Source organism: Mycolicibacter sinensis (genome assembly GCF_001673565.1).
In the GTDB taxonomy this organism is placed as follows: domain Bacteria; phylum Actinomycetota; class Actinomycetes; order Mycobacteriales; family Mycobacteriaceae; genus Mycobacterium; species Mycobacterium sinense_C.
The window spans coordinates 57,672-105,589 of the sequence record NZ_LZMF01000123.1; the positions used below are offsets into that span (position 1 = coordinate 57,672).

The 47,918-nt window shown below is 68.2% G+C and carries 38 protein-coding genes and 3 tRNA genes (1 of these 41 only partly in view); 10 read left to right on the top strand and 31 right to left on the bottom strand.

The genetic code is table 11. The features are described 5' to 3' along the window. From folC to clpX, 9 genes are all read right to left on the bottom strand, one after another. A protein-coding gene (gene folC, locus A5648_RS17085) for a bifunctional tetrahydrofolate synthase/dihydrofolate synthase (RefSeq protein WP_065025685.1) crosses the window boundary here: on the bottom strand, positions 1–1,396 show its 5' portion. It extends 32 nt beyond the left edge of the window; the window shows 1,396 of its 1,428 coding nt (coding positions 1–1,396); it begins with the start codon at positions 1,394–1,396; its stop codon lies beyond the left edge, outside the window. Further along, on the bottom strand, positions 1,393–4,044 hold the full coding sequence (locus A5648_RS17090; protein ID WP_065025686.1) for a valine--tRNA ligase: 2,652 nt from the start codon (positions 4,042–4,044) through the stop codon (positions 1,393–1,395). The genes folC and A5648_RS17090 overlap by 4 nt, the downstream gene beginning before the upstream one ends. A gap of 79 nt (positions 4,045–4,123) precedes the next feature. Then, positions 4,124–4,714: a DUF937 domain-containing protein gene (locus A5648_RS17095; protein ID WP_065025687.1), complete on the bottom strand. Its 591-nt coding sequence runs from the start codon at positions 4,712–4,714 to the stop codon at positions 4,124–4,126. A gap of 101 nt (positions 4,715–4,815) precedes the next feature. Continuing rightward, on the bottom strand, positions 4,816–6,072 hold the full coding sequence (locus tag A5648_RS17100; RefSeq protein ID WP_065025688.1) for a saccharopine dehydrogenase family protein: 1,257 nt from the start codon (positions 6,070–6,072) through the stop codon (positions 4,816–4,818). 80 nt (positions 6,073–6,152) lie between these two features. Then, positions 6,153–6,476, bottom strand: a complete 324-nt coding sequence (locus A5648_RS17105; protein WP_207511744.1) for a transglycosylase family protein — start codon at positions 6,474–6,476, stop codon at positions 6,153–6,155. Positions 6,477–7,396: 920 nt separating this feature from the next. Next, positions 7,397–7,990 (bottom strand): molybdenum cofactor guanylyltransferase, encoded by a 594-nt coding sequence (gene mobA / locus A5648_RS17110; RefSeq protein ID WP_065025690.1) that lies wholly within the window; start codon positions 7,988–7,990, stop codon positions 7,397–7,399. Positions 7,991–8,005: 15 nt separating this feature from the next. Beyond that, positions 8,006–9,091, bottom strand: a complete 1,086-nt coding sequence (locus A5648_RS17115) for a 2-oxoacid:ferredoxin oxidoreductase subunit beta (RefSeq protein WP_065025691.1) — start codon at positions 9,089–9,091, stop codon at positions 8,006–8,008. Then, entirely contained in the window at positions 9,088–11,028 is a 1,941-nt protein-coding gene (locus A5648_RS17120; protein WP_065025719.1) for a 2-oxoacid:acceptor oxidoreductase subunit alpha, read from the bottom strand. Before A5648_RS17120 ends, A5648_RS17115 begins: the two co-directional genes overlap by 4 nt. Before the next feature lie 288 nt (positions 11,029–11,316). After that, positions 11,317–12,600 (bottom strand): ATP-dependent Clp protease ATP-binding subunit ClpX, encoded by a 1,284-nt coding sequence (gene clpX / locus A5648_RS17125; RefSeq protein WP_065025692.1) that lies wholly within the window; start codon positions 12,598–12,600, stop codon positions 11,317–11,319. Positions 12,601–12,856: 256 nt separating this feature from the next. Between clpX and mmuM the strand changes: the two genes are divergently transcribed. After that, the gene (mmuM, locus tag A5648_RS17130; protein WP_065025720.1) at positions 12,857–13,741 is read left to right on the top strand and encodes a homocysteine S-methyltransferase; all 885 of its coding nucleotides are present in this window, start codon (positions 12,857–12,859) and stop codon (positions 13,739–13,741) included. A 56-nt stretch (positions 13,742–13,797) separates the two neighbouring features. On the opposite strand, the gene clpP2 is transcribed toward mmuM, so the two are convergent. The 4 genes from clpP2 to A5648_RS17150 form a co-directional block, all read right to left on the bottom strand. Then, positions 13,798–14,433 (bottom strand): ATP-dependent CLP protease proteolytic subunit ClpP2, encoded by a 636-nt coding sequence (gene clpP2, locus A5648_RS17135; protein ID WP_064854936.1) that lies wholly within the window; start codon positions 14,431–14,433, stop codon positions 13,798–13,800. After that, positions 14,430–15,008, bottom strand: a complete 579-nt coding sequence (locus A5648_RS17140; RefSeq protein ID WP_046315102.1) for an ATP-dependent Clp protease proteolytic subunit — start codon at positions 15,006–15,008, stop codon at positions 14,430–14,432. Before A5648_RS17140 ends, clpP2 begins: the two co-directional genes overlap by 4 nt. Before the next feature lie 95 nt (positions 15,009–15,103). Beyond that, the gene (gene tig / locus A5648_RS17145) at positions 15,104–16,528 is read right to left on the bottom strand and encodes a trigger factor (RefSeq protein WP_065025693.1); all 1,425 of its coding nucleotides are present in this window, start codon (positions 16,526–16,528) and stop codon (positions 15,104–15,106) included. 55 nt (positions 16,529–16,583) lie between these two features. Next, positions 16,584–16,660 (bottom strand) — tRNA-Pro (locus A5648_RS17150). Positions 16,661–16,783: 123 nt separating this feature from the next. Between A5648_RS17150 and A5648_RS17155 the strand changes: the two genes are divergently transcribed. Then, positions 16,784–16,854, top strand: a tRNA-Gly gene (locus A5648_RS17155). Positions 16,855–16,890: 36 nt separating this feature from the next. Next, on the top strand, positions 16,891–18,114 hold the full coding sequence (locus tag A5648_RS17160; RefSeq protein ID WP_065025694.1) for a serine hydrolase domain-containing protein: 1,224 nt from the start codon (positions 16,891–16,893) through the stop codon (positions 18,112–18,114). A gap of 18 nt (positions 18,115–18,132) precedes the next feature. Here A5648_RS17160 and A5648_RS17165 read toward each other — a convergent pair whose 3' ends face one another. The 4 genes from A5648_RS17165 to A5648_RS17180 form a co-directional block, all read right to left on the bottom strand. Then, positions 18,133–18,936, bottom strand: coding sequence for an Fpg/Nei family DNA glycosylase (locus A5648_RS17165; RefSeq protein WP_065025695.1), 804 nt, complete (start codon positions 18,934–18,936; stop codon positions 18,133–18,135). 18 nt (positions 18,937–18,954) lie between these two features. Further along, entirely contained in the window at positions 18,955–19,434 is a 480-nt protein-coding gene (locus A5648_RS17170; protein WP_065025721.1) for a ribose-5-phosphate isomerase, read from the bottom strand. Between the two features lie 46 nt (positions 19,435–19,480). Then, on the bottom strand, positions 19,481–20,092 hold the full coding sequence (locus tag A5648_RS17175) for a DsbA family protein (RefSeq protein WP_065025696.1): 612 nt from the start codon (positions 20,090–20,092) through the stop codon (positions 19,481–19,483). Positions 20,093–20,154: 62 nt separating this feature from the next. Beyond that, positions 20,155–20,412, bottom strand: coding sequence for a hypothetical protein (locus tag A5648_RS17180; RefSeq protein ID WP_065025697.1), 258 nt, complete (start codon positions 20,410–20,412; stop codon positions 20,155–20,157). 100 nt (positions 20,413–20,512) lie between these two features. Between A5648_RS17180 and pepN the strand changes: the two genes are divergently transcribed. Continuing rightward, positions 20,513–23,071 (top strand): aminopeptidase N, encoded by a 2,559-nt coding sequence (gene pepN, locus A5648_RS17185; protein ID WP_065025698.1) that lies wholly within the window; start codon positions 20,513–20,515, stop codon positions 23,069–23,071. 23 nt (positions 23,072–23,094) lie between these two features. Here the strand turns inward: pepN and A5648_RS17190 are convergent, their stop codons facing one another. The 3 genes from A5648_RS17190 to ctaJ are packed head-to-tail and all read right to left on the bottom strand — an operon-like array spanning position 23,095 to position 24,570. Continuing rightward, positions 23,095–23,859, bottom strand: a complete 765-nt coding sequence (locus tag A5648_RS17190) for a hypothetical protein (protein ID WP_234787457.1) — start codon at positions 23,857–23,859, stop codon at positions 23,095–23,097. Between the two features lie 23 nt (positions 23,860–23,882). Further along, positions 23,883–24,350, bottom strand: a complete 468-nt coding sequence (locus tag A5648_RS17195; RefSeq protein ID WP_065025699.1) for a DUF5130 family protein — start codon at positions 24,348–24,350, stop codon at positions 23,883–23,885. After that, positions 24,337–24,570, bottom strand: a complete 234-nt coding sequence (gene ctaJ / locus A5648_RS17200) for an aa3-type cytochrome oxidase subunit CtaJ (protein ID WP_065025700.1) — start codon at positions 24,568–24,570, stop codon at positions 24,337–24,339. The genes A5648_RS17195 and ctaJ overlap by 14 nt, the downstream gene beginning before the upstream one ends. 92 nt (positions 24,571–24,662) lie before the next feature. Between ctaJ and A5648_RS17205 the strand changes: the two genes are divergently transcribed. Beyond that, positions 24,663–25,586 carry a carbon-nitrogen hydrolase family protein gene (locus A5648_RS17205; RefSeq protein ID WP_065025723.1) on the top strand — a complete coding sequence of 308 codons (924 nt, stop codon included), beginning with the start codon at positions 24,663–24,665 and terminating at the stop codon, positions 25,584–25,586. A 1-nt stretch (position 25,587) separates the two neighbouring features. Here A5648_RS17205 and A5648_RS17210 read toward each other — a convergent pair whose 3' ends face one another. Then, on the bottom strand, positions 25,588–26,229 hold the full coding sequence (locus A5648_RS17210; protein ID WP_065025701.1) for an HNH endonuclease: 642 nt from the start codon (positions 26,227–26,229) through the stop codon (positions 25,588–25,590). A 136-nt stretch (positions 26,230–26,365) separates the two neighbouring features. Here A5648_RS17210 and A5648_RS17215 point away from each other — a divergent pair, with 136 nt between their 5' ends. Together A5648_RS17215 and A5648_RS17220 are read left to right on the top strand one after the other, a co-directional pair. After that, positions 26,366–26,764, top strand: a complete 399-nt coding sequence (locus tag A5648_RS17215; protein WP_065025702.1) for a globin — start codon at positions 26,366–26,368, stop codon at positions 26,762–26,764. After that, on the top strand, positions 26,764–28,380 hold the full coding sequence (locus A5648_RS17220; protein WP_065025703.1) for a glycoside hydrolase family 13 protein: 1,617 nt from the start codon (positions 26,764–26,766) through the stop codon (positions 28,378–28,380). Before A5648_RS17215 ends, A5648_RS17220 begins: the two co-directional genes overlap by 1 nt. 4 nt (positions 28,381–28,384) lie before the next feature. On the opposite strand, the gene A5648_RS17225 is transcribed toward A5648_RS17220, so the two are convergent. Beyond that, the gene (locus tag A5648_RS17225) at positions 28,385–29,242 is read right to left on the bottom strand and encodes an alpha/beta fold hydrolase (protein ID WP_065025704.1); all 858 of its coding nucleotides are present in this window, start codon (positions 29,240–29,242) and stop codon (positions 28,385–28,387) included. 22 nt (positions 29,243–29,264) lie between these two features. Between A5648_RS17225 and A5648_RS17230 the strand changes: the two genes are divergently transcribed. After that, a complete protein-coding gene (locus tag A5648_RS17230; protein ID WP_065025705.1) occupies positions 29,265–29,906 on the top strand; it encodes a TetR/AcrR family transcriptional regulator in 642 nt (213 codons plus the stop codon). Between the two features lie 30 nt (positions 29,907–29,936). On the opposite strand, the gene A5648_RS17235 is transcribed toward A5648_RS17230, so the two are convergent. From A5648_RS17235 to A5648_RS17255, 5 genes are all read right to left on the bottom strand, one after another. Further along, on the bottom strand, positions 29,937–30,335 hold the full coding sequence (locus A5648_RS17235; protein WP_428844351.1) for an acyl-CoA thioesterase: 399 nt from the start codon (positions 30,333–30,335) through the stop codon (positions 29,937–29,939). A 14-nt stretch (positions 30,336–30,349) separates the two neighbouring features. Beyond that, positions 30,350–35,203, bottom strand: coding sequence for an NAD-glutamate dehydrogenase (locus tag A5648_RS17240; RefSeq protein ID WP_065025706.1), 4,854 nt, complete (start codon positions 35,201–35,203; stop codon positions 30,350–30,352). Between the two features lie 54 nt (positions 35,204–35,257). After that, positions 35,258–36,934, bottom strand: coding sequence for an energy-dependent translational throttle protein EttA (ettA, locus tag A5648_RS17245; RefSeq protein WP_065025707.1), 1,677 nt, complete (start codon positions 36,932–36,934; stop codon positions 35,258–35,260). Positions 36,935–37,014: 80 nt separating this feature from the next. Then, positions 37,015–37,473: a single-stranded DNA-binding protein gene (locus tag A5648_RS17250; RefSeq protein ID WP_065025708.1), complete on the bottom strand. Its 459-nt coding sequence runs from the start codon at positions 37,471–37,473 to the stop codon at positions 37,015–37,017. 154 nt (positions 37,474–37,627) lie between these two features. Further along, the gene (locus A5648_RS17255; RefSeq protein WP_082966554.1) at positions 37,628–38,446 is read right to left on the bottom strand and encodes an LppX_LprAFG lipoprotein; all 819 of its coding nucleotides are present in this window, start codon (positions 38,444–38,446) and stop codon (positions 37,628–37,630) included. A 179-nt stretch (positions 38,447–38,625) separates the two neighbouring features. Between A5648_RS17255 and A5648_RS17260 the strand changes: the two genes are divergently transcribed. Beyond that, the gene (locus A5648_RS17260) at positions 38,626–39,975 is read left to right on the top strand and encodes an MFS transporter (protein ID WP_065025725.1); all 1,350 of its coding nucleotides are present in this window, start codon (positions 38,626–38,628) and stop codon (positions 39,973–39,975) included. Between the two features lie 4 nt (positions 39,976–39,979). On the opposite strand, the gene A5648_RS17265 is transcribed toward A5648_RS17260, so the two are convergent. From A5648_RS17265 to A5648_RS17280, 4 genes are read right to left on the bottom strand one after another with little or no spacing between them, the layout of a single operon-like run. Then, positions 39,980–41,989 (bottom strand): cytochrome c oxidase assembly protein, encoded by a 2,010-nt coding sequence (locus A5648_RS17265; RefSeq protein ID WP_065025710.1) that lies wholly within the window; start codon positions 41,987–41,989, stop codon positions 39,980–39,982. A gap of 54 nt (positions 41,990–42,043) precedes the next feature. Next, positions 42,044–44,407: a glycerol-3-phosphate 1-O-acyltransferase gene (locus A5648_RS17270; RefSeq protein WP_065025711.1), complete on the bottom strand. Its 2,364-nt coding sequence runs from the start codon at positions 44,405–44,407 to the stop codon at positions 42,044–42,046. Beyond that, a complete protein-coding gene (locus A5648_RS17275) occupies positions 44,404–45,996 on the bottom strand; it encodes an HAD-IB family hydrolase/lysophospholipid acyltransferase family protein (protein WP_065025712.1) in 1,593 nt (530 codons plus the stop codon). Before A5648_RS17275 ends, A5648_RS17270 begins: the two co-directional genes overlap by 4 nt. Continuing rightward, positions 45,993–47,441, bottom strand: a complete 1,449-nt coding sequence (locus A5648_RS17280; protein ID WP_207511742.1) for a wax ester/triacylglycerol synthase family O-acyltransferase — start codon at positions 47,439–47,441, stop codon at positions 45,993–45,995. The genes A5648_RS17275 and A5648_RS17280 overlap by 4 nt, the downstream gene beginning before the upstream one ends. A gap of 272 nt (positions 47,442–47,713) precedes the next feature. Here A5648_RS17280 and A5648_RS17285 point away from each other — a divergent pair. Then, a tRNA-Arg gene (locus tag A5648_RS17285) sits at positions 47,714–47,787 on the top strand. Positions 47,788–47,918 lie beyond the last annotated feature (131 nt).

Genomic DNA, 47,918 nt, shown 5'->3' on the forward strand with positions numbered 1-47,918 from the left:
CGGCCCCGGCGGTGACCACCGAGCCGGTGATCACGATGCCGGTTCCGGCGAACGGTTGCTGTCCAGAGCCCTCGGAGTCGAACTCGTCGACGAGCGCGGTCGCGGTGTCGATGGCGTCCCCGAGCGTCTCGGTGGTCACCACCCGGTCTTCTCCGAACCACCGCACCGCTGCCGCGGTCAGCGTCTCGACGTCCACGGCCCGCGGAGAGCCGTTGTGGGTCACCACGATTCGGTCGAAGACCGGTTCCAGGGCGGCGAGGATTCCGCTGACGTCCTTGTCGGCGAGCACGCTGACCACCCCGACCAGGAACCGGAAATCGAACTCGTCGGTCAGCGCCTGGGCCAGGGCGGCCGCGCCGGCCGGGTTGTGCGCGGCGTCGACGAAGACGGTCGGCGAACTGCGCATCCGCTCCAGCCGCCCGGGGCTCGTCGCCGCGGCGAAGCCGGCCCGGACCGTGTCTACGTCGAGCTGACGCTCGGCACCGGCACCGAAGAACGCCTCGACTGCCGCCAACGCCACCACCGCATTGTGGGCCTGGTGCTCACCGTGCAGCGGCAGAAAGATATCGGCGTACACCCCGCCCAGGCCCTGCAGCTCCAACAGCTGGCCACCGACCGCCAGCCGGCGGCTGCGCACCGCGAACTCGGAGTTCTCCCGCGCCACCGCGGCATCCGCGCGCACCGACTGGGCCAGCAGCACCTCCATCGCCTCGGGCGCCTGACGGGCGATCACCGCCACGGTGTCGACGAGCTCATCGGAGGAACGGTGGATGATGCCGGCCTTCTCCGCGGCGATCCCGGCGATGTCGTCGCCCAGGTAGTCGACGTGGTCGATGCCGATCGGGGTGATCACCGCAACCGGGGCGTCGACGACATTGGTCGCGTCCCAGCGGCCGCCCATGCCGACCTCCACGACCGCGACGTCGATCGGGGCGTCGGCGAACGCCGCGAACGCCATCGCGGTGAGCACTTCGAATTTGCTCATCGCCGGTCCGTCTTCGGCCTGTGACGAGGCGTCGACCATCTGCACGAACGGCTCGATCTCGGCGTAGGTCTCCACGTATTTGGCCGGGGTGATCGGGACTCCGTCGATGGCGATGCGCTCGACCGCCGATTGCAGATGCGGGCTGGTGGTGCGACCGGTACGACGGCTGAACGCCGTCAGGAGCGCATCGATCATCCGGACCACCGAGGTCTTGCCGTTGGTACCCGCCACGTGAATCGAGGGATAGCCGCGCTGCGGGGAGCCGAGCAGCTCCAGCAAGGCGTTGATCCGGGTCAGGCTCGGCTCGATCTTGGTCTCGCCCCACCGCTGGTCGAGTAGGTGCTCGACCTGCAGCAGGGCCGCGATCTCATCCGGGGTCGGTTCGGTGGTGCCGACCGGGTGATCGCTCATGTCAGTCCTGCGAGACGCACGGTGATCCGGTCCACTTCATCGCGGGCCGACTGCTGACGGGCCCGGATCTTGTCGACCACCGCTTCGGGCGCCTTGGCCAGGAAGGCCTCGTTGTCGAGCTTCGCCGCGGTGGCCACCAGCTCCTTCTCCGCGGCCGCCAGGTCCTTTTCCAGGCGGCGCCGTTCGGCGGCGACATCGACGGTCCCGGAGGTGTCCAGTTCGACCACGACGGTGCTTCCACCGCCCGTGGGGCCCAGTCGCACCTCGACGGTGGCCGACGGCGCGAAGTCCTCCCCCGGCTCGGTCAGCCAGGCCTGCGAGGTCACCGCGGCCACCTGGGTGGCCAGATCGGCGTCGTCGACACCGGTCAACCGGGCCGGTACCTTCTGCCGGTCGCGCAGGCCCTGATCGCTGCGGAACCGGCGCACCTCGGTCACCAGCTTCTGCATGTCGGCGATTCGTTGCGCGGCAACCTGGTCCAGACCGATTCCGGACGACTCCGGCCAGTCGGCGATCACCAGGGACTCTGCTCCGGTGAGTTCCTGCCACAGGGTTTCGGTGACGAACGGGATCACCGGATGCAGCAGTCGCAGCAGCGTATCGAGCACCGCGGCCAGCACCGCGGTGGTGTGCGAGAGCCCCTCGCCCAGCTGCGTTTTGGCCAACTCCACATACCAGTCGCAGAATTCATCCCAGGCGAAGTGGTACAGCGCCTCGCAGGCCCGGCCGAACTCGTAGCCGTCGAAGGCCGAATCCACTTCGGCGCGAACCTCTTCCAGCCGCCCCAGGATCCAGCGGTCGGCATCGGTCAGCTCCTCGAGCGACGGCAGTGGCGCGGGCCGGGCGCCGTTGAGCAGCGCGAACCGGGTGGCGTTGAACAGCTTGGTGACGAAGTTGCGCGACGCCCGGGCATGGTCCTCGCCGATCGACAGGTCACCGCCGGGGCTGGCGCCGCGGGCCAGGGTGAACCGCAGGGCGTCGGCGCCGAAGGTCTCGACCCAGTCCAGCGGGTCGATGCCGTTGCCGCGGGACTTGCTCATCTTGCGGCCGTGCTCATCGCGAATCAGGCCGTGCAGGAACACGTTGTGGAAGGGAACTTTGCCACCGTGCAGGGCGTCGTCATCGCCGACGAAGGTGCCGAACATCATCATCCGGGCCACCCAGAAGAACAGGATGTCGTAGCCGGTCACCAACACGGTGGTGGGATAGAACTTCGCCAACTCCGGCGTGGCCTCGGGCCAGCCCATCGTGGAGAACGGCCACAGTGCCGAGGAGAACCAGGTGTCGAGCACGTCGGGGTCCTGCTCCCAGCCTTCCGGCGGGGTGTCATCCGGTCCGACGCAGACCTTCTCGCCATTCGGCCCGTGCCAGATCGGGATGCGGTGACCCCACCACAGCTGGCGGGAGATGCACCAGTCGTGCATGTCGTCGACCCAGCTGAACCAGCGCGGTTCCAGGCTTTTGGGGTGAATGACGGTGTCGCCGTTACGGACCGCGTCACCGGCCGCCTTGGCCAGCGAGGACACATCGACCCACCACTGCATCGACAACCGCGGCTCGATGACCTCGCCGCTGCGTTCGGAATGTCCGACGCTGTGCAGATACGGCCGTTTCTCGGCGACGATGCGTCCCTGGGCGGCCAGTGCTTCGCGCACCGCGACCCGCGCCTCGAAGCGGTCCATGCCGTCGAACTGCGTTCCGGTGCCGGTGATCCGGCCCTTGGTGTCCAAGATCGTCGGCATCGCAAGCTGGTGGCGCAGGCCGATCTCGAAGTCGTTCGGGTCGTGGGCGGGAGTGACCTTGACGGCGCCGGTGCCGAATTCGGGGTCGACGTGGGCGTCGGCGACCACGGCGATCTGCCGCTCCAGGAACGGGTGCGCCAGGCTGGTCCCGACCAGGTCTCGGTACCGGTCGTCGTCGGGGTGCACCGCGATCGCGGTGTCGCCGAGCATGGTCTCGAGCCGGGTGGTGGCGACCACCAGGTGCGGCTGTGCGTCGTCTAATGAGCCGTATCGGAACGACACCAGCTCGCCTTCGATGTCCTCGTATTTGACCTCGAGGTCGCTGATCGCGGTCTCCAGCACCGGCGACCAGTTGACCAGCCGCTCGGCCTGGTAGATCAGCCCGGCGTCGTAGAGCCGCTTGAAGATGGTGCGAACGGCGCGTGACAGGTGCTCGTCCATGGTGAACCGCTCACGGCTCCAGTCCACGCCGTCGCCGATCCGGCGCATCTGGGTGCCGATGGTGCCGCCGGAGTCGCGTTTCCACTCCCACACCTTCTCGATGAAGGCCGCGCGGCCGAGGTCCTCTTTGGTCTTGCCCTCGGCCGCCAGACGCCGCTCCACGACGCTCTGGGTCGCGATACCGGCGTGGTCCATGCCCGGCAGCCACAGCACCTCATAACCCTGCATCCGCTTGCGGCGGGTCAGCGCGTCCATCAGGGTGTGGTCGAGTGCATGGCCCATGTGCAGGCTGCCGGTGACATTCGGCGGGGGCAGCACGATCGAGTAGCCGGGCTTGGTGCTGGCCGGATCCGCGGTGAAGTAGCCGGCATCCACCCAGCGCTGGTAGATCGCGTCCTCGACCGCACCCGGCTCCCAGGATTTGGGCAGGTGATCGGTGTTGGCGGCATCGGGGGTCACGGTCACCGCTCAATTCTAGGAACGACGGCCCAGCACAGGCCAAAGCCCCCGGACCGGCATCGTTCCGGGGGCTGGTGAAGACTGGCTACTTCTTGCCGCCGAGCAGTCCGCCGAGGATGTCGCCGATGGCGCCGCCGGTCTTGCCGCCGAGCATGTTGCCCAGGATGCTGCCCATCGACTGGTTCTTGGCGCCGCCGCCCCCGGCCATGCCACCCAGGATGCTGCCCAGGACGTCACCGAGGCCGCCGCCGGAAGCCTGCTGCTGGGCCGGCTCCTCCTTCTGGCCGCTCAGTTGCTTGCCGATGTAGGCGAGCACGATCGGCGCGATGATCGGAAGCAGCTTTTGCAACAGGTCGTTGTTACCCGCGCCGGCGCCCGACAGCGCCGAGGCGACCTGGCTGGTGTCGTTGCCGCCGAAGATGCTCGAGATCACCTGCTGGCCGTCGGCCTGGTTGCTGCCGAGCGCGTTGCCCAAAAAGCCCTGGGCCGCGAAGCTGTTGGCCGTGCTGGCGATGTTGTCGGCCTGGCCCGGGTCTTGGGCGTTGTGGTTCAGTCCGCTGACCAGCACCGGCACCAGGGTGCGGATGGCGCTGTCCACCTCACCCGAGTCGGCACCGAGCTGGTTGGCAATGTCCTGGATGGGAATCTGCGCGAAGAGATCGTCAAGGCCGGCCATGGGAGTATTCGTCCACCTTCGTTGCTGGGTGCTGACGTAAGAGCGGTCGAGCAAAAACACTAGCGGAAACAGCAGCTCGGCACCGGTCGATTCAACACCGGTCAGCGCAGCCGCGACACTTCTAACGTCACGCCCGCCGCGGGCAGCCGGGCCAGCAGGGCGTCGCCCATCGCGGCCGCCGGGGTGAGCACCCCATAGTGATCGGACAGGGCGTCGCGATCGAGGGCCAGCGCCAGCGCGCTCTCGGCCAGCAGCACCGAGGTGGCCTGGTAGCCGGGGTCGCCCTGCTGCGCCATGACCGCCAGGTAGCGAGCTCCGCTGGTCGTTTTCGTGTAGGTCTCGAGGCGGTAGTAGCCATTTTCGCGAGTGCTTTGGCTTGGCCCGGTGCCCGGCTTGGGCAACACCCGCTCGACCAATGCGGGCGGCAGCAGCCGGAAGAGGTGGCCACCGAGTCCAAAGGTCGCTTTGCCCAGCGCGGTCGCGATTGCCGAGAGCACAGGTGCCGCGGCCGACGAACCGACACTCATGTGTTCGGCGTAGCGGAACCGGCGCCCATAGGCCCAGTCCAGCAACCCGTTGCTACGCCGCACGATGCGGGTGTTGTAGGGCGCCATGGCGAAGCCGGCGGTCCAGATTCCCTCCAACTCCGGCGCGATGTCACGGCCCCGGCGCCAGGCCAGGTCGGGTTCGCGGCCCAGCCGGGGTTCCGCCGGCCGGTCGACGCTGAGCGTATGGGGATCGAACAGCTGACGCCGGGCCTCCGGGTCGCCGGCGACGGTGCTCAGGACCTCGACCATCGAGGCGAGGGTGCCGCCGGACACACCGCCGGAGAAGCCCCGCACGATCAGGTCGGTGTCGAGTAGATCTCCGGTGCCCTCGGCGCGGGCCGTCCGGTAGAGCGCATAGACGCTTAGATCCGAGGGAATGGAGTCGAAGCCGCAGGCGTGCACGATGCGCGCTCGGTTGTCTGCGGCCTGCTTGTGGTAGAGGTCGATGCTCTCCCGCACGAACGTCGCCTCGCCGGTGAGGTCGACGTAGTCGGTGCCCGCGGCAGCGCAGGCGGCGACCATGGGCATGCCGTAACGGGTGTAGGGGCCGACGGTGGTGATCACCACTCGGGTGCGGGCCGCCATCGCCTCCAGCGTCGCGGGGTCGTCGGCGTCGGCGACCACGATCGGCCAGTCCTGCGCGGCGGCACCGAGCTCATCGCGCACCGCCTGCAGTCGCTCCGCCGAGCGTCCGGCCAGCCCGATACGCGCGGCGCCGCCGGCGCGCGACAGGTACTGGGCGGTCAGCTTGCCGGCGAAGCCGGTGGCCCCGTAGACGATGACATCGAGCTCACGTGGCGTTTCGGACATGGTCCCGACGCTACCGGGCGCATTGCGCCGCCGACGACGACGGCGCCGGGCTCATCGCCCGGCGCCGTGTCATATGGAGGTCAGCCGCGACGGCCGCAGACCGGCCACGCGCCGATCCCCTGGCTGCGCAGCACGTTCTCGGCCACCCGGATCTGCTCGTCCCGGCTGGCGTTGTGCGGCATACCGCTGCCGCCGTTGGCACGCCAGGTGCCCGCATTGAACTGCAGGCCGCCGTAGTAGCCGTTACCGGTGTTGATCGACCAGTTACCGCCGGACTCGCAGGCCGCGATGGCATCCCAGTTGACGCCGTCCGCCTTGGCGGTGGCCTCGGACAGGGCGACCGCGCCGGTGATCAGCGCGCCGGCGATCGCGGCCAGGGTGAGGGGCTTCCGGACGTTCTTCAACATCGTTCCTTTCGCTGTGCGCGCGCCGACGAGCGCCCACGGAGTGGGCTGGCGAGCCTGGTGGTCCAGGCGGAGTGGTCTTCGAGACGTGCCGTCTTGGTCAGGCACGACAGCGGGGGCAGGGTCTGCCCGCCGGGGATGACACCCGGCACCGCGGAAGCATTCATGGGGCCGCCCGCGGCCCCGCTCACACGCGGTTCCGTGGATTCAATTTGTTTGCCCTGCATTCGGGCGAAGGGAAATTTACGAAACGCTCATACGGCCCGTCCAATCGCATGTCGCGAGCATTTCGGGCAGATAACGAAACCATCACAGCGACGGTTCGAATGGTTACAGCAGGTCAGCAATAACTTTGCGCTTCCCGACGGGCCGGCGGCCCACCCGATTTTCGTGAGTCAAATCACGGCTATTTTGTGGGCTGGGCCACGAAAAACGGATGCGGTTTCCCGCGCATTTGCCCGCCGGCGCGAGCGACAGCACCATCTCACGGGCCCCAACGGCATCGTCTGCCCCACCCGGTGCAGGTCAGAACGTCATCGACCGGTATGCCCGCCGGTTCGGTCCCGCCCCGCCCGCCGCTCGCCGGGTCGCGGCTTCACCAATTCGCCGAACATCGAGATTATTTCTTCTCGGTGCGAACTATCGGGCCGTTGCGGACCGGCATTTCAGCCGATCGGTGCCGGCAGCGTCCAATCCGTCGCAGGCGACCGAAACCCGCTCTCGGACAGGCGCTTTCGCCGTCCGAGCGCAAGCGCGCTCGCCGCGGCGCCACGGCCGTCCCCACAACGATAATCGCCGTATGTCGGCGCGATAACAAAAGGATTTATGTACACCAATCGCGGCACCGCGAAACCCGTTATCAGAATCGCCCAGCGATATTTGCTGTCAACAGCTCAAGGCACGGAGCTTCGCGGGTGCGCTCACGACAGTCCGGCCACATCGTCCGGAGAGTTGAGGTTGGTCAGCGAGGCCGCATCGGTCACCACGATGCGCCGGACCTCGACCAGATCGACCAGCGCCCCCACGCGCCGCTCCCCTGCGGCGACCAGCGCGTCGACGGTCTCGGCCAGCCTCGTGCGGTAGATCCCGGCCAGGTAGTGGTCGCGCCCCGCCCGCGGCAGCACGATGTCGGCCACGTCAGGGGCGTCCTGAGGCCGGGTGGAATCCGCCAACCGGTCGATCAACTCGGGCGTCAGAAACGGCATGTCGACCGCGCAGACGAAGGCGCGATCGGCGCCCGCGCGCGCCGCGGCCCGCAGGCCCAGTCCGACGGCCGGCAGCGGCCCCAGGCCGGGCACCTCGTCGCGCAGCACCTGGGCGGCAAGAACCGGTAACGCCTGGTCCTGGGCGGCCACCACGAAGACCGGATCGCAGCGCCGGGAGACCACCGATACCAGGTGCTCCACCAGGGTGCGGCCGTCGAACATCCCGGCCACGGTCAGGGTGGCCTTGTCGCGGCCCATCCGGCGCGATGCGCCGCCCGCCAGTACAACCCCGGCCAACCGGCCGGTCATGGCGTCAGGCTCGCCTTAGTCCACGGTCCAGGTGTCGCGGCCACGCAGCAGCGCCTGGAGTGCGGCGGAGTCGTGGGCGCTTGCCTGCCGCGCCTCGGCGACCTGCGCGCGAGCCAGGTCGTCGTAGGTGGGCTTGGTGACCTTGCGGAAGATGCCCATCGGGAAGTGCGACAGGTCCTGCTCGGACAGCCGCGACAGCGCGAACGCGTAGGACGAGTTGGCCAGGGTGGCGTCGTGCACGACGATCTGGTCGGCCGACACGTTGGCGGTCTTGGCGACCTCCAGCCCGTAGCCGTTCTTGATCACGCAGTACTCGCCCTCGGCGCCGAAGATGATCCGCTCGCCCTGGCGAACGTTGATGAGGCGGTTCTCCGCACCCTCCTTGCGCAACAGGTCGAAGGAGCCGTCGTTGAACACCGGGCAGTCCTGCAGGATCTCCACTAACGCCGACCCGCGGTGCTCCATCGCCCCGCGCAGCACCTCGGTGAGGCCCTTGCGGTCGGAGTCCAGGGCGCGCCCGACGAACGTCGCCTCGGCGCCGATCGCCAGCGAGACCGGGTTGAACGGGTTGTCCAACGACCCGAACGGCGTCGACTTGGTGATCTTGCCGGTTTCCGACGTCGGCGAGTACTGGCCCTTGGTCAGGCCGTAGATCCGGTTGTTGAACAACAGGATGGTGATGTTGACGTTACGGCGCAAGGTGTGGATCAGGTGGTTGCCGCCGATCGACAGCGCGTCGCCGTCACCGGTGATCAGGAACACCTTCAGGTCTTCGCGGGCGGTCGCCAACCCCGTGGCGAACGTCGGACCGCGGCCGTGGATCGAGTGCACCCCGTAGGTGTTCATGTAGTACGGGAACCGGCTCGAGCAGCCGATCCCGCTGACGAACACCACGTTCTCCCGGCGCAGCCCCAGCTCGGGCAGGAAGTTGCGCATCGAGTTGAGGATGGCGTAGTCGCCACACCCCGGGCACCAGCGCACTTCCTGGTCGGAGGTGAAGTCCTTGGACTTCTGCGGCTCGTCGGTGGTGGGCACCCCGCTGAGGGCGGTCAGCCCCAGCTCGGCGCCGATCAGGGATTCGGTCGTCGGTTCTGCGGTCATGACTTCGCTCCTGCTGTACCCGCAATGGTGACCGCCGTGGCCTTGGCCAGCGACGCCTTCTCGTTCTCCCGCGCGGCCAGCGTCCCGGCCAGCGCGTCGTCGATGATCCCCTCCACCTCGTCGGCGAGGAACGCCTTTCCGGCCACCTTGGTCACCGACTGGATGTCGACCAGGTAGCGGCCGCGCAGCAGCAGCGCCAGCTGGCCCAGGTTCATCTCCGGCAGCACCACCTTCGGGTAGCGCCGCAGCACCTCGCCCAGGTTGGCCGGCAGCGGGTTGAGGTAGCGCAGGTGCGCCTGCGCGACCTTGACGCCGCCGCGCCGGACCCGCCGGCACGCCTCGGCGATCGGGCCGTAGGAACTGCCCCAGCCCAGCAGCAGCAGCTCGGCGTCACCGGTCGGGTCGTCGACGACCAGGTCGGGGATCTTGATGCCGTCGATCTTGGCTTGACGCAACCGCACCATCAGGTCGTGGTTGGCCGGCTCGTAGGAGATCTCCCCGGAGCCGTTGGCCTTCTCCAGCCCACCGATCCGGTGCTCGAGGCCGGGAGTGCCGGGAATGGCGAACTGCCGGGCCAGGGTGTCGGGGTCACGGGCGTAGGGCTGGAAGGGTTCGCCGGCCTTGGCCAGGTTGCGCTCGATGGGCTCCATCGAGGCGACGTCGGGGATGCGCCACGGCTCGGACCCGTTGGCGATCGCCCCGTCGGACAGCAGCACCACCGGCGTGCGGTAGGCCAGCGCGATCCGGACGGCCTCGATGGCAGCGTCGAAGCAGTCCGACGGCGTGCACGGCGCCACCACCGCGACCGGCGATTCACCGTTGCGGCCGTACAACGCCTGCAGCAGGTCCGCCTGCTCGGTCTTGGTCGGCAGGCCGGTCGACGGGCCGCCGCGCTGAACATTGATCAACAGCAGCGGCAGCTCGGTCATCACGGCCAAGCCCAGCGCTTCGGCCTTGAGCGCCAAGCCCGGGCCGGAGGTGCTGGTGACGCCCAGCGCGCCACCGTAGGAGGCGCCGATCGCCGCACCGATCCCGGCGATCTCGTCCTCGGCCTGGAAGGTCAGCACGTTGAAGTTCTTGTACTTGGACAGCTCGTGCAGGATGTCCGAGGCCGGGGTGATCGGGTAGGTCCCGAGCACCACCTGGGTGTCGGCCAACTGGCCGGCGGTGATGACGCCGTAGGCCAGTGCGGTGTTGCCCGAGATCTGGCGGTACTCGCCCGCCGGCAGCTTGGCCGGTGAGATCTCGTAGGTGGTGCCGAACGCCTCGGTGGTCTCGCCGTAGTTCCAGCCCGCCTTGAGCGCCAGCACGTTGGCCTCGGCGACGTCGGGCTTCTTGGCGAACTTCTCCCGGATGAAGCGTTCGCTGCTCTCCAGCTCCCGGCCGTACATCCAGGACAGCAGGCCCAGGGCGAACATGTTCTTAGCGCGCGCGCCGTCCTTCTTGGTCGCGCCGATCACCTCGACCGCGCCCAGCGTCAGCGAGGTCATCGCGACCGGGACCACGACGTAGTCGGAGAGTTCCTCGGTGTCCAGCGGGTTGTTCTCGTAACCGATCTTGGCCAGGTTGCGCTTGGTGAACTCGTCGGAGTTGACGATCACCATCCCGCCGCGGGGCAGGTCGCCGATGTTGGCCTTCAGGGCCGCGGGGTTCATCGCCACCAGTACGTCGGGGCGGTCGCCGGCGGTGAGGATGTCGAAGTCGGCGATCTGGATCTGGAACGACGACACCCCCGGCAGGGTGCCCTGAGGTGCGCGGATCTCGGCCGGGTAGTTGGGCTGGGTGGCCAGGTCATTGCCGAACAGCGCCGCCTCGGAGGTGAAGCGATCGCCGGTGAGCTGCATACCGTCACCGGAGTCCCCGGCAAAACGGATGACGACTTTCTCGAGTTTTTGGCGCCCGGGCGCCGACCCGGCTCCGTTACCGCTCGGACCCACGGCCCCGCCTTCCATCACTGTCTCCCCGGGCCCGCACAGCGCGACTGGCGCACCCACATTTTTTTCTGTCACTGGCGGTACCGATTATTGCACCGTTCTTAGAGACGATTCGACGCCACACCGTGTCGAAACCCTACCGACTTAGCGTTAAACGCCGACGTCATGGCCGGGTTCACGGTCATCTCGGGACCGAAATGTGGTTTTGGTCACGTTTGGCGGCGGCTCAACTTTAAGAAAGTTTTGCTACCCGCGGGTAACCCTCGGCGGCGCGGGCGGCGCCGCCGGCGATCAGGCGCTCTTGTCGCGACGCTCGGAGCGCGACGCCTTGCGCGGCACGATGGTCGGCAACACGTTGTCCTGCACCGTTTCCTTGGTCACCACGACCTTGGCGACGTCATTGCGGCTGGGGATGTCATACATCACCGGCAGCAACACTTCTTCCATGATCGCCCGCAGGCCACGCGCCCCGGTGCCGCGGTGGATGGCCTGATCGGCGATCGCCTCCAGCGCGTCCTGGCTGAACTCCAGCTCCACCCCGTCCATCTCGAACAGCCGGGTGTACTGCTTCACCAGAGCGTTCTTCGGCTCCGAGAGGATCTTGACCAACGACTCCATGTCCAGGTTGGTCACCGAGGCCACCACCGGCAGCCGGCCGATGAACTCCGGAATCAATCCGAACTTGATCAGGTCTTCGGGCATCACCTCGGAGAAGTGGTCGACGGTGTCGACCTCTGCCTTGGAGCGAACCTCGGCACCAAAACCCAAGCCGCGCTTGCCAACCCGGTCGGAGACGATCTTCTCCAGGCCGGCGAATGCCCCGGCGACGATGAACAACACGTTGGTGGTGTCGATCTGGATGAACTCCTGGTGCGGGTGCTTGCGCCCACCCTGCGGCGGAACCGACGCCTGGGTGCCCTCCAGGATCTTCAGCAGCGCCTGTTGTACGCCCTCGCCGGAGACGTCGCGGGTGATCGACGGGTTCTCGCTCTTCCGGGCGATCTTGTCGACCTCGTCGATGTAGACGATCCCGGTCTCGGCGCGCTTGACGTCATAGTCGGCGGCCTGAATCAGCTTGAGCAGAATGTTCTCCACGTCCTCACCCACGTAGCCCGCTTCGGTGAGCGCGGTGGCGTCGGCGATCGCGAACGGCACGTTGAGCATCTTGGCCAGGGTCTGGGCCAGGTAGGTCTTGCCGCAGCCGGTGGGACCCAGCATCAAGATGTTGGACTTGGTCAGCTCTACCGGCTCACCCGAGCGCGAATCGCGGCTCTTCTCGCCGGCCTGAATGCGCTTGTAGTGGTTGTAGACGGCCACCGCCAGTGTGCGTTTGGCCGTGTCCTGACCGATGACGTAGCCCTCCAGGAAGTCCCGGATCTCAGCGGGCTTGGGCAGCTCGTCGAGCTTGACGTCGTCGGCGTCGGCCAGCTCCTCTTCGATGATCTCGTTGCACAGGTCGATGCATTCATCGCAGATGTAGACGCCCGGACCCGCGATGAGCTTCTTGACCTGCTTCTGACTCTTTCCGCAGAACGAACATTTCAGCAAGTCACCGCCGTCTCCGATGCGCGCCATAGTGCGTTACGACCTACTTCCTGTTCGCCGTCCGTCGTCGGGGTATCGGTGTCTGCCCCGACGCTACCCGCTCATTCCGGTGCGAGGCGACCGATAAGGCCGAATCGCGTCGTTGGTATTTCGTTTGTGGGCCTGTACGTCTGCTCCAAGAAGATATCGCCCGTACCGCGATCCCGGCGTCTGACGCGCTGGCGCGTGTCGTCGGCGTTATCCAGCCGTGAGACGGCCGGCGCCCAGGAGCCCTACAGTGGCGAACGTGGGGTTCGCCGTGCCCGACGATACCGTGCTCGTCGCCGATGGGGGGCTGGCTACCGAGCTGGAAGCCCGCGGTGCCGACCTGGCGGATCCGCTGTGGTCGGCCCGACTGCTACTCGACGGCCCCGAAGAGGTTGCGGCCGTACACGCCGCGTTTTTCGCCGCGGGCGCGCAGATCGCGACCACCGCCAGCTATCAGGCGAGCTTCGACGGTCTCGCCGCCCGCGGGGTCGACCAGCCTGACGCGGTGGCGCTGCTGCGCCGCAGTGTGGAACTCGCCCGCGCGGCCGGCGGCGGCGCGCGTGGGCGCTGGGTGGCGGCCTCGATCGGGCCGTACGGCGCCGCCCGTGCTGATGGCTCGGAATACGTTGGCCGGTATGGGCTTTCGGTTGCCGAGCTGGCGGCGTGGCACCGCCCCCGGCTGGAGGTCCTGGCCGGCGCCGGGGCTGACGTGCTCGCGCTGGAAACCGTGCCCGACATCGACGAGGCCGAGGCCCTGGTGGGCCTGGTGCGCGAAGCGCAGGTACCGGCCTGGCTCAGCTACACCATCGACGGCACGGCGACTCGTGCGGGACAGCCGCTGACCGACGCCTTCGCGGTCGCGGCCGGGGTGCCACAGATCGTCGCGGTCGGGGTGAACTGCTGTGCACCCGAGGATGTGCTGCCGGCCATCGAGATCGCCCGCCGGGTCACCGGCAAGCCGGCGATCGCCTACCCCAACAGCGGGGAACGCTGGGGCGCCGGGGGCTGGGTGGGGCCGGCGCGCTTCTCCCCCGAGTTGGTACCGCGGTGGGTGGCCGCCGGTGCCCGCATCGTCGGTGGCTGTTGCCGAGTGCGCCCGGCCGACATCGCGGCGATTACAGCCTTGTTGCGCGAGAAGACGTGAAAGCCCCCTGTAGCGGTGCTACGAGGGGGCTTTCACGTCTGCTCGCGAGAAAATGCTCAGGCGGTCTGCGCCGAGAGCTTGCGGTACTCCAGCACGGTGTCGATGATCCCGTACTCCTTGGCCTCGTCGGCGGTGAGGATCTTGTCCCGGTCGGTGTCCTTGCGGACCTGCTCGGGATCCTTGCCGGTGTGGCGGGCCAGGGTGGACTCCATCAGGGTGCGCATCCGCTCGATCTCGGCGGCCTGGATCTCCAGGTCGGAGAACTGACCCTGGATCACCCCGGACAGCGACGGCTGGTGGATGAGCACCCGGGCGTTCGGCAGCGCCATCCGCTTGCCCGGCGTGCCCGCGGCCAGCAGCACCGCGGCAGCCGAGGCGGCCTGACCCAGACACACGGTCTGGATGTCGGCCCGCACGTACTGCATGGTGTCGTAGATCGCCATCAGCGACGTGAAGGAGCCGCCCGGAGAGTTGATGTACATGGTGATGTCGCGGTCCGGGTCCAGGGACTCCAACACCAGCAGCTGGGCCATGATGTCGTTGGCGGACGCGTCGTCGACCTGCACGCCGAGGAAGATGATCCGCTCCTCGAACAGCTTGTTGTACGGGTTGGACTCCTTGACGCCCCAGCTGGAGTGCTCGACGAACGACGGCAGGATGTAGCGCGCCTGCGGCTGGATTTCAGGGTTCATGATGCGGCTCCGTTGGTGTGGGCGCGGGTGATGATGTGGTCGACGAAGCCGTATTCCAGCGCTTCCTGAGCGGTGAACCAGCGGTCGCGGTCGGAGTCGGCCTCGATGCGCTCGATCGGCTGCCCGGTGAACTCGGCGTTGAGCCGGAACATCTCCTTCTTGATGACCGCGAACTGCTCGGCCTGGATCGCGATGTCGGCGGCACTGCCGGTCACCCCGCCCAGCGGCTGGTGCATCAGGATCCGGGCGTGCGGCAGCGCGTAACGCTTGCCCTTGGTGCCCGCCGCGAGCAGGAACTCGCCCATCGAGGCGGCCATGCCCATCGCGTAGGTGGCGACGTCACACGGCGCCAGCACCATGGTGTCGTAGATCGCCATCCCGGCGCTGATCGAACCACCCGGGGAGTTGATGTACAGCGAGATGTCCTTGGTGGGGTCCTCGGCGGCCAACAGCAGGATCTGGGCGCACAGCCGGTTGGCGATGTCGTCGTCCACCTGCGACCCCAGGAAGATGATGCGTTCTCGCAGTAGGCGCTCGTATACGGAGTCGACGAGATTCAGACCGGGCTGGCTCACAGTGGGATACCTGCTTTCTCGAGATTCATATGCACCGACCCTAACGAACCGGCGGCGCTGGGGGCGGTCCGAACCGGCTTCGTTCGCTTACAGCGTCACTCGTCGGATGCCGCCTCGGCTTCGGCCACCTCGTCTGCGGCCCCGTCCGTCTCCTCAGTCCCGACCGCCACGTCGTCCCCGGCGTCGGCGTCAGGGGCCTTGCCGGTACCGAAGAACTCGGCGGTGTCGATCTCGTTGCCGTCGGTGTCGGTGACCGAGGCGGCGCGCACCGCCGCTGCCAGCGCCATGCCCCGGCGCACGTCGGCGAAGACCGCGGGCAGCTGGTTGTTCTGCTGCAGGAACTGCATCAGCTGCTGGGGGGCGATACCGTACTGACGCGCCATCAGCACCAGGTGCTGGGTCAGGTCGTTCTGGCCCACCTGGATCTCCAGCTTGTCCCCGAGCGCGTCGAGCAACAGCTGCGTCTTGACCGACTTCTCGGCCTCGGTGCGGGTCTCGGCGTCGAACTCGGCCCGCGAGGACCCCTTGTCGGCCAGCGCCTCGGCGAACTTGTTCTCGTCGTGGTCGAGACCGTGCAGGGCGTTGTGCAGTGCATTGTCGACGTGCGCCTGCACCACTGCCTCGGGCAGCGGCATCTCCACCTGCTCGACCAGCGTCTCCAGCGTCGCCTCCCGCACCTTCTCGGCCTGCTGGATGCGCTTGGTCCGGGCGACCTGCTCGCTGAGGCTCTCCCGCAGCTCGACGATGGTGTCGAATTCGCTGGCCAATTGCGCGAACTCGTCGTCGGCCTCGGGCAACTCGCGTTCCTTGACCGACTGGACCGTCACGGTCACCTCGGCGTCCTTGCCGGCCTGCGGGCCGGCGGCCAGGGTGGTGGTGAAGGCCTTGCTCTCACCGGCCGAGAGCCCCACGATGGCGTCGTCGAGTCCCTCGATGAGCTGACCCGATCCGACCTGGTGCGACAGCCCTTCGGTGCTGGCCCCCTCAACGGCTTCCCCGTCGATGGTGGCGTCCAGGTCGATCGAGACGAAGTCGCCCTCGGCGGCCGGCCGGTCGACGCCGGTCAGCGTGCCGAACCGGGCACGCAGCGACTCCAGCTCGGCGTCGACCTCGTCGTCGCCGACCTCGATCGGGTCCACGCTGATCTTGAGCTGCTCGAGGTCGGGCAGCGCGATCTCCGGGCGCACGTCGACCTCGGCGGTGAAGGTGATCTGGTCACCGTCGTCGAGCTTGGTGACCTCGATGTCGGGCTGACCGAGGGGCTTGAGGTCCGAACTGGTCACCGCCTCGCTGTAGCGACTGGGCAGCGCCTCGTTGACCACCTGCTGCAGCACCGCGGCGCGGCCGAAGCGGGCCTCGATGAGCTTGGCCGGCGCCTTGCCCGGCCGGAAGCCCGGCATCCGCACCTGCTGGGCCAGCTGCTTGTAGGTCCGGTCGAAGTCCGGCTGCAGCTCGGTGAACGGCACCTCCACGTTGATGCGAACCCGGGTAGGGGTCAGCTGCTCGACGGTGCTCTTCACGGGCGTACTCCTCGATATCGTTGACGGTCAGTCGTGCCGGTGCGGCGCGCGCTGCTGGTCGGGGTGACAGGATTTGAACCTGCGGCCTTCCGCTCCCAAAGCGGATGCGCTACCAAGCTGCGCTACACCCCGCACTGACCAGGCGATCCTACGGCCCGGCGCCCACGGCAACACAGCCGCCCGCACCGCACGGCCGCACCGGGGTGCCAATTGGATTTGGAGTCGACCACGCCGGTACAGTCTGCCCTGGATATTGCGGGCGTAGCTCAATGGTAGAGCCCTAGTCTTCCAAACTAGCTACGCGGGTTCGATTCCCGTCGCCCGCTCGATACGGGGATTTTCCCTGGCAGGAAGGCACGCCTATGGGCGGCACACGGCACGTCCAGATTCACGGGTCGTGCTCGCCGCGCTTCGAACGGGTGCGGTATGAGTTCGAGCGTAATTTCACCCTGCGCGAGGAGCTCGGGGCCGCGGTCGCGGCGTACGTGGATGGCGAGCTCGTCGTCAATCTGTGGGCCGGGTCGACCGACGTCGAGGGCTTACACCCCTGGCAAAAAGACACGCTGAGCACCGTGCTGTCGGGCACCAAGGGACTGACCAGTACCTGCGTGCACCGACTCGCCGAATCCGGCGAACTGGATCTGCGCGTTCCGGTGGCGCACTACTGGCCGGCATTCGGCCAGGCCGGTAAGCAGGACATCTCGCTGGCCATGGTGCTGGCCCATCGCTCCGGGGCGATCGGGCCGCGCGAACCGATGCACTGGCGCGACGTCACCGACTGGGACCTGGTCTGTGAACGGCTGGCCGCCGCCGAGCCGTGGTGGCGGCCGGGCACCGCCCAGGGCTACCACATGACTACCTACGGCTTCATCATCGGCGAGGTCGTCAAACGAGTGACCGGTATGACGGTGGGCCAGTATCTGCACAGTGAGGTCGCCGGTCCGCTCGGCGCCGAGGTGCACATCGGTGTGCCGGCCGACCAGCAGCCCTACCGTTGCGCCGACCCGGTGGGCAAGCCGACGATCCGGGAGATGCTGGCCTCGGCCGGTGCACCGAAACGTCCGACCTCGCTGGACCAGCATTCCAAGGCGGGGCTGGCGGTGGCGATGGGGTTCGCTCCCGACGACGAGATCGCCACCAACGACCTGACGCTGTGGCGGCAGCTGGAGTTTCCCGGCACCAACGCCCAGGTCTCGGCGCTGGGCATGGCCACGTTCTACAACGCGCTGGTGCAGGAGAAGCTGCTCAGCCGTCCCGCCATGGACCGGCTTCGGGTGTTGCAGGGCGGCACCGAAACCGACCTGGTGCTCGGGCCGCGGGTCGCCGAGCACGGCTGGGGCCTGGGCTACATGCTCAACGCCCAGGGGGTCAACGGACCCAACCGCCGGATCTTCGGTCACGGCGGCCTGGGCGGCTCGTTCGCATTCGTCGATCTGGAGCACCGGATCGGCTACGGCTACGTGATGAACCGGTTCGACCACACCCAGGCCAACGCCGACCCACGCAGCGTGGTGCTGTCCAACGAGATCTACCGGGCGCTCGGCGTGCCGATCCGGCCCCGGCGCGAAAACGTCTACGACGACTGACGGTTTGGCGCCGGCCCGCTAGCCCGCCTGGCAGGACGGGCACCAGAACACGTTGCGGCCCTCCAGTTCCGCGGTGCGCACCGTAGTCGCGCACAGCCGGCACGGATCGCCGGCGCGGCGGTAGACGTAGGTGCGCGGCTTGCCGGTGGCATAGGCCGGTGCGCCATGATCGTGTTCCGGCCGGACCACGACGATGTTGCCGCGGCGCAGCCCGACCTTCATCAACGCCACCAGATCCGCCCAGATCGCGGCGAATTCCGCTTCGCCGATCTCGGTGCCGGGCCGGTACGGGTCGATCTGATGCCGGAACAGCACTTCGCTGCGGTAGACGTTGCCGACGCCGGCCAACACCGATTGATCCATCAGAAGCGCAGCTACCGCCTTGCGGGACTTGGTAATTCGCTTGAAGGCCAGCGCCGGGTCGGCGTCGCTGCGCAGCGGGTCGGGCCCGAGTCGCGCGATCACGTCGGCGACCTGCGCCTCGTCGATCACCTCACAGGCGGCCGGGCCGCGCAGGTCGGTGCCGTACTCGGCACCGATCATGCGCATCCGGACCTGGCCGACCGGTGCCGGCACGCCGTCGGCGAGGTGGAATTCGGTGAAGTGGCCGTAGATGCCCAAGTGGACGCGCACGATCGGGCCGCCGGCGTAATGGTGAAACAGGTGCTTGCCCCACGCCTCGGCGCGGGTCAGCCGCCGGCCGCTGACGGCTGCGGCGCCGGATTCGAACCGGCCCTGCGGACTCGACACCGCGACCGGGGCGCCGGCAAAGCGGCGCTGATGCAACCGGGCCAGCCGGTGCAGGATGTGCCCCTCGGGCATGCCGGACGGTCGCTTGGGTCAGACCGGGGCGCCGGGAACCGGCGGCGCCTCGTGCGTGCGCTCGTAGGCCGCCAGGATGTCGATGCGGCGCTGGTGGCGTTCGGCTTGCGACCACGGCGTGCTCAGGAACGCGTCGACGATCGCGAGCGCTTCAGCGGTGGAGTGCATCCGGCCGCCGATGCCGATCAGCTGGGCGTTGTTGTGCTCCCGCGCCAACTGCGCGGTTTCGGTGCTCCACGCCAGCGCACACCGCGCCCCGGGCACCTTGTTGGCGGCGATCTGTTCCCCGTTGCCGGATCCGCCGATCACGATGCCCAGGCTGTCCGGGTCCGCCACCGTGCGCGACGCCGCGGCGATGCAGAACGCCGGGTAGTCGTCCTCGGCGTCGTAGCTGTAGGCCCCGCAGTCGACCGGTTCGTGCCCGGCCTGCTTCAGGTGCTCGAGGATCTGCTCTTTGAGTTCGTAACCGGCGTGGTCGCAGCCGAGGTAGACGCGCATGGCGGCCATTGTCTCAGACCCGGTCGACTCCCAGCTCACGCCGGTATCAGTCGAATTCGGGCCCCTCAGCGCGGGAGCGCTTGAGCTCCCAGAAATGCGGGTAGGACGCGAACGTCACCGACGCGTCCCACAGCTCACCGGCCTGCTCGCCACGCGGGATGCGGGAGAGCACCGGCCCGAAGAACGCCACCCCGTTGACGTGGATGGTCGGGGTCCCGACGTCCTTGCCGACGGCGTCCATCCCGGCGTGGTGGCTCTTGCGTAGCGCCTCGTCGTAGCTGTCGGTGGTGGCGGCATCGGCCAGTTCGGCCGGCAGGCCCACCTCAGCCAGCGCACCGGTGATGACGTCGGGGAAGTCCTTGTTGTTCTGGTTGTGGATTCGGGTTCCCATCGCGGTGTACAGCGGGCGCAGGACCTCGTTGCCACGCTGCTGCTCGGCGGCGATCGCGACCCGCACCGGGCCCATCGCCTTCGTCAAGCCCTCGCGGTACTCCTCGGAGAGGTCGTCGCGGCCCTCGTTGAGGACGGCCAGACTCATCACGTGGAAGGTCACATCGATATCGCGAACCTTCTCGACCTCCAGGATCCACCGCGAGGTGATCCAGGCCCACGGGCACAGCGGGTCGAACCAGAACTCGGCTTGAGACCGTTCAGACATCGACCTTCCTCTCGAGCCGGTGCTCGTCGTCGGACACCACCATGGCCACCGTGTTCGGCGTTCTACTCTCCGCTGCCGGAGTTCTCAGCCGAGCGGTCATCGTATTTGGGGTTGCCTTCGTCATCGAGCCAATCGCTGACCGCGGTTCCGCTGACCGTCCCGCCGGTTCCCGGCATGACGACGGTCGGCCGATCATCATCCTGGGCGTCCAGCTGCTTAGTGGCTTCCTCGATTTGCTCCTGGGTGGGCTCGGGCTTTTCGGTTCTGGCGGCCTTCCCCTCGCCTGATTCCTGGCGCGGCTCTTCATCCTGTGCGCTCACCGCAGACCGTCCTTCGCCGAGATTCCCCTACGTTCGGAACTCTACCGCGAACGGCAGCTATGGGGCGTCGAGTGGCGCCCAGCGGCTACTGTTGGCGGGCGTGGCACTTCCCAACCTCACCCGCGACCAGGCCGCCGAACGCGCCGCCGCGGTCACTGTCGGCAACTACCGGATCACGCTCGATTTGACCGACGGCAACGGCCGGCCGGGCGAGCGCACCTTCCGCTCCACCACCACCGTCGCCTTCGACGCCCTGCCCGGCGCCGAGACGGTCATCGACCTCGCCGCCGCGACCGTCCGCAGCGCCACCCTCAATGGCCGCGCGCTCGACGTCTCGGCCTACGACGAGTCGACCGGCATCACCCTGCCCGGCCTGGACACCCACAACGTCGTCGAGATCGACGCCGACTGCTACTACTCGAACACCGGCGAGGGTCTGCACCGCTTCGTCGACCCGGTCGACGACGAGGTGTACCTGTACTCCCAATTCGAGACCGCCGACGCCAAGCGGATGTTCGCCTGTTTCGATCAGCCGGACCTCAAGGCCACCTTCGACATCACCGTCACCGCACCGGAGCACTGGCAGGTGGTCTCCAACGGCGCCACGGCCGCAATCGAGGCGGGTGTGCACACGTTCGCGACCACCCCGAAGATGAGCACCTACCTGGTGGCGCTGATCGCCGGACCGTACGCCAAATGGGACGACGTCTACCGCGACGAGCACGGCGAGATCCCGCTGGGCCTGTTCTGCCGGGCCTCGCTGGCACCGCACATGGACGCCGAGCGCCTGTTCACCGAGACCAAGCAGGGATTCGGCTTCTACCACCGCAACTTCGGCACGCCGTATGCGTTCGGCAAGTACGACCAGTTGTTCGTCCCGGAGTTCAACGCCGGGGCGATGGAGAACGCCGGGGCCGTAACCTTCCTGGAGGACTACGTCTTTCGCAGCAAGGTGACCCGGGCGTCCTACGAGCGACGCGCCGAGACCGTCCTGCACGAGATGGCGCACATGTGGTTCGGCGACCTGGTCACCATGCGCTGGTGGGATGACCTGTGGCTCAACGAGTCCTTCGCGACCTTCGCCTCCGTGCTATGTCAGAGCGAGGCGACCGAATACACCAGCGCCTGGACCACATTCGCCAACGCGGAGAAGTCGTGGGCCTACCGCCAGGACCAGCTGCCGTCGACGCATCCGATCGCCGCCGACATCCCCGATCTGGCCGCCGTCGAAGTCAATTTCGACGGGATCACCTACGCCAAGGGCGCATCCGTGCTCAAGCAACTGGTGGCCTACGTCGGGCTGGAACACTTCCTGGCCGGATTGCGCGACTACTTCGCCGCACACGCCTTCGGCAACGCGACCTTCGACGACCTGTTGGCCGCACTGGAGAAGGCATCCGGGCGCGACCTGTCCGACTGGGGCCGGCAGTGGCTCAAGACCACCGGCCTGAACACCCTGCGCGCCAACTTCGATCTCGACGACGCCGGGAAGTTCAGCCGGTTCGCCGTCACCCAGGACGGCGCCGCCCCGGGCGAAGGCGAGACCCGGGTGCACCGGCTGGCCATCGGTATCTACGACGACGACGGCACCGGACGCCTGGTGCGCACCCACCGCGAAGAACTCGACATCGAGGGTCCGGCGACGGCCGTGCCTGGGCTGGAAGGGGTTTCGCGCGGCAAGCTGATCCTGGTCAACGACGACGACCTGACCTACTGCGCGCTGCGGCTGGATGAGGAGTCGCTGGCGACCGCCCTGGAACGCATCGCCGATATCGCCGAGCCGTTGCCGCGCACGCTGGTGTGGTCGGCGGCCTGGGAGATGACCCGCGAGGCCGAGCTGCGCGCCCGGGATTTCCTGGCACTGGTGCAAGGCGGTATTCACGCCGAAACCGAGGTCGGGGTCGCTTCGCGGCTGCTGCTGCAGGCGCAGACCGCGCTGGGGTTCTACGCCGACCCCGGCTGGGCCGCGCAGCACGGTTGGCCGGCGTTCGCCGACCGGCTGCTGGAATTGGCCCGCGCGGCCGACGGCGGCTCCGATCACCAGCTGGCCTACGTCAACGCGCTGTGCACGTCGGTGCTGTCCGAGCGGCACACCGCGGTACTGGCCGCGCTGCTCGACGCCGACCCGGCAGATCAGGGGTTGGCCGGCCTGGCGGTCGACACCGATCTGCGCTGGCGGATCATGGTGGCCCTGGCCCGCAGCGGCGTGCTCGACGCCGAGGCGATCGACGCCGAGATTCGACGCGACCCCACCGCGGCCGGCCAGCGCCAGGGCGCCCAGGCCGCGGCGGCGCGACCGCAAGCAGCAGTCAAACAGGCGGCGTGGCAGCAGGTGATCGAGGACGACACGCTGGCCAATATCACCGGCCGGGCAATCATCGCCGGGATTGTCCAGCCTGGGCAGGGCGAACTGTTGGCGCCGTTCACCGAGAAGTACTTCGCCGCGATCTCCGGTGTCTGGGAACGGCGCTCCAGCGAGGTGGCGCAGACGGTGGTGATCGGCCTGTACCCGGGATGGGACGTCAGCCAGGCCGGGTTGGACGCCGCCGACACGTTCCTGGCCGATCCCACGGTGCCCTCGGCGCTGCGGCGATTGGTCCTGGAGGGCCGGGCCGGGGTGGAGCGGTCGCTGCGGGCACGCACGTTTGATCGCGCCTGAACAGAAGCCCTTGAACGACGGGCTTACCGGTATCCTCCGTCGGACAATCCGGCCTCCCGCTCAAAACTGTTGGTGCCGCGCAGGATCAGCGCCTTCGCCTCCTCGGCCAGATAGCGCGCGGGCATCTGTATCGGCCCCAGGGCGGCCCACTGCTGCGCGTGGATCTCCTCGTGATGCAGCACCCTGTCCAGATCGGGCCCACCGCTCGAGATCAGTCCGGATTCGACGATGTCACGCAACTGGTGAGCCGGGGCGGAGATCCGAGTGACGTTGACCATGAACAGGTCACCCCACATGGTGCCGGCGCGCCGGCTGAGCTGGGCGTGAAACCGGTTGCCTCCCAAGCCCATCAGTACGCCATTGGGAGTGGTGACCAAGCAACCGCCGGTGTTGCCGATACCCCGGACAGCCTCGTAGCTCCAGCGATTCGCGTGCTGGCGCGCGACGATCCGCCCCGCCTCGACGGCGCCGTACGGTGTCTCGGGAAAGTCGTTGCCGCTGCCGGCCCGGCCGTAGCCGGTGCCGGCGTTGAGGATGTAGGTCAGCAGTGTCGCGTGGCGGGCTTGCTTGGCGCCGGCACCCCGGGGAATCACGAAGAAGCTCTTACCGTCCGGGTCGGTGATGTGCTCCATCGCGTCGAGAGCCCGAAAGCTATCGCGGGTGATCCGCCGCTGACGGACGATGTCGGCCACGTCCTGCGGGGCGACGCCGCGCCGGTCGAGGTTGGCCAGCCAGCTGCGATGGGCCGGGGACGCGGTGATCGCGACAGCGCGACCTGAGCCGGGCACGCTTGCGACCGATGCGACGGCGACTAGGCCGGGGGGATGCCGGCGCTGAGCACCTGCACCGCGCTGACCAGGCCGCCGATCAGGTCGCCGTCGGTGAACGCCGCAGCGGCGGCGGCCACACCCTGGGGAGCCGCTGCCGGGGCGATGCGCGCACCCACGCCGGCGCCGTAGACCACCTCGATGGCCCGCTGGTCCGGCGATACCGCGACCAGCACCGCGTCATTAGGGGTGGGCACCTTTGCCAGGATCTCGCCGGCCCGCGCGGCGGAGTCTGAGCCCAGGTCGCCGATGTAGACGGCGAACCGGGCGCGCGACGCCCGGGACGCGTACGTCAAAGCGTCATCGAGGGCCACCAGCCCCTTGACCGGGAACGGATAGTGCAGCGACGCCTCGCCGGGCTCGGTGACCCCGGAGATCCGACCGCTGTAGGTGATCGCCGATCCGTACGGCAGGTCCGCCGGATCGATCGTCGCGACCTCACCAGTTGCCACTGGCTCCACCCCCCACGCTGAACTCGGACTTGCCGTGACCGTGCCCGCCACCGACGACCTCATCGGTCGCCGCCCACAGGATCGGTGGATGCGTCCAACGGTCGGACATCTTGTAGACGGCCGCACGCGGCCCCTTTTGCATCCAGATCCGCGATGACAGCACCAAGACCAGCACTACCGGAATGCCGACGAAGTAGCCGAGGAATGACAACACGCTCACGCCGTAGACCGTATCCCACCGCGGATTGATCGGTGCGGGAACCCGGGCCGACGCGACTACGCCGGCGATCCCGGCCGACTATGTTCGGCGGCATGGTTTTGGCAGCGGCAGTCCAGTTGGACGCGGTTCTCGGCGATGTTCCCACCAACCTCGCGGCCTGTGAACGGCTGGCCGACGAGGCGGGGCGAGCCGGCGCAGCGATCATCGCGCTTCCGGAGTTCTTCAGCACCGGGATCGGTTTCGAGCCCTCCCTGGCTACCGCTGCACTGCCCCCCGATGGTGCGGCCACCGAGTTGCTCACCGCCCTGGCCCACCGGCACCGAGCGCTGGTCGGCGGATCCTTCCTGTGCCGCGACGCCGACGGCCACGTCCGTAACGCCTACCTACTCGCCGATCCCGACGGCGTGGTGGGCCGCCACGACAAGGACCTGCCGACGATGTGGGAGAACTCCTTCTATACCGGCGGCGACGACGACGGCGTGCTCGACGCGGCCGATCACCCGGTGGGGGCGGCGGTGTGCTGGGAGCTGATGCGCACCCAGACCGTGCGCCGGCTGCGGGGCCGGGTGGACCTGGTGATGACGGGCTCGGGTTGGTGGTCGATTCCGCGGTGGCGCCCGCACGCACTGTTCGACCGCCTGGAACGCAATAACGCCGGCACCGCCCGGCACGCGGCGGCCTCGTTCGCCGGGTACGTCGGTGCGCCGGTGGTGCACGCCGCCCATGCCGGTGCGCTGTCCTGCGCAATGCCCTGGGTGCCGATGACCTATCGCGGCCACTTCGAAGGTGCGACGCTGATCGCCGCCGCGGACGGCACCGTCGTCGCCGAACGGCGCGCCGAGGAAGGCGAAGGGGTGGTACTCGGCGACATCACGCTGCAGCGCCAACCGCCCCGGCTCGAACCGCCGGCCGGCTTCTGGCTGCATGCCCGCGGGATGCTGCCCAGCGCGGTGTGGCACTACCAACGCTGGCACGGACGGCGCTGGTATGAGCACCACGTAGTGCAAGCCACCTAGCTCAGGCGGCGCCTTCACCGAGGTAGCGCATCCACACCGGATCGAGGTCGTTGATCACCGCCAGCAGCCGCCAATGCTGACCCTTCGGCGACGTCGGCACCAGCCGCAGCGTCCACCCGAGCTCGGTGAGCAACCGGTCCGCCTTGCGATGATTGCAGGCCGAACAGGCGGCCACACAGTTCTCCCAGGAGTGGTCGCCGCCGCGACTGCGCGGCACCACGTGATCGACGGTGTCGGCCTTGCCGCCGCAGTAGGCGCAGCTGTGCCGGTCACGGTGCATCAGCGCGGCGCGGGTCAACGGGATGCGGGCGCGGTAGGGCACCCGGACATACGACCGCAGCCGGATCACCGACGGCACCGTCACCGAGCGGGTCGCCGAATGGATGACCGGGCCGGTCGGGTCGTCGTGCACCACGTCGGCCTTCCCGCAGATCAGCATGACGATGGCGCGCCGCAGTGGAAGCGCCGTCAACGGCTCGAAGGTGGAGTTCAGCAGCAACACCCGCCGGCGGGTCCAGATCGACGCGGCATCAGTCGCGGGCACCGGGCCGGTAGTGGCGACCGAGTGCAGGCAGGGGGCAGCGGCAAGCCCGGACAGGCTCGCCGTGGGGGCACCGGGTCGGCGGTGGCCCCGGCGTTTCATATCCGGCTTCGGGGACGGTTTTTGTGCTGCACCATAAATCCTCCGCCGAACAGTTCACCATGATTCGGCGCTGGTCGCACGCCGATTTGCTGTGTGTTCATTGGCAGGAACGCCCGATGCCCCACAATGGTGGGCGATGCAGCCGATCCAAGAGCCCTCGTTTTATGACGCCGTCGGCGGTGCGGAAACCTTCCACGCCATCGTCGCGCGGTTTTATCAACTGGTCGCCCAGGACGCGATCCTGCGCCCGATGTACCCGGCCGACGACATGGACGGCGCCGAGGAACGCCTCCGGATGTTCCTCGAGCAGTACTGGGGCGGGCCTCGCACCTACACCGACCGTCGCGGCCACCCGCGGCTGCGGATGCGGCACATCCCCTACCGCATCGGCCCGCTGCAGCGCGACGCCTGGCTGCGCTGCATGGTCACCGCGGTCGACGAGATCGACTCCGAGACCCTCGGAGACGAACATCGCGCCGAACTGTTGCACTACCTGCACTCAGTGGCCGACTTCCTGGTCAACGCACCGATCTGATGGGCGCCGAGAACCCGTGGTGGGCCAGCAGTGTGTTCTACCAGGCCTACCCGCGCTCCTTCGCCGACAGCAACGGTGACGGGGTCGGCGACCTGGACGGGGTGATCGCCCACCTGGACTACCTGCAGGGTCTGGGGATCGACGCGATCTGGCTGAACCCGGTGACGGTGTCGCCGATGGCCGATCACGGCTACGACGTAGCCGATCCGCGCGACATCGATCCGCTCTTCGGCGACCTGGCGGCGCTGGACCGGCTGGTGACCGCCGCCCACGAACGTGGCATCAAGCTGACCATGGACCTGGTGCCCAACCACACCAGTTCGGCGCACCCGTGGTTCGTCGAGGCCCTGGCGTCCGCGCCCGGCGGTTCAGCGAGCCTCGACGAAGGAGAGGCGAAGCTGGGACCGGCGCATAAGCCGGGCAGTCGCGCACGGGCGCGCTACTTCTTCCGGGACGGCCGGGGGCCGAACGGGGAGCTGGCGCCCAACAACTGGCTGTCGGTGTTCGGCGGGCCGGCGTGGACCCGGGTCACCGGCCCCGATGGCCCGGGCCAGTGGTACCTGCACCTGTTCGACACCACCCAACCGGATCTGAACTGGGACAACCCAGAGGTGATGGGCGATTTCGAGCAGACCCTGCGGTTCTGGCTGGACCGCGGCGTGGACGGCTTCCGGATCGACGTCTCCCACGGCATGGCCAAGCCGCCCGGACTGCCCGACATGCCCGTCACCGACGTGGAACTGCTGGCGCATCAAGACGACGACCCACGGTTCAACCAGCCCGGGGTCCATCCGATCCACCGTGCGATTCGCGCCGTCTTCGACGACTACCCGGGCGCGGTGTCCGTCGGCGAGGTCTGGGTGCACGACAACGACCTGTTCGCCGAATACCTGCGTCCGGACGAACTGCACCTGGCCTTCAACTTCCGGCTGCTCCAAGCCGACTTCGATGCGGCCGAGATCCGCGACGCGATCGAGAACTCCCTGGCCGCGGTCGCATCGGTGGACGGCACCGCTACCTGGGCGCTGGAGAACCATGACGTGCAGCGGTCGGTCACCCGCTACGGCGGCGGGGCGGCCGGGCTGGCGCGGGCCCGGGCGATGGCCTTGGTGCTGCTCGCGCTGCCCGGGGCGGTGTTCGTCTACAACGGCCAGGAGCTGGGACTGCCGGAAGTCGAGTTGCCCGATGCGGCGCTGCAGGACCCGGTGTGGGAGCGCTCCGGGCACACCAAACGCGGCCGGGACGGCTGCCGGGTGCCGATGCCGTGGTCGGGCGACGCGCCGGCGTTCGGGTTCTCCGAGCGGACCGACACCTGGTTGCCGATGCCGGCGCAGTGGGCGCCGCTGACCGTCGAACGTCAAGCCGGTGACGCCGGCTCAACCCTGGCGCTCTACCGGCGAGCGATCGAATTGCGCAGCGCGCATGTCGGTTTCGATGCCCGCGTCGAATGGCTGCCCGCGCCGGACGGGGTGGTGATGTTCCGGTGCGGCGGGCTGGTGTGCGCGCTCAACGCCGGCGACGAACCAGTGGCACGGCCGGAGGGTCAGCTGATCTTGGCCAGCGCACCGGCGGCCGACGGTGTACTGCCGCCCGACACCGCGGCGTGGCTGGTCTGACGGCTTAGCGGCGACTGCGGCCCTCGTGCCCGCTTGTGGCGCCGGCGAATTCGGCCACCAGATCGGCCAGCTGGTCCGGTTGATCGATCATCGAGAAGGTGCGGGTGTTTTCGATGAGTTCCAGTCGGGCGTTCGGCAACGCATCGGCGAGGCGCTTGCCGTCGTCAATGGGGAAAAACCGGTCATCGGCCGACCACGCGATGAGCGCCGGCTTGGCGAACCCACCAAGCCGCGCTGCCGCGTCCAGGGTGGTCTGCTGGTGCAGCGACTTGGTGAGGTGGCGAAGATCCTCGGCGATTGCCGCATCGCGCAGACCCGGTTTCACCCACTCGGCCACCAGATGGTCGATGTCGCCGTGGGACAGCGCCCCGAAGCCGCGCCGGCGGAAGGTGCGCAGCCGCATGGGTTGTAGCGCGGCGCGGAAGGTGATGGGTGTCTTGGCGGCCAGCATGAACGGTTTGAGGATCGGTGGCGGGAAATGTTCGAAGGCGTCGCAGCTGGTGAGAACCAGCGCACCGAGTCGGTCTGGGTAGTGCACCGCTACCAGCTGAGTGATCACGCCTCCGGTGTCGTTGCCGACCAACACCACGTCGTCGAGCGCGAGTGCGGCCATGAAGGCGTTGACCATCGCCGCGATGCCCGGCAGTGACCGGTCTGCTGCGGGCCGCAACGCGGTCGGATGCGCGCCCAGCGGCCAGGTCGGGGCGATGCAACGCAGATTTCGCGCGGCCAGCCGTGCGCTCAGCGGCCCCCACAGGGACGAGCCCATGGCGTAGCCGTGGACGAACAACACCGGACGGCCGTCCGGCGGCCCTGCGGTGTCGTAGTGGACGGTTCCGGCGTCAATGTCAACGGTGGGCATTGGATGCTCCTAACATAGTTACGTGCAACCTGCCGATAACTTACCGACAGCCTGTACGGAAATCAAGCGTCGGACGCAGGCGGAGCGTTCGGCCGCCACCCGTGCGGCGCTGACCAGCGCTGCGCGCACGCTGTGGGGCGCGCGCGGCTTCGCCGCGGTGGGCACCCCCGAGATCGCCGAGGCCGCCGGAGTGACCCGCGGCGCGATGTATCACCAGTTCCCGGACAAGGCAGCGCTGTTCCGCGCGGTGGTGGAGGCCGTGGAAGCCGACGTGATGGCGCGGCTCGCCGAAGCCGTCGCCACCTCCGGGGCAAGCACTCCCGCCGCCGCGTTGCGGTCCGCGGCGGAAAGCTGGCTGGTGGTGGCCAACGACCCGGAGGTGCGCCAGCTCATCTTGCTCGAAGCGCCAAACGTCCTCGGCTGGGACGGTTTTCGCGATGTGGCCCAGCGCTACAGCCTGGGCATGACCGAGCAGTTGCTCAGCGAAGCGATGAAGGCCGGCCAACTCCCCCGGCAGCCGGTCCGCGCGCTGGCGCACGTTCTGATCGGCGCACTCGACGAGGCCGCGATGCTCGTCGCGACAGCCGAGGACCCCGACCAGACGCGCGACGAGGTGACCACGGTGGTGCGTCGGTTGCTGGACGCCATGTTGACCGAGGGCTGATCCCCCGGTAATCCCACCGGACTGTGACGATTACCGCACCCACTGCTCCAGGTAAGCCCGATGCTCCGGTGACAACCGCACCAGCTTCTGCTCGTCGATGCTGAACGCGGCCAACTGGGTCTCGGCGATCACCGCCGGTTTCGCATCGGGTTCGGCGCTCACTGAACGCACCTCGTAGCCGATGGTGAAGTCGACCGTGCGCAGCCGCGAGATCCACATCGTCACCTGCAGCGGCGAATCCATCAGCCGCAGTTGCCCTTTGTAGGCGACCCGGACCTCGGCGATCAGCAGGCCGACACTGGTGATGTCGACCGCGAACGCCGGTGACAGGAACGGCACCCGCGCTTCTTCGAGGATGGTGACCATGGTCGCGTGGTTGACGTGCTGATACATGTCGATGTCCGACCAACGCACTGGAATCGACGCGATGAAGCCCGGTTTACTCACGAGGTCGAGCCCCGGCCGCTGGCGCGGGTCATGCTGCGGATCTGTCGGGCCGCCACCGAGAGGGTGGCCAGGTCCCGCTGGTCGGACTCGTAGATCTGGGTCAGCGTGCGCCGCGCCCGGTCCACCCGTGAGCCGTTGGTCGATTCCCATTCGGTGATTTTCTGCATCCCGTCCTCATCCGGTTCGCCGACCGCCAGCACATCCAGGCACAGCGATCGCACCGAATTGTAGATGTCGTCGCGGATCGCCAACCGCGCCAAGGCATGCCAGCGGTCATCGCGGGGCAGTCGGGCCACCGCGGTCAGCAGCCCGTCGGTGCCGAGCCGATCCATCAACGCGAAGTAGGTGTCGGCGACTTCGGCGGGGTCGCGGTCGGTGATGTCGGCGACGTCGATGATGTCGAGCAGGCTGTAGCGGTACAGGCCCGTGGCGATGTCGGCGGCGAGGTCCTCCGGTACGCCCTGGGAGCGAAACTCCCCTATGTGCTTGGCCACGATGGCGGCGTCGTCGCCGCGCAGCCATTGCGACATCTGCGGCGTCAACTGGCTCATCTTTTCGGCGAACCGGTTGATCTCGGCGCCGACCGCCAGCGGCTGCGGACGATAGTTGAGCAGCCAGCGCCCGGCGCGGTCGATGAGCCGACGCAGATCCAGCGTCATCCGGTCGGTCACCGCTACCGGCAGCCCGTCGCGCTCACCGGCCGCCCGGATCCGGCGCCACAGCTCGCCCACCCCGAAGATCGCGTCGGTGGCGACGTAGGCCCGAACCGCGTCGATGAGGTCGACGCCCGCGTCCTCGGTGATCCGGAAGGCGTAGGTGATGCCGGCGGTATCGACCACGTCGTTGATCAGCATCGTGGTCACGATCTCGCGGCGCAGTTGATGCGAACGGATCTGGTGGGCGAAGCGCTGCTGCAGCTGCGAGGGAAAGTACTGCGGCAACCGGGCGGCGAAGACGTCCTGATCCGGCAGGTCAGTGGCCAGCACCGCCGCCTTGAGTGTCAGTTTGACGTGAGCCATCAGCGTCGCCAGCTCCGGTGAGGCCAGACCCAGCCCAGCCTCGGCGCGCCGGGCGATCTCCTTCTCCGAGGGCAGAGCTTCCAGCTCGCGGTTCAGGCCGCGGTCGGCGACCAGGTGCCGGATCTGGTCGGCGTGCACCGGCAACAGACTGGCGGCATTGGCGCGGCTGGTGCCCATCAAATCGTTCTGCGCGGTGTTGTCGGCCAGCACCAGCGCACTGACCTCGTCGGTCATCGAGGCCAGCAGCTGCGGCCGGTCGGCGACGTCGAGCTTGCCGACGGTGACCAGGGAGTCGATCAAAATCTTGATGTTGACCTCGTGGTCGGAGCAGTCGACGCCGGCCGAGTTGTCCAGCGCATCGGTGTTGATCCGGCCGCCGGACAGGTCGTACTCCACGCGGCCCAACTGGGTGACCCCGAGGTTGCCGCCTTCCCCGATCACCTTGGCGCGCACCTGGTTTCCGTTGACCCGCACCTGGTCGTTGGCGCGGTCGCCGACGTCGCTGTCGGATTCGTACTCGGCTTTGACGTAGGTGCCGATACCGCCGTTGAACAGCAAGTCCACCGGCGCCCGCAGAATCGCCCGGATCAGCGCAGGCGGTGTCAGCTCGCCGGTGTCCTCGTCGAGACCCAGCACCGCGCGCACCTGGGGGCTGATCGATATCGACTTCAGCTCCCGCGGATAGACACCGCCGCCCGGACTGATCAGCGACGTGTCGTAGTCGTCCCAGCTGGATCGCGGCAGGTCGAACATCCGCTGACGTTCGGCGAAGGACCGGGCCGGATCCGGGTCGGGGTCCAAGAAGATGTGCCGGTGGTCGAATGCGGCCACCAGGCGGATGTGTTCGCTGCGCAGCATTCCGTTGCCGAACACGTCGCCGCTCATGTCGCCGACGCCGACGACGGTGAAATCCTCGGTCTGCGTGTCGACGCCCATTTCCCGGAAGTGCCGCCGGACCGATTCCCAGGCACCCTTGGCGGTGATGCCCATCTCCTTGTGGTCGTAGCCGACCGATCCCCCGGAGGCGAACGCGTCGCCGAGCCAGTAGCCGTAGGACTGCGCGACCTCGTTGGCGATGTCGGAGAAGCTGGCGGTGCCCTTGTCGGCGGCCACCACCAGATAGGCGTCGTCGCCGTCGCGCCGCACCACCTGTGGTGGGGCGCTGACCGCGCGGGTGGCGTGGTCGACGTTGTCGGTGACGTCGAGCATGCCGGAGATCAGCAGCTTGTAGCAGGCGATCCCCTCGTCGCGGGTCGCTTCGCGGTCGGTGGCCGGGTCGCCGGTGGGCGCCGGCGGGCGTTTGACCACGAACCCGCCCTTGGCGCCGACCGGGACGATGACGGCGTTTTTGACCTCCTGGGCCTTGACCAGCCCGAGGATCTCGGTGCGGTAGTCCTCGCGGCGGTCCGACCAGCGCAGGCCGCCGCGGGACACGAAACCGAACCGCAGGTGCACCCCTTCGACGCGCGGCGAGTAGACGAAGATTTCGAATTTGGGGCGCGGCAGCGGCAACTCGTCGACCAGCCGGGCGTCCAGCTTGAGCGCCAAAACGTTCTGCGCACGAGCCGAATCCGCACGGGTGACAAAGTAGTTGGTGCGCAGCGTGGCCTGAATCAGCGAGGCGAACGCGCGCAGCACCCGGTCGGTGTCCAGGCTCACCACCGCATCGATGCCGGCCGCGACGTCCGCGGCCGCCGCTTGGGCCTCGCGGCTGCGGGATGCCTGGGACGGGTCGAACAGTGCCTCGAACAAGGCCACCAGGGCCCGCGCGGTGTCCGGATGCTCGTTGAGCACCGACGCGATGTGGTTCTCGCTGTAGGGAAAACGCGCCTGGCGCAGATATTTGGCGTAGCCGCGCAGCACCACCACCTGCTGCCAGGTCAGCCCGGCCCGCAGCACCAGCTCGTTGAACCGGTCGATCTCGACCCGGCCCTCCCAGATCGCGGTGACCCCGTCGGCGAATCGTCGCTGGGCCGCATCCCGTTCGGCGCCGGTTGCCGGGATCTCGATGCTGGCGTGCGGCGACACCTTGAACTTGTAGATCCAGACGGTCAGACCGTCGGCGCGGGCCACGGTGAACGGGCGCTCCTCGAGCACCACCACGCCCATGGACTGCAGCATCGGCAGCAGTTGACTCAGCGAGGCGCCGTGGCCGCCGAGGAACCAGGTCAGCGGGACCGCGTCGTCTTTGCCGTAGTCGGAGACCACCAAACGGACCGAGCCGTCGGCCAGTTCCTCGACGATCGCGATGTCGTCGACGGCCTCGGCCGGGGTGACGGCCTGCTTGTAGGTTTCGGCGAAGGCCGCCGCGTAGTGCTGCGCCTGGGTCGCTGCCGGGGTTCCGGCCGCAGCGCCGATCATCCGGTCCGCCCAGGTGCGGCTGGCCTCGGTCAACAGCGCCTGGATCCGCACCCGGTTGGCCTCGGAGGTGTCCACGGTGCGCGCCTTGGGATCTTCGGGCAGCCGGACCATGAAATGGATCAGCGCCCAGGGAGCTTCGCTGACCCGGGCGCTGTACTCCACACCGACACCACCGAATTCGGCGGCCAGGATGTCCTCCATCTGCAGCCGGACCGGCGTGGTGTAACGATCGCGCGGCAGGTAGACCAGGCAGGATACGAAGCGCCCGGTGCGGTCGCCGCGCAGGAACAGCAGCGCGCCGCGCCGCGAGCCCAGATCGGCGACGGCCATCGCCATGTTCAGCAGTTGCTCGGAGCTGATCGCGAAAAGCTCTGAGCGCGGGACGGTTTGGATGATGTCGAGCAGCAGCTGGCCCGGGTGGCCAGGCTCGCTCTCGGACAGGGCCAGCGCCTGACGCACGGTCCGGGAGATGACCGGGATCTCGAAGACGTCGGCGTTCATCGCCCCGGCGGTGAACAGGCCGACGAAGCGGTGCGCGACGATGTCGTCGCCGGTGTTCTCCCGGATCACCACGACGTAGGTGTGTGAACCGAACCGCATGTAGCTGGGCACGGTGGCCTGCGCCAGGGTCAGCAGATTGTCGCCGGTGAGCATGGGCCGCAAGGACTTACGCAGCCGCAGCACACCCATCCGGTCCGCGTCTTCGACCAGCACCTGCCCGTCGCGCACCACCCCGCGCTGGTAGCCCAGCAGTACGAAGTGCCCGTCGGCCAGCCAGCGCAGCAGCGCGGCCACATCGTCGCGGTCCGGCGCGGTGTAGTGACCGTGCGGGTCGGTTTCGACGTCGACGGCCAGCGCGTCGAGCGCATCGTGCATGGATTGGGAGTCGGCGGCGACCTGACGAACGTCGGCCATCACGTGCGGCAGCAGGTGTTCGGCCTCGGCCAACGCCTCGCGGCTGACCGACGGCGAGAGCTGGACGTGGATCCAGGTCTCCGAGCCGGCGGCGCCGTCCGGGGATCTCGGCTCCACACTGCGCAGTTCGCCGTCGGCATCCCGGTGCACGGTGAACACCGGCGTCATGATGCCGAGGTAGGCCACCCCCAGGCGGTGCAGCAGCACGGCGACGGAATCCACCAGCATGCCGGCATGCCCGGTGACCGCTTGCAGGGCCGGGCCGAATCCGGCCGGGTCGTCCGCGGTGTAGACGCCGACCCGGGTCTCGCCGGCCGGCCGATGTTGGGCCAGCCGGGCGTGGGCTGCCAGCAGCGCCGGGGCCACAGTCGCCGTGGCGCCGGCTCGGTCGGCGGACTCAGCGTCGGCGGCATCGTCGCCGCCCAGCGCATCGCTGTGCGGTCCGCGATGGGTGGCGAGATAGGCGGCTGCGACCCACTCGGGGATGTCGTGCGGCCGGGTGGGATCGGGAAACGTCGTCCATGCGGCTGATCGCCGCTCGGTGGATTCCGTCATCCCCACCCCTCCTGACCAAGTGTCAGTTCCGGCAGCGCCGCTACCGGACTTACCTTAATCGCGGGTGAGTCTGCGGTGGGTCACTCGATGCGGGCGCGCCGCCTCGGCCCCCAACCGTTCCACCTTGTTCTCCTCGTAGGCGCCGAAGTTGCCCTCGAACCAGAACCACTTGGCCTCTTCGTCGGCGTTGCCCTCCCAGGCCAGGATGTGGGTGCAGGTGCGGTCGAGGAACCAGCGGTCGTGGGAGATCACCACTGCACAGCCGGGGAAATTCACCAGCGCGTTCTCCAGCGACCCCAGGGTTTCGACGTCCAGGTCGTTGGTCGGCTCATCGAGCAGGATCAGGTTCCCGCCCTCTTTGAGGGTCAGCGCCAAATTCAGCCGGTTGCGTTCACCGCCGGAGAGCACACCGGCCGGCTTCTGCTGGTCAGGCCCCTTGAAGCCGAACGCCGACACGTAGGCCCGCGACGGGATCTCGTTCTGCCCGACCTGGATGTGGTCGAGCCCATCGGAGACCACCTCCCAAACCGTCTTCTTCGGGTCGATGCCCGCCCGAGACTGGTCGACGTAGCTCAGCTTGACCGTCTCGCCGACCTTGACCGTGCCGCTATCGGGTGCCTCCAGTCCGACGATGGTCTTGAACAGCGTGGTCTTGCCGACACCGTTGGGGCCGATCACGCCGACGATGCCGTTGCGGGGCAGGGTGAACGACAGATCCTTGATCAGAAGCCGCCCGCCGAACCCCTTGTCGAGGTGTTCGACCTCCACCACCTGGCTGCCCAGCCGCGGCCCCGTCGGGATCTGGATCTCTTCGAAGTCGAGCTTGCGGGTCTTCTCGGCCTCGACCACCATCTCCTCGTAGCGCTGCAGCCGGGCCTTGTTCTTGGCCTGGCGAGCCTTGGCGCCCGAGCGCACCCAGGCCAGTTCCTCTTGCAGCCGCTTCTGCAGCTTGGCGTCCTTGCGGCCCTGAACAGCGATCCGCTCGGCCTTCTTCTCCAGATACGTCGAGTAGTTGCCTTCGTAGGGGTAGGCCCGGCCGCGGTCGAGCTCCAAAATCCATTCCGCCACATTGTCGAGGAAGTAGCGGTCGTGGGTGACCGCCAGGATCGCCCCCGGATAGGCGGCCAGATGCGCTTCGAGCCACTGCACGCTCTCGGCGTCGAGGTGGTTGGTGGGCTCGTCGAGCAGCAGCAGGTCGGGCTTGGACAGCAGCAGCTTGCACAGCGCGACGCGGCGCCGCTCACCACCGGAGAGGTTGGTGACCGGCTCGTCGGGCGGCGGGCAGCGCAGCGCGTCCATGGCCTGCTCGAGCTGGGAGTCGATGTCCCACGCGTTGGCGTGGTCGAGTTCCTCCTGCAGCCGGCCCATCTCCTCCATCAGCTCGTCGGAGTAGTCGGTGGCCATCAGTTCGGCGACCTCGTTGAACCGGTCCAGCTTGACCTTGATGTCGCCTAGACCCTCCTCGACGTTGCCGCGGACGGTCTTCTCCTCGTTCAGCGGAGGCTCCTGCTGCAGGATGCCGACGCTGGCCCCGGGTGCCAGGAACGCGTCACCGTTGTTGGCGGTGTCCAGCCCCGCCATGATCCGCAAGACGCTCGACTTGCCGGCCCCGTTGGGGCCGACCACACCGATCTTGGCCCCCGGCAGGAAACTCAACGTGACGTCGTCGAGGATGACCTTGTCGCCGTGCGCCTTGCGGACCTTCCTCATCGTGTAGATGAACTCAGCCATACCGCGGTGTCGCCTCCTGGTCTCGCGAATTTGCTCGCCGACCATCCTAGGCGGTGGATTCACCCGCCTGTCGGCTGCGCTCAGGCCGTCAGCGCCATCCCCTCCTCGGCGTCGTCGTCGGCGCAGTCCGAACCGTCGGCCTCGTCGGCGTGCGGCGCGGCCGGCGGATTGTCCGGTCCGGCGGCGATGATCCTTTCCACCCGGGCTGCGCAGCGCGCCAGGTTGGGCCCGACCGCGGTCGCGCGCAGCTCCACCGACGATCGGCGATTGCCGTCCTTGTCCTCGTATTCACTGGTGTACACGTCCCCGACCACGATCACCGGCAACCCCTTGCTCAGCGACGCACCGACGCCGGTGACCAACCGGTCCCAGCAGGTGACCGTCAGGTACAGCGAGTTGCCGGGCTCCCAGTTCCCGTCGGCGCCGCGCTTGCGCGAATTGCTGGCCACCCGGAACTTGATCAGTTCGTGCTCCCCCACCCGGCGCCGGATCGGGTCGCTCGCGACGTTGCCGATGATGGTCAACGGAGTTTCATACATTGCACGTTTCCTTCCTGGTTGCGGCGGAGCTGACAGGCCCGCCGGTGCTGCACCCATTGAGCCCGGCGGACCCGACAACCAGGCCCGCGCAACCGTCGCGCGCAACGGCAACTGTGGAAGAAACGCGAACTGGGGACAACCTCGCGGCGAGCGGTTACACCCGCGGCTTGCCGACGCGCACCGGCGCATTCCAGTTCGAGAAGGTCATCTGCACGGCGTTGTCGGCTCCGGAGGCGAGCTCGAGCCGAACCAAGTGGTGATCGCCGGTTTCCTGGATCCAGACGGTGCACGGCGTCCGCTTGGCGGCGTGCAGTTGCGGCACGATCTTCTTCGCCGCCGCGGACGAAACCTCGCCGGTGACCCGCACGGTGTGCACGCCGTCGACCGTTTCCCGCCCACCGACCTCGGGATCGACGAAGTTGGTCAGCAGATCGGCGAGTCCGGTGTCCGGACTGAGGATTTTGGCCGCGTCGTAGAAGTTCTCCGCCGGTCCGTAGTCCACCCACTGGCGAGGCGACTGCGAGACGTAGAGATCACCGCCGAAGACCACGAACTCGACGTAGGCCGGGGCACCCCGGTAGGCGATCTTGGCGTAGCCCTTGGCCGCGGCGTCCGGCACCTTGGTCACGTCGCCGTCGAGGGCGGTGATCGCCATGTTGTCGATGTTTCCGGTCACCGACAGGCTCAGGCGCACGCTGGCGAGGCCGGCGGTGGTGACACTGGCCTCCTTGAGAATCGCCGCGGCGTCGGGCAGCGGCTCGCTGGCCTTCTTCGACGACGTGGGCGCGGCGGACGCCGAGGGCGCTGCCGGCGAGGATGTCCCCGGTGCCGCGGAGGGCGGCACGGTCGTCGAAGAGGTCGTCGCAGCAACCGATGACGACGACGGAGCCGACGGGGACGGGCTGGATGAGCAACCGGCAACCAGGGCAGCGGCGGCGCTCACAACGGTCAGGACGGCTGGGAGCCTGCGCATGCCCGTCATCGTAGAGGGCACCCCCGGGCCCGGGCAGGCCATCTCGTGTCAACGAGAACGACGGAACCTGTTGGTATACGTTGCTTGCGGTGGATACCAACGGCCAGTCCGGCAGCGGTGCACACACGAACCGCAGCACATGGGCACGCGACGACATCCGGGTCTCGGACCCGAAGGCCATGCAGCGGTCGATTGCCGGAACCGCTGTCGGCAACTTCATGGAGTGGTACGACTTCGGCATCTACGGCTTCCTCGCCACCACCGTCGCGCAGGTCTTCTACCCCACTGACAGCTCCAGCGCGGTGGGCCTGATCGCCACCTTCGGCACCCTGGCGGCGGCCTTCGCGGTGCGGCCGTTCGGCGGGATCGTCTTCGGCGCACTCGGTGACCGCATCGGCCGCAAACGGGTGCTGATCATGACCGTCACGCTGATGGCGATCGGCACCACGGTGACCGGGCTGCTGCCCTCCTATGAGGAGATCGGGGTCTGGGCTCCGATCCTGCTGATCGTCACGAAAATCATGCAGGGCTTCTCCACCGGCGGCGAGTACGTCGGCGCGATGACCTACGTCAGCGAACACGCCCCGGACCGCAGCCGGGGTGCGCTGACCGGCTACCTGCCACTGGGCACGCTGGGCGGCTACATCACCGGTGCCGCCGTGGTGACGCTGATGAAATCCCAACTGCCGGTCTCCGACATGCTGCACTGGGGCTGGCGGGTGCCCTTCCTGCTGGGCGTCCCGCTGGCCCTCATCACGCTCTACATGCGGTTGCGCATCGACGAATCACCGGCCTTCGAAGAGCTCGGGCAACTCAGCGAGGACGACACGGCCGCGGCCCGCAGCACCGGGTGGCAGCAGTTCCAGCAGACCGTGGTCGGCCAGCGCCGAGGCCTGCTGATCTGCATGGGCCTGGTACTGGCCGAGAACGTCACCAATTACATGCTCACCGGGTACATGCCGACGTACTTCAAACAGGTCGGTGGCATCAGCGGCAGTCGCGGGCTGACCATGATTGTGGTGGCGCTGCTGCTGATGCTGGTGGCGGTGATGCCGCTGGCCAAGCTGTCCGACCGGATCGGTCGCAAACCGATCCTGTGGACGGGCAGCGTAATGCTGATCGTCGGCTCTGTTCCGGCATTCCTGTTGATCCGGCACGGCGGAAACTATCCGCTGCGGCTCCTCGGCGTGCTGCTCATCGGCATGACGCTGGTCTGCTTCTACAGCACCACGCCGTCGACGCTGCCGGCCCTGTTCCCCACCCGGGTGCGGCTGTTCGCGGTGGCGATCGGATTCAACATCTCGGTCTCGACGTTCGGTGGCACCACTCCGCTGATCGCCGAGACGCTGGTGTCGGGAACCGGCAACGTGATGGTGCCGGCCTTCATCTTGGTGGGTGCGGGCATCGTCGGCGCAATCACGCTGTGGTTCACCCCGGAGGTCGCCGGCAAGCGGCTTCCGGGCTCGGGGCCGTCGGTGGCCACCGAACAGGAAGCCGACGCGATCGCCGAGGCCGGGCTACCCGATTGACGGCTCAGTGCTGCCCGAGCGCGTCACGGCGGGCCGCCTCGGCCAGCATCGCGTTGTAGGCGGCCAGCTCGGCGTCCTCGTCCCGGTCGGCGGAGCGGTCGAGCCGCTTGGCGGTGCGGCGGTCACTGCGATGCCACTGCACCAACAGCGCGATCATCACCAGCACCAGGGGCAGTTCGCCTCCCGCCCAGGTGATGCCGCCGCCCAGATGCTGATCTCCGGCCAGGTCGGTGTGCCAAGGCAGCCGCAGGCCGGCATAGAACCACTCGCCCAGCACCTTGTGCATGCCCATCAGGAACACCCCGAAGAAGCCGTGCAGCGGCAGCGAGGCGAACACCACTGCCAGCTTGGCCAGCGGGGAGATCGGCCGCGGGGTGGGATCCACGCCGATCACCACCCAATAGAAGAGGTATCCGCTGAGCAAAAAGTGCACGTTCATCGCGACGTGTCCCGCGTGGCTGCCGACGATCGAGTCGAAGAGGGTGGAGAAGTACAGCCCGTAGAAGCCGGCGACGAAGATCACCGCCGCGACGATCGGGTTGGTGAGAACCCGCGAGACCCGGCTGTGCAGCGCCGCCAGCAGCCATTCCCGCGGGCCGGGCGGCTCGCCGCGACCGGCGGCCGGCAGCGCCCGCAGGGCCAGCGTGGTCGGCCCGCCGAGCACCAGCAGGATCGGCACCAGCATCGACAGCATCATGTGCACGACCATGTGCATGCTGAACATCGCCGGCATGTAGCGCCCGGTTCCCGACGAGGTGGCGATCAGCAGGGTGGCACAGCCCAGCAGCCAGGCGGTGGTGCGGCCGGCCGGCCAGGCATCGCCGCGGCGGCGCAGTCGCAGCACCCCGGCCAGATAGACGGCCGCCAGCACCAACGCGGCGGTGCCGAAGATCACGTCGAACCGCCAGTCGAACAGGATTCGCGCCACGGTGGGCGGGCCGGTGAGGTCGTAGCCGATCTTGACCATCGGGATCGACGGGTTGAGCACCGGCGGCGGGGGCGGCGGGGTGCGGCCCAGGCCGACCGCGATACCGAACGTGACCGCGAAGACGGCGGCTTCGATCAAGGCCAGCCGGATCAGCGGTCCCCGCGCATCCGGTTCGGTCTGCAGCGCCGCTATTCCGCGGCGCCGCTGGCCCCAGCCGAGAACTCCGAGGGCGCACAGCGCGACGAACTTGGCCAGCACCAAGCGGCCGTACTCGGTGGTCAGCACATCGGAGGGGGCCAGCCGCACCAGCGCGTTGAGCACCCCGGACACGCCCATGGCCACAAAGCACCACAAAGCCACGGTGGAGAACCGCCGCGCCGCCAGATCGGCGTGCTCCCCGCCGCGCAGCGCGTGGACCAGCAGGGCGAGCAGACCGCCGGCCCACAGCCCCGCGGCGACCAGATGGATCAGCAGGCTGTTGGTGGCCAGGTCATGGGATCCGCCGGCCGCCGAATGCCCGGTCAAGCCCAACGGGACCAGCGTCAGCAACGAGCCGGCCAGCAGCGCCGGCGTCCAGGACCAGCGCAGCACCGGCAGGCTCGCCAGGGTCAGCGCCGCGGCCAGCAGCGCGGTCCAGCGCCACGCGGATGCGGTGTTGACCAGGCCGGCCAGCGACCACGTCCGCACCGGGTCGAGGAGCTCGGACATCGGGTGGCCGGAGACATCGGAGATGGTCAGCGGAACCAGCAGCGCCGCACACACCGCCCAGGTTCCCAACGCTTTGGTGCCCAGCCGCAGCGCGCGGTAGCCGGCGGCGTCGAGCACGCCGCTGGATTGCGGGGGCACCAGAAAGGCGGCGAGCAGAAACGAACCCACCGCCAGCACCGCGGCGATCTCGCCGGCGGCCCGCACGAACGGCAGCCCCAGCGTGGTCACCGGGCCGGGATCGGGCAGGCCGGTCGCGGTCAGCGCGTCGGCCAACGCCAGCGCGGCGATCCCGGCGGCGGTGCAGCCGGCCAGGATCGCCACCCCGGCCAGCACCGGCAGGTACCGGGCCGAGCGGGCGCGGGTCGGAATCGCCGTCATGGCCCCCAGCGTATGGCGTACGCGCGAATCACTACGTAGCGAGGCGCTGCCGGGCTACCGTTCGCCGCGCGCCCGCCGGAGTCGCCGTGCCTCGGCATCTCGGGCGAAGAACTCCCGGCGGGCGATTCGGGCGATGTGGTCGGAGTCCTTCAGGATGCGTCGCAATTCGCCACGGAACGCCCTACGGCGGTCCGCCAGATCCGGGGCGTCCTGCAGCAGTTGCTGGTCGGCGACCACTTGCCGTGCGGTGGCGAACAGCAGGGTGGACACCGACTCGCTGCTGCGGATCCGCCCCTGGGCCACGTATTGGCGGCCCACACCCAGCGCCAGCTGGGTCAGCTCCTTCTCACCGATGTCGGCCGGCGCATCGCAGAGGACGTCGGCGACGATCTCGTACGCCTCGAAGAACACCCGCAACATGACGTCGGACATCACCGGCTTCTTCTCCGACAAGATCCCGTCGATCTCGGCGCCGCCGGCGGCGACGCGGGCCTCCCAATCGGTGAACCAGGACATCTCCTCAGCGATGTTCTCGCGGAACGCCGCCGAGTCGGCGAAGTAGAAGTCAAACTTGAGCAGGTCGCGCAGCCGCATCGCCTGGTCCCAGAACGCGTCGAGCCGGTCGCCTTCACCGCGGCCGGCATGGGCCAGGGCCAGCTCGACGATCGAGGTCTCCAGGAAGGCGTGGATCACCGAGTTGCGGTAGAACGAGGCGGCGTGTTCGTCCTCGGGGGCGATCCGCCACACCGACTCGCGCCCGCCGTCGACCCGAGTGACCGGATGCGCGTTGGACAGCGCGTCCACTGCCGCTCGCACCCCATCCCGGGTGCGCAGCCGCAGCGCGCTGGTGGAGATCGGGGTCTGCTTGCGTTCCAGGTAGTCCAGACCCTCCTGCAGCGAATGGTGGATCTGCTCCAAGGTCAACGCCAGCCCGTGCGTGGTCAGCAGCAGCGCGGACACCAACCCGGTCGCGCTGATCGGGGTGACGCGCTGAATGCGCCAGGCCACTTCGATGGCCATCTTCTGCATCGCCAGTCGCTTGGCGTCCGGGTCGCTGGCCGCGGGCCCGTCGCGCGAACCGAGGTACTGGCGCATCGACACCGCCTCGGGGAAACGCACGTAGATCTTGCCGTAGTTGCGTTCGCCCTGTGCCTTGATGAATCGGTACAGCCAGCCGACTCCCTCCGGCGTCTTCTCTCCGCCGCGGGCATAGGCGGCGTATTCGGCCGTCTCGTGCAGCTGGTCGAAGCTGATCGAAACACCTTGCAGCAAAACATCATCAGTGCGATCGTCCAGGTAAGCGTCCGCGACGTAGGTCATCAGCCCCAGTTTGGGAGGCAGCATCTTGCCGGTGCGCGAGCGGGTGCCCTCGATGGACCAGCTCAGGTTGAACCGCTTCTCCATCACGTAGCCGACGTACTCCTTGAGCACGTACTTGTACAGCGGGTTGTTGCCGATGCTGCGCCGGATGAAGATGACCCCGGAGCGGCGCAGCAACGGCCCCATCAAGCCGAACGACAGATTGATTCCGGCGAACACGTGCACCGGCGGCAGGCGGTTCTCCTGCATGGCCACCGGCATGACCGCACCGTCGATGTAGGACCGGTGCGAGAACAACAGCACCGCGGGATGGTTTTCCAGCGCGGTACGCAGCGCGGCGACCTGGTACTCGTCGTAGTCGATGTCGGGGTCGAACCCGCGGCTGAGCATCCGGGTCAATACGCCGACCAGGTCGACCGAAACCCGACTCCAGCCGGTGGACAGTTCGTCGAGCATCTTGCCGGCCTCGTCGAGCGTGGCACCCGGAATGTTCTTCAGCCCATCACGAAACCGGGTGGACGCCAAGATCTCCGGCTTCACCAGCCGCGGCGACTTGTACTGCGGGCCCAGGATCCGGTACTCGGCGCGCTCCAGTGCCAGCACCGCCCGGCGGGTGACGAAATGCGCGAAGTCCCGCGGATTCTCACCGACGGTGTTCGCACTCCACTGCTCGCGCAATTCGGCGACGCTGGCCGGCTCACCGGCCACCACGCGGGCCAGCGACGATTCGCTGCTGACGATGCGCCGCTGCTGACGTTCATTGGGCCGGTAGGGGTTTCGGCCGGGGAGCAGCGCGATGACCCGGGACAGCGCGGAGGCCTCGGCACGTGGCATCCAGAACACCCGAACCGGCAGGACCGAGCGCTGTTCGTCGCGTTCGAGTTGCCCCACCAGCCGGGCCATGACCGCGGGCGGCCGGTCCGGGGAGATCTGCAGCAGTTCGGTACGAACATCCGGTTGCGCGTCGCGAAAACGGTCTAGCCACCCGCGGACCAGATCACCCTCCACCGGCGTCGAGACGAACGCCAGCACCAGCGTGTCGCCGGTGTCGTTGGACCCAGAGGAGTCAGCGGAGTCGGTGGCCGGTGATGTCGTCACTGCCTGCCTTTCGGGCCGGCGCTCTTCTTGGCTGGGGCCTTTTTGGCCGGGGTCTTTTTGGCTGGGGTCTTCTTGGCCGCTTTCTTGGCGGGCTTCGTCTTGACCGGCTTGAGCTCCGGCAACTGGTCGAGCGGCCAGTCAGCCAACGTGTCCAGGTAGAGCTGACGAACCTGCGCGATCCGATCGGCCAGATTGTCGACCGTCCAATCGTCGACCGGGATCGCCGGGAACACCGCGACATCCACGGTGCCGGGGTTGGCGCTCATCGAGTCTCGGGCGGCGACCACTTCGGCGTTGCGGATCACGATCGGCACGATCGGGATCCCGGCGGCCATCGCGATTCGAAACGGCCCCTTCTTGAACGGCCCCACCCCGGTGGTATCGACGCGGGTCCCCTCCGGGGCGATCACCACCGACAGTCCCCGCTTGGCGCGCTCTTCGACCTGGTGCAGGGACTCCACCGCTGCGGCCGCATCGTCCCGGTCGATGAACACCATCTCGGTGAGCTTGCCCAGCGGCCCGGCGATCGGGTCGCGTTCCAGCTCCCGCTTGCCGACGCTGATCCAGTTGTCGCGCACCAGTGATGCGGTGATCACCGGGTCGACCTGGTTGCGGTGGTTGAAGATGAACACCGCGGGCCGGGTTGCGGTGAGGTTCTCTTTGCCGATCACGTTGAGCCGCACGCCATTCAGGGTCAGCAGCAGGTGCGGAAAGTACGCGGTAAAGAAATTGACGCCGCGGCGCCGGCTGCCGCTGAGCAGTCCCAGCCCGATCGCCCCCGCGCCGACGGGCACCATCGATCCCAGACCGGCCAGGTTGCGCAGCTGGCCCACCACACCGCTGCCGCGGCTGCTGAACCGCAGGATGGGCCAGCCCCGCTTGCGGGCGACCGAGGCCATCTTGCCCTCGGGATTGGTCGGGCGCGGGTTGCCGACCAGATGCATCAGCGCGACGTCCTCGTCGCCGTCGGCGTAGAAGTAGCTGTCCTGCAGGTCGATGTCGTGCTCGGCGGCGAACTTCTGCACGGCGGCGGCCTTACCGGACCCCCACAGGATCGGTTCGGTCACCGCTCCGGTGAGCACGCCGTCCTCGTCGGTGACGAACGCGTTGGTGAGGGTGTTGGTGATGCCCAGGAAGCGGGCGACCGGCTCGACCTGAATGGTCAGCGCCGACGAGCTGAGCACCACGGTGTGCCCGCGGGCCTGGTGCGCCCGCACCAGCTCGCGCATCTCCGGGTAGATCCGCTTGGCGATCTTCTGGACGAACAGCCGCTCACCGATCTCGTCGAGATCAGTGATCGAGCGGCCCCGCAACGCCGACGACGCCTTGGTGATGAGCTGCTCGAATTCGATGCGCCCGAGTTGATGGTTGAGCCCGGCCTGGATCATCCCGAACAGCTCCAGCAGCCCCATGTCGCGGCTGCGGACTCGCTCCCGGGTCAGGATGACGGCGGTGAAACCGGCGACCAGGGTGCCGTCCAGGTCGAAGAAGGCGCCGATCTTGGGCCCGGGTGGGCTGGCGGCGATCTCGGCCACCGAACCGGGCAGCCGCATGTCCCGCGGTGGTGGCGCCTTGGTGTCGTCGGTCATGACTGGCCACCCGGATCGAACGAGGCCGGCACGCAGTGCGGCGCCGGGTCACCGGCGAGCGCCAGCACTTCGTCGAAACCCTCGACCAGGCAGCGGGTGAACAGCTTCTCGTCGCGGACCGCGGCCCGGTCGTAGCGGACCGTGATGGAGCATTCACCGCCGCGCGAGATCAGCACCACCATCATCGCCACCCCGGGCAGCGGCCCGATCCCGTAGTGCCGCAACACTTTGGCTCCGGCGATGTAGGTGTCGCCGGGATAGAACGCCACGTTGCTGGCTTGCACGTCCGCCGCGACCACCGACTCGGTCATCTTCTCCAGCACCGGGGACGGGAACACACTCAACAGTGGCGCGATGGAGCCGATCACGTCCATCGCGGGTTCTTCACGCCGCTGGGTCATCTGCGAGCGGATCCGCATCATCCGCTCCACCGGGTCGGCGACGCCGACCGGAGCGGCCAGGTTCACCCCGGTGAACCGGTTACCGCCGGCCGGATCGGCCTCGGCACGCAGATTCACCGGGATCGCCATCGGCAAGGTGGCGATCGGCACTCCCAGCGCCCGGTGATAGCGCCCCAACGCCCCCGACAGCGCGGCCAGGTAGGCGTCGTTGATCGATCCGCCGCCGGCCTTGGCGGCCCGGTGCAGATCCGAGAGCCGGATGTCGAGCGCCTGGGTGCGACTGGTCAGGCTGCGCCGACGCAGCAGCGGCGAGGGTTCGGCCGCCTGGCTCATCACCCGCGCACCCGAGCGGGCGTAGCCGATCACCCCGGCCACCGCCGACAGCGGGTCACGCACCGTGCGGGTCGCCATCGACAGCATCCCGACCAGCGCGTCGCGGGTGCCGCCGAGCACCGCGGCCGGCAGGTGGTTGATGCCGTCGCGCATCAGGTCGCCCGACGACAGATCCTGCGGCACCGGTTGCGGCGGCATCGCCCGAGCGGGCGGGTCGCGTTCCAGGTCGTAGATCTGACCGAACATCGCGGCGCTGCCCACGCCGTCGGTGACCGCGTGGCTCAGATGCAGCAGGGTGGCGGCCCGTCCGCCGGCCAGCCCCTCCACCAGTGTCGCCGCCCACAGCGGGCGCTGAATGTCCAGCGGTGATTGCAGGCTCACCTCGGCCAGGTCGAACACCTGGCGCAGCCCCCCGGGCTCGGGAACCCGAAGCCGCCGGACGTGGAAGTCCAGATTGAAATCGGGGTCCACCACCCAGCGCGGCGCGGCCGTGGGCAGCGTCGGCACCACCACCTTCTGGCGCAGCCGAAGCACCCGCCGGGAGACGTTCTCGAACAGGCCGCGGAAGCGATCCCAGTCCGGGGTGGTGTCGAGCAGTTCCAGGCCCATGATCCCCGAACGGGTGCGCGGATTCGCCTCGCCGCGGTGCAACAGATAGTCGACGGCGCCGAGTTCGGTCGGCAGACCCGCGGCGTCGACCAGGTCACCCACGTGCAGCTCCCGCGGGCTCGCGGCCCGGGTCTTCCCGGTGCACCAACGCTGCGACCACCACGTTCCCCTCCTGGCTCCCAGTCTTCACGAGCACCATTCAACGCTAATTGTTTGGCTATCGCGACGGGTGTCGATTCCGCAGATCGGGGCCATGGGCGGCAAAACGAAATACTCTGCTGGCCGGGTGAATTGGAAACCGCCGATCCACCCGGTCCGCGATATCGTTCGGTCGCCGCCGATCCGGCGTCGCCAGCCGATAAACTGGGCGCACTGCCTCCGTAGCTCAGGTGGATAGAGCACATGACTTCTAATCTTGTGGTCGCAGGTTCGAGTCCTGCCGGGGGCGCAGGCAGCCGTGTATTACGTCGGGTGATGCTTGACGTTTCGGCTTCGGGTGATGGCTGACAGTGTTTCGGCTGATGGTTGACAGTTACTTCGGTTGATCCTTGACACTCCCTGGATGAGGGAGTTGAGCGT

Coding starts and splice junctions, on each gene's coding strand:
- A5648_RS17095 (WP_065025687.1), bottom strand. CDS start 4,714: ATGGCCGGCCTTGACGATCTCTTCGCGCAGATTCCCATCCAGGACATT.
- A5648_RS17100 (WP_065025688.1), bottom strand. CDS start 6,072: ATGTCCGAAACGCCACGTGAGCTCGATGTCATCGTCTACGGGGCCACC.
- mobA (WP_065025690.1), bottom strand. CDS start 7,990: ATGACCGGCCGGTTGGCCGGGGTTGTACTGGCGGGCGGCGCATCGCGC.
- A5648_RS17115 (WP_065025691.1), bottom strand. CDS start 9,091: ATGACCGCAGAACCGACGACCGAATCCCTGATCGGCGCCGAGCTGGGG.
- clpX (WP_065025692.1), bottom strand. CDS start 12,600: ATGGCGCGCATCGGAGACGGCGGTGACTTGCTGAAATGTTCGTTCTGC.
- clpP2 (WP_064854936.1), bottom strand. CDS start 14,433: ATGAACCCTGAAATCCAGCCGCAGGCGCGCTACATCCTGCCGTCGTTC.
- A5648_RS17160 (WP_065025694.1), top strand. CDS start 16,891: ATGGGCGGCACACGGCACGTCCAGATTCACGGGTCGTGCTCGCCGCGC.
- A5648_RS17165 (WP_065025695.1), bottom strand. CDS start 18,936: ATGCCCGAGGGGCACATCCTGCACCGGCTGGCCCGGTTGCATCAGCGC.
- A5648_RS17170 (WP_065025721.1), bottom strand. CDS start 19,434: ATGCGCGTCTACCTCGGCTGCGACCACGCCGGTTACGAACTCAAAGAG.
- A5648_RS17175 (WP_065025696.1), bottom strand. CDS start 20,092: ATGTCTGAACGGTCTCAAGCCGAGTTCTGGTTCGACCCGCTGTGCCCG.
- A5648_RS17205 (WP_065025723.1), top strand. CDS start 24,663: ATGGTTTTGGCAGCGGCAGTCCAGTTGGACGCGGTTCTCGGCGATGTT.
- A5648_RS17210 (WP_065025701.1), bottom strand. CDS start 26,229: ATGAAACGCCGGGGCCACCGCCGACCCGGTGCCCCCACGGCGAGCCTG.
- A5648_RS17215 (WP_065025702.1), top strand. CDS start 26,366: ATGCAGCCGATCCAAGAGCCCTCGTTTTATGACGCCGTCGGCGGTGCG.
- A5648_RS17220 (WP_065025703.1), top strand. CDS start 26,764: ATGGGCGCCGAGAACCCGTGGTGGGCCAGCAGTGTGTTCTACCAGGCC.
- A5648_RS17225 (WP_065025704.1), bottom strand. CDS start 29,242: ATGCCCACCGTTGACATTGACGCCGGAACCGTCCACTACGACACCGCA.
- A5648_RS17240 (WP_065025706.1), bottom strand. CDS start 35,203: ATGACGGAATCCACCGAGCGGCGATCAGCCGCATGGACGACGTTTCCC.
- ettA (WP_065025707.1), bottom strand. CDS start 36,934: ATGGCTGAGTTCATCTACACGATGAGGAAGGTCCGCAAGGCGCACGGC.
- A5648_RS17250 (WP_065025708.1), bottom strand. CDS start 37,473: ATGTATGAAACTCCGTTGACCATCATCGGCAACGTCGCGAGCGACCCG.
- A5648_RS17255 (WP_082966554.1), bottom strand. CDS start 38,446: ATGCGCAGGCTCCCAGCCGTCCTGACCGTTGTGAGCGCCGCCGCTGCC.
- A5648_RS17260 (WP_065025725.1), top strand. CDS start 38,626: ATGCAGCGGTCGATTGCCGGAACCGCTGTCGGCAACTTCATGGAGTGG.
- A5648_RS17265 (WP_065025710.1), bottom strand. CDS start 41,989: ATGACGGCGATTCCGACCCGCGCCCGCTCGGCCCGGTACCTGCCGGTG.
- A5648_RS17275 (WP_065025712.1), bottom strand. CDS start 45,996: ATGACCGACGACACCAAGGCGCCACCACCGCGGGACATGCGGCTGCCC.